The 54,798-nt window shown below is 71.7% G+C and carries 56 protein-coding genes (2 of these 56 cut by a window edge); 35 read left to right on the top strand and 21 right to left on the bottom strand.

Annotated features, from left to right (window positions below; translation table 11 throughout):
• The 4 genes from ACIHFD_RS28450 to ACIHFD_RS28435 all read left to right on the top strand — a co-directional run.
• Positions 1 to 226, top strand: the 3' end of a protein-coding gene (locus ACIHFD_RS28450; protein ID WP_397369448.1) for a response regulator transcription factor. 512 nt of this gene lie to the left of the window's left edge; the window shows 226 of its 738 coding nt (coding positions 513-738); its start codon lies beyond the left edge, outside the window; its stop codon occupies positions 224 to 226.
• A gap of 136 nt (positions 227 to 362) precedes the next feature.
• Positions 363 to 1,580 carry a cytochrome P450 gene (locus ACIHFD_RS28445; RefSeq protein WP_397369447.1) on the top strand — a complete coding sequence of 406 codons (1,218 nt, stop codon included), beginning with the start codon at positions 363 to 365 and terminating at the stop codon, positions 1,578 to 1,580.
• A gap of 5 nt (positions 1,581 to 1,585) precedes the next feature.
• Positions 1,586 to 1,792 carry a ferredoxin gene (locus ACIHFD_RS28440; protein ID WP_397369446.1) on the top strand — a complete coding sequence of 69 codons (207 nt, stop codon included), beginning with the start codon at positions 1,586 to 1,588 and terminating at the stop codon, positions 1,790 to 1,792.
• Positions 1,789 to 2,631: an SDR family oxidoreductase gene (locus ACIHFD_RS28435; protein WP_397369445.1), complete on the top strand. Its 843-nt coding sequence runs from the start codon at positions 1,789 to 1,791 to the stop codon at positions 2,629 to 2,631. Before ACIHFD_RS28440 ends, ACIHFD_RS28435 begins: the two co-directional genes overlap by 4 nt.
• 33 nt (positions 2,632 to 2,664) lie before the next feature.
• On the opposite strand, the gene ACIHFD_RS28430 is transcribed toward ACIHFD_RS28435, so the two are convergent.
• Positions 2,665 to 3,567, bottom strand: coding sequence for a helix-turn-helix domain-containing protein (locus tag ACIHFD_RS28430; RefSeq protein WP_397369444.1), 903 nt, complete (start codon positions 3,565 to 3,567; stop codon positions 2,665 to 2,667).
• A gap of 102 nt (positions 3,568 to 3,669) precedes the next feature.
• Here ACIHFD_RS28430 and ACIHFD_RS28425 point away from each other — a divergent pair, with 102 nt between their 5' ends.
• The 3 genes from ACIHFD_RS28425 to ACIHFD_RS28415 all read left to right on the top strand — a co-directional run bounded on the left by ACIHFD_RS28425 (position 3,670) and on the right by ACIHFD_RS28415 (position 6,811).
• Entirely contained in the window at positions 3,670 to 4,461 is a 792-nt protein-coding gene (locus ACIHFD_RS28425; protein ID WP_350734982.1) for a phytanoyl-CoA dioxygenase family protein, read from the top strand.
• A gap of 115 nt (positions 4,462 to 4,576) precedes the next feature.
• Positions 4,577 to 5,677 (top strand): hypothetical protein, encoded by a 1,101-nt coding sequence (locus ACIHFD_RS28420; RefSeq protein WP_397369443.1) that lies wholly within the window; start codon positions 4,577 to 4,579, stop codon positions 5,675 to 5,677.
• Positions 5,678 to 5,800: 123 nt separating this feature from the next.
• The gene (locus tag ACIHFD_RS28415) at positions 5,801 to 6,811 is read left to right on the top strand and encodes a leucine-rich repeat domain-containing protein (RefSeq protein WP_397369442.1); all 1,011 of its coding nucleotides are present in this window, start codon (positions 5,801 to 5,803) and stop codon (positions 6,809 to 6,811) included.
• 29 nt (positions 6,812 to 6,840) lie between these two features.
• On the opposite strand, the gene ACIHFD_RS28410 is transcribed toward ACIHFD_RS28415, so the two are convergent.
• The gene (locus tag ACIHFD_RS28410) at positions 6,841 to 7,755 is read right to left on the bottom strand and encodes an ADP-ribosylglycohydrolase family protein (RefSeq protein WP_397369441.1); all 915 of its coding nucleotides are present in this window, start codon (positions 7,753 to 7,755) and stop codon (positions 6,841 to 6,843) included.
• 242 nt (positions 7,756 to 7,997) lie between these two features.
• Between ACIHFD_RS28410 and ACIHFD_RS28405 the strand changes: the two genes are divergently transcribed.
• From ACIHFD_RS28405 to ACIHFD_RS28380, 6 genes are all read left to right on the top strand, one after another.
• A complete protein-coding gene (locus ACIHFD_RS28405; protein ID WP_397369440.1) occupies positions 7,998 to 9,338 on the top strand; it encodes a cation:dicarboxylate symporter family transporter in 1,341 nt (446 codons plus the stop codon).
• A complete protein-coding gene (locus tag ACIHFD_RS28400) occupies positions 9,335 to 10,234 on the top strand; it encodes a LysR family transcriptional regulator (protein WP_355192654.1) in 900 nt (299 codons plus the stop codon). Before ACIHFD_RS28405 ends, ACIHFD_RS28400 begins: the two co-directional genes overlap by 4 nt.
• Positions 10,231 to 11,457, top strand: a complete 1,227-nt coding sequence (locus ACIHFD_RS28395) for an alkaline phosphatase family protein (protein ID WP_397369439.1) — start codon at positions 10,231 to 10,233, stop codon at positions 11,455 to 11,457. Before ACIHFD_RS28400 ends, ACIHFD_RS28395 begins: the two co-directional genes overlap by 4 nt.
• Positions 11,458 to 11,614: 157 nt before the next feature.
• Positions 11,615 to 12,175: an ATP-binding cassette domain-containing protein gene (locus ACIHFD_RS28390; protein ID WP_397369437.1), complete on the top strand. Its 561-nt coding sequence runs from the start codon at positions 11,615 to 11,617 to the stop codon at positions 12,173 to 12,175.
• Positions 12,172 to 14,487, top strand: coding sequence for a YhgE/Pip family protein (locus ACIHFD_RS28385; protein WP_397369436.1), 2,316 nt, complete (start codon positions 12,172 to 12,174; stop codon positions 14,485 to 14,487). The genes ACIHFD_RS28390 and ACIHFD_RS28385 overlap by 4 nt, the downstream gene beginning before the upstream one ends.
• Positions 14,488 to 14,554: 67 nt before the next feature.
• Positions 14,555 to 15,145: a TetR/AcrR family transcriptional regulator gene (locus ACIHFD_RS28380; protein WP_397369435.1), complete on the top strand. Its 591-nt coding sequence runs from the start codon at positions 14,555 to 14,557 to the stop codon at positions 15,143 to 15,145.
• A gap of 179 nt (positions 15,146 to 15,324) precedes the next feature.
• Here ACIHFD_RS28380 and ACIHFD_RS28375 read toward each other — a convergent pair whose 3' ends face one another.
• The 8 genes from ACIHFD_RS28375 to ACIHFD_RS28340 form a co-directional block, all read right to left on the bottom strand.
• Positions 15,325 to 15,873 carry a cysteine hydrolase gene (locus tag ACIHFD_RS28375; RefSeq protein WP_397369434.1) on the bottom strand — a complete coding sequence of 183 codons (549 nt, stop codon included), beginning with the start codon at positions 15,871 to 15,873 and terminating at the stop codon, positions 15,325 to 15,327.
• Between the two features lie 119 nt (positions 15,874 to 15,992).
• A complete protein-coding gene (locus tag ACIHFD_RS28370) occupies positions 15,993 to 16,892 on the bottom strand; it encodes a DUF4097 family beta strand repeat-containing protein (protein WP_397369433.1) in 900 nt (299 codons plus the stop codon).
• Between the two features lie 33 nt (positions 16,893 to 16,925).
• The gene (locus ACIHFD_RS28365; protein ID WP_355192665.1) at positions 16,926 to 17,447 is read right to left on the bottom strand and encodes a histidine kinase; all 522 of its coding nucleotides are present in this window, start codon (positions 17,445 to 17,447) and stop codon (positions 16,926 to 16,928) included.
• 46 nt (positions 17,448 to 17,493) lie between these two features.
• A complete protein-coding gene (locus ACIHFD_RS28360) occupies positions 17,494 to 18,990 on the bottom strand; it encodes a long-chain fatty acid--CoA ligase (RefSeq protein ID WP_397369432.1) in 1,497 nt (498 codons plus the stop codon).
• A gap of 14 nt (positions 18,991 to 19,004) precedes the next feature.
• Positions 19,005 to 19,460 (bottom strand): MaoC family dehydratase, encoded by a 456-nt coding sequence (locus ACIHFD_RS28355; RefSeq protein WP_397369431.1) that lies wholly within the window; start codon positions 19,458 to 19,460, stop codon positions 19,005 to 19,007.
• Positions 19,457 to 20,329 carry an amidohydrolase family protein gene (locus ACIHFD_RS28350; RefSeq protein ID WP_397369430.1) on the bottom strand — a complete coding sequence of 291 codons (873 nt, stop codon included), beginning with the start codon at positions 20,327 to 20,329 and terminating at the stop codon, positions 19,457 to 19,459. The genes ACIHFD_RS28355 and ACIHFD_RS28350 overlap by 4 nt, the downstream gene beginning before the upstream one ends.
• Positions 20,326 to 21,237, bottom strand: a complete 912-nt coding sequence (locus ACIHFD_RS28345) for an SDR family oxidoreductase (RefSeq protein WP_397369429.1) — start codon at positions 21,235 to 21,237, stop codon at positions 20,326 to 20,328. The genes ACIHFD_RS28350 and ACIHFD_RS28345 overlap by 4 nt, the downstream gene beginning before the upstream one ends.
• Before the next feature lie 352 nt (positions 21,238 to 21,589).
• Positions 21,590 to 21,781, bottom strand: coding sequence for a hypothetical protein (locus ACIHFD_RS28340; protein WP_397369428.1), 192 nt, complete (start codon positions 21,779 to 21,781; stop codon positions 21,590 to 21,592).
• Between the two features lie 315 nt (positions 21,782 to 22,096).
• Between ACIHFD_RS28340 and ACIHFD_RS28335 the strand changes: the two genes are divergently transcribed.
• From ACIHFD_RS28335 to ACIHFD_RS28325, 3 genes are all read left to right on the top strand, one after another.
• A complete protein-coding gene (locus tag ACIHFD_RS28335) occupies positions 22,097 to 22,555 on the top strand; it encodes a MarR family winged helix-turn-helix transcriptional regulator (RefSeq protein ID WP_397369427.1) in 459 nt (152 codons plus the stop codon).
• Positions 22,556 to 22,665: 110 nt separating this feature from the next.
• A complete protein-coding gene (locus tag ACIHFD_RS28330; RefSeq protein ID WP_397369426.1) occupies positions 22,666 to 24,108 on the top strand; it encodes an alpha/beta hydrolase family protein in 1,443 nt (480 codons plus the stop codon).
• Complete coding sequence (locus tag ACIHFD_RS28325; RefSeq protein WP_397369425.1) at positions 24,105 to 24,659, top strand: hypothetical protein; 555 nt, start codon at positions 24,105 to 24,107, stop codon at positions 24,657 to 24,659. Before ACIHFD_RS28330 ends, ACIHFD_RS28325 begins: the two co-directional genes overlap by 4 nt.
• A 171-nt stretch (positions 24,660 to 24,830) precedes the next feature.
• Here ACIHFD_RS28325 and ACIHFD_RS28320 read toward each other — a convergent pair whose 3' ends face one another.
• A complete protein-coding gene (locus ACIHFD_RS28320; RefSeq protein ID WP_397369424.1) occupies positions 24,831 to 25,808 on the bottom strand; it encodes a helix-turn-helix domain-containing protein in 978 nt (325 codons plus the stop codon).
• Positions 25,809 to 25,904: 96 nt separating this feature from the next.
• Here ACIHFD_RS28320 and ACIHFD_RS28315 point away from each other — a divergent pair, with 96 nt between their 5' ends.
• A complete protein-coding gene (locus ACIHFD_RS28315) occupies positions 25,905 to 26,981 on the top strand; it encodes a saccharopine dehydrogenase family protein (protein WP_397369423.1) in 1,077 nt (358 codons plus the stop codon).
• Positions 26,982 to 27,295: 314 nt separating this feature from the next.
• On the opposite strand, the gene ACIHFD_RS28310 is transcribed toward ACIHFD_RS28315, so the two are convergent.
• On the bottom strand, positions 27,296 to 28,687 hold the full coding sequence (locus tag ACIHFD_RS28310) for a glutamine synthetase family protein (RefSeq protein ID WP_397369422.1): 1,392 nt from the start codon (positions 28,685 to 28,687) through the stop codon (positions 27,296 to 27,298).
• A gap of 283 nt (positions 28,688 to 28,970) precedes the next feature.
• Here ACIHFD_RS28310 and ACIHFD_RS28305 point away from each other — a divergent pair, with 283 nt between their 5' ends.
• From ACIHFD_RS28305 to ACIHFD_RS28290, 4 genes are all read left to right on the top strand, one after another.
• Positions 28,971 to 29,336 carry a hypothetical protein gene (locus tag ACIHFD_RS28305; protein ID WP_397369421.1) on the top strand — a complete coding sequence of 122 codons (366 nt, stop codon included), beginning with the start codon at positions 28,971 to 28,973 and terminating at the stop codon, positions 29,334 to 29,336.
• Positions 29,337 to 29,363: 27 nt separating this feature from the next.
• On the top strand, positions 29,364 to 29,582 hold the full coding sequence (locus tag ACIHFD_RS28300) for a hypothetical protein (RefSeq protein WP_397369420.1): 219 nt from the start codon (positions 29,364 to 29,366) through the stop codon (positions 29,580 to 29,582).
• Positions 29,583 to 29,655: 73 nt separating this feature from the next.
• The gene (locus tag ACIHFD_RS28295) at positions 29,656 to 30,264 is read left to right on the top strand and encodes a copper resistance protein CopC (protein WP_397369419.1); all 609 of its coding nucleotides are present in this window, start codon (positions 29,656 to 29,658) and stop codon (positions 30,262 to 30,264) included.
• A 217-nt stretch (positions 30,265 to 30,481) separates the two neighbouring features.
• The gene (locus ACIHFD_RS28290; protein WP_397369418.1) at positions 30,482 to 31,717 is read left to right on the top strand and encodes an MFS transporter; all 1,236 of its coding nucleotides are present in this window, start codon (positions 30,482 to 30,484) and stop codon (positions 31,715 to 31,717) included.
• Here ACIHFD_RS28290 and ACIHFD_RS28285 read toward each other — a convergent pair.
• Entirely contained in the window at positions 31,708 to 33,105 is a 1,398-nt protein-coding gene (locus ACIHFD_RS28285; RefSeq protein ID WP_397369417.1) for a PepSY-associated TM helix domain-containing protein, read from the bottom strand. The two genes, ACIHFD_RS28290 and ACIHFD_RS28285, sit on opposite strands and share 10 nt — an antisense overlap.
• A 113-nt stretch (positions 33,106 to 33,218) precedes the next feature.
• On the bottom strand, positions 33,219 to 33,758 hold the full coding sequence (locus ACIHFD_RS28280; RefSeq protein ID WP_397369416.1) for a hypothetical protein: 540 nt from the start codon (positions 33,756 to 33,758) through the stop codon (positions 33,219 to 33,221).
• A 178-nt stretch (positions 33,759 to 33,936) separates the two neighbouring features.
• Between ACIHFD_RS28280 and ACIHFD_RS28275 the strand changes: the two genes are divergently transcribed.
• From ACIHFD_RS28275 to ACIHFD_RS28255, 5 genes are all read left to right on the top strand, one after another.
• Positions 33,937 to 34,140 (top strand): heavy metal-associated domain-containing protein, encoded by a 204-nt coding sequence (locus tag ACIHFD_RS28275; RefSeq protein ID WP_350735069.1) that lies wholly within the window; start codon positions 33,937 to 33,939, stop codon positions 34,138 to 34,140.
• A 43-nt stretch (positions 34,141 to 34,183) separates the two neighbouring features.
• Positions 34,184 to 34,795 (top strand): hypothetical protein, encoded by a 612-nt coding sequence (locus ACIHFD_RS28270; RefSeq protein ID WP_397369415.1) that lies wholly within the window; start codon positions 34,184 to 34,186, stop codon positions 34,793 to 34,795.
• Between the two features lie 186 nt (positions 34,796 to 34,981).
• Positions 34,982 to 36,049, top strand: a complete 1,068-nt coding sequence (locus ACIHFD_RS28265) for an ABC transporter substrate-binding protein (protein ID WP_397369414.1) — start codon at positions 34,982 to 34,984, stop codon at positions 36,047 to 36,049.
• Positions 36,042 to 37,139: a FecCD family ABC transporter permease gene (locus tag ACIHFD_RS28260; RefSeq protein ID WP_397369413.1), complete on the top strand. Its 1,098-nt coding sequence runs from the start codon at positions 36,042 to 36,044 to the stop codon at positions 37,137 to 37,139. The genes ACIHFD_RS28265 and ACIHFD_RS28260 overlap by 8 nt, the downstream gene beginning before the upstream one ends.
• A complete protein-coding gene (locus ACIHFD_RS28255) occupies positions 37,129 to 37,899 on the top strand; it encodes an ABC transporter ATP-binding protein (RefSeq protein ID WP_397369412.1) in 771 nt (256 codons plus the stop codon). The genes ACIHFD_RS28260 and ACIHFD_RS28255 overlap by 11 nt, the downstream gene beginning before the upstream one ends.
• 39 nt (positions 37,900 to 37,938) lie before the next feature.
• On the opposite strand, the gene ACIHFD_RS28250 is transcribed toward ACIHFD_RS28255, so the two are convergent.
• Complete coding sequence (locus tag ACIHFD_RS28250; RefSeq protein ID WP_357736843.1) at positions 37,939 to 38,157, bottom strand: hypothetical protein; 219 nt, start codon at positions 38,155 to 38,157, stop codon at positions 37,939 to 37,941.
• A 146-nt stretch (positions 38,158 to 38,303) separates the two neighbouring features.
• On the opposite strand from ACIHFD_RS28250, the gene ACIHFD_RS28245 reads away from it, so the two are divergent.
• Complete coding sequence (locus ACIHFD_RS28245) at positions 38,304 to 39,833, top strand: alpha-N-arabinofuranosidase (protein ID WP_397369411.1); 1,530 nt, start codon at positions 38,304 to 38,306, stop codon at positions 39,831 to 39,833.
• Positions 39,834 to 39,933: 100 nt separating this feature from the next.
• Positions 39,934 to 40,932: a LacI family DNA-binding transcriptional regulator gene (locus tag ACIHFD_RS28240; protein ID WP_397369410.1), complete on the top strand. Its 999-nt coding sequence runs from the start codon at positions 39,934 to 39,936 to the stop codon at positions 40,930 to 40,932.
• A 16-nt stretch (positions 40,933 to 40,948) separates the two neighbouring features.
• Here the strand turns inward: ACIHFD_RS28240 and ACIHFD_RS28235 are convergent, their stop codons facing one another.
• Entirely contained in the window at positions 40,949 to 41,617 is a 669-nt protein-coding gene (locus tag ACIHFD_RS28235; RefSeq protein WP_397369408.1) for a GntR family transcriptional regulator, read from the bottom strand.
• Positions 41,618 to 41,702: 85 nt separating this feature from the next.
• Between ACIHFD_RS28235 and ACIHFD_RS28230 the strand changes: the two genes are divergently transcribed.
• Together ACIHFD_RS28230 and ACIHFD_RS28225 are read left to right on the top strand one after the other, a co-directional pair.
• A complete protein-coding gene (locus ACIHFD_RS28230) occupies positions 41,703 to 42,122 on the top strand; it encodes a VOC family protein (protein ID WP_397369407.1) in 420 nt (139 codons plus the stop codon).
• A 99-nt stretch (positions 42,123 to 42,221) separates the two neighbouring features.
• The gene (locus tag ACIHFD_RS28225; protein WP_397369406.1) at positions 42,222 to 43,187 is read left to right on the top strand and encodes a zinc-binding dehydrogenase; all 966 of its coding nucleotides are present in this window, start codon (positions 42,222 to 42,224) and stop codon (positions 43,185 to 43,187) included.
• 38 nt (positions 43,188 to 43,225) lie between these two features.
• On the opposite strand, the gene ACIHFD_RS28220 is transcribed toward ACIHFD_RS28225, so the two are convergent.
• Positions 43,226 to 43,822: a TetR/AcrR family transcriptional regulator gene (locus tag ACIHFD_RS28220; protein ID WP_397369405.1), complete on the bottom strand. Its 597-nt coding sequence runs from the start codon at positions 43,820 to 43,822 to the stop codon at positions 43,226 to 43,228.
• Between the two features lie 86 nt (positions 43,823 to 43,908).
• Here ACIHFD_RS28220 and ACIHFD_RS28215 point away from each other — a divergent pair, with 86 nt between their 5' ends.
• Entirely contained in the window at positions 43,909 to 44,664 is a 756-nt protein-coding gene (locus tag ACIHFD_RS28215) for an SDR family NAD(P)-dependent oxidoreductase (RefSeq protein WP_397369404.1), read from the top strand.
• 22 nt (positions 44,665 to 44,686) lie between these two features.
• On the opposite strand, the gene ACIHFD_RS28210 is transcribed toward ACIHFD_RS28215, so the two are convergent.
• The gene (locus tag ACIHFD_RS28210; RefSeq protein WP_397369403.1) at positions 44,687 to 45,394 is read right to left on the bottom strand and encodes a helix-turn-helix domain-containing protein; all 708 of its coding nucleotides are present in this window, start codon (positions 45,392 to 45,394) and stop codon (positions 44,687 to 44,689) included.
• 180 nt (positions 45,395 to 45,574) lie between these two features.
• On the opposite strand from ACIHFD_RS28210, the gene ACIHFD_RS28205 reads away from it, so the two are divergent.
• Genes ACIHFD_RS28205 through ACIHFD_RS28195 form a run of 3 tightly spaced genes read left to right on the top strand, consistent with a single transcriptional unit; the run spans position 45,575 to position 49,005 of the window.
• A complete protein-coding gene (locus tag ACIHFD_RS28205; RefSeq protein WP_397369402.1) occupies positions 45,575 to 46,456 on the top strand; it encodes an oxidoreductase in 882 nt (293 codons plus the stop codon).
• Positions 46,457 to 46,492: 36 nt separating this feature from the next.
• Positions 46,493 to 47,386, top strand: a complete 894-nt coding sequence (locus ACIHFD_RS28200; RefSeq protein ID WP_397369401.1) for an ATP-binding cassette domain-containing protein — start codon at positions 46,493 to 46,495, stop codon at positions 47,384 to 47,386.
• Positions 47,383 to 49,005, top strand: a complete 1,623-nt coding sequence (locus ACIHFD_RS28195) for an ABC transporter permease (protein ID WP_397369400.1) — start codon at positions 47,383 to 47,385, stop codon at positions 49,003 to 49,005. Before ACIHFD_RS28200 ends, ACIHFD_RS28195 begins: the two co-directional genes overlap by 4 nt.
• Before the next feature lie 11 nt (positions 49,006 to 49,016).
• On the opposite strand, the gene uvrA is transcribed toward ACIHFD_RS28195, so the two are convergent.
• Positions 49,017 to 51,872 carry an excinuclease ABC subunit UvrA gene (gene uvrA, locus ACIHFD_RS28190; RefSeq protein WP_397369398.1) on the bottom strand — a complete coding sequence of 952 codons (2,856 nt, stop codon included), beginning with the start codon at positions 51,870 to 51,872 and terminating at the stop codon, positions 49,017 to 49,019.
• A gap of 181 nt (positions 51,873 to 52,053) precedes the next feature.
• On the opposite strand from uvrA, the gene ACIHFD_RS28185 reads away from it, so the two are divergent.
• Positions 52,054 to 53,337 (top strand): ferritin-like protein, encoded by a 1,284-nt coding sequence (locus tag ACIHFD_RS28185; RefSeq protein WP_397369397.1) that lies wholly within the window; start codon positions 52,054 to 52,056, stop codon positions 53,335 to 53,337.
• Here ACIHFD_RS28185 and ACIHFD_RS28180 read toward each other — a convergent pair.
• A complete protein-coding gene (locus ACIHFD_RS28180; protein WP_397369396.1) occupies positions 53,312 to 54,697 on the bottom strand; it encodes an MFS transporter in 1,386 nt (461 codons plus the stop codon). The two genes, ACIHFD_RS28185 and ACIHFD_RS28180, sit on opposite strands and share 26 nt — an antisense overlap.
• A gap of 67 nt (positions 54,698 to 54,764) precedes the next feature.
• Positions 54,765 to 54,798, bottom strand: partial view of a glycoside hydrolase family 127 protein gene (locus tag ACIHFD_RS28175; protein WP_397369394.1) — the end only. Its footprint extends 1,802 nt past the window's final position; the window shows 34 of its 1,836 coding nt (coding positions 1,803-1,836); its start codon lies beyond the right edge, outside the window; the stop codon is at positions 54,765 to 54,767.

Raw genomic sequence — 54,798 nt, 5'->3', positions numbered from 1 at the left:
GGTGACCCCGGCGGAATACCGGCTGCTCCGCCATCTGCTGCTCAACGCCGGTCGCGTCCTGTCCAAGGAACAACTCGCCCTGCACGTGTGGGACGAGCCCCGGGAGCTCAACGCCATCGAACGTCTGGTGTCCCGGCTGCGCCAGAAGGTCGACGAGACCTCGCCGGCGCTGATCCACACCAGGCGCGGCTTCGGTTACTGGCTGGGAGACCCTGCCTCGATGTGATCTGCGCCACGTCTGGCTTCTGTCAGGTTGCCGTCCGGGCCCCGTCAGGTTGGCCTGTTTGCATGGGTTTATCGTCTTCGCGCCACAAGGGTGATCCCGGCTGCGGGACCGTGGCGACGATCCCTCGAGGAGACCCATGTCTGGAACGACCTCCGTGCCCGACTACCCGATGACCCGGGAATCGGCCTGTCCCTTCGCGCCCGCTCCCGCGGTGCGCGGCATGACCCGGGAAGACCCGGTAGGCAAGGTACGCATCTGGGACGGCAGCACGCCCTGGTTCATCACCCGGCACGCCGACCAGCGGGCGCTGCTCAACGATCCGCGCCTGAGCATCGACGAGAAGCGGCCCGGCTACCCGCACATGACCCGCAGCCGCGCGGCGTCCGCCCCGCACCACCCGGCGCTGATCACGAACACGGACCCGCCGGAGCACACCCGGCTGCGCCGCACCGTCAACGCGCCGTTCATGGTCAAGCGGGTCGAGGCGCTGCGGCCCCGCATCCAGGAGGTTCTCGACGGCCTCATCGACGACCTGCTCGCCGGCCCGAACCCGGTCGATCTCGTCCAGGCTCTCGGCCTTCCGGTGCCGACCGTGGTCATCACCGAGATCCTCGGCGCGCCGTACGAGGATCATGAGCTGTTCCAGACCAACAGCCACACGCTGGTCAGCCACGAGTCGACGCCCGAGGAGGCCCAGGAGGCGGGCCGCGTTCTGGGCGGATACCTCAGCGCCCTGTTCGACCGGAAGACGGCCGAGCCGGGCGACGACGTGCTGTCCGAGATGGCCGGGCGGGTCGAGGCGGGGGAGATGACCCGGCAGGAGGCCATCACCATGGCCAGCGCCATCCTCATCGCGGGCCACGAGACCAGCGCCAACATGATCTCGCTGGGCACGCTCGCGTTGCTGCGGAACCCGGAGCAGCTGACCCTGCTGCGCGAGAACAGCGACGACCCGAAGTTCGTGGCCAACGCCGTCGAGGAACTGCTGCGCTACCTGACCATCGTGCACAGCGGCATCCGCCGCATCGCGAACGAGGACATCGAGCTGCACGGCAGGACCATCAAGGCCGGCGACGGCGTCATCTTCGACCTGGCCGGCGCGAACTGGGACGCCGAGCAGTTCCCCGGCCCCGAACACCTCGACCTGAGCCGGCCCGCCCGCCAGCATCATGCCTTCGGCTACGGCGCCCACCAGTGCCTGGGCCAGTCGCTGGCCCGGGTGGAGTTGCAGGTCGTCTACGGCACCCTCTACCGGCGCGTGCCGACCCTCGCGCTGGCGGTGCCGTTCGAGCAGGTCGAGTTCGCGATGGAAGGCGTCGCGTACGGCCTCAAGTCGCTGCCGGTGACGTGGTGAGGGGGATGAGCATGCGAGTGGAGTTCGACGAGCCCAAGTGCGTGGCCGCCGGGCAGTGCGCGATGGTCGCCCCCGCCGTCTTCGACCAGCGCGATGACGACGGCGTCGCCGTCCTCCTCGACGCCGAGCCCGGACCGGAGCATCACGACGAGGTACGCGAGGCGGCCGCCGCCTGCCCGGCCGCCGCCATCCGCCTGGTGGAGCAGCAATGACCGAACCCGACGTCGTGGTCGTCACCGGCGCCGGCGGTATGGGCACGGCCGTCGCCCGTCGCATCGGCAGCGGCCGCACGCTGATCCTGGCCGACGCCTTCCCCGACGCCCTGGACCGGGCCGTCGCCGCCCTGCGCGCCGAAGGGTACGACGCCAAGGGGCAGCTCACCGACGTCTCCGACGCCCGATCGGTGATCGAGCTCGCCGACGCCGCGGCCGCCGAGGGACGCGTCGCCGCGGTCGTCCACACCGCCGGCGTCTCCGCGGCCACCTCGACGGTACAGAAGATCATGCAGGTGGACCTGGCCGGCACCGCGCACGTCATCGACGCGTTCGAGACGGTGGCCACGAGGGGGACCTCGCTGGTCTGCGTGGCCAGCATGGCGGGCCACTACGCGAGCCTGAGCCACGAGGACGAGCGGGCCCTCGCCACCGCGCCCACCGGCGACCTGCTCTCCCTCGACGTGATCGCCACGGTGGGGGAGGACGCGACGGCCGCGTACATCCTCGCCAAACGCGGCAACCAGGTCCGCGCCCAGGCCGCGGCCCTGGCGTGGAACCGGCGCGGCGCCCGCGTCAACACGGTCAGCCCCGGGGTGATCTCCACCGCGATGGCCAGGTCCGAGGCGGAGTCCTCCTCCGGCCACCACATGATGGCGATGCTGGACGCCTGCGGCGCCGGCCGAACCGGTACGCCCGCCGAGATCGCCGAAGTGGTGGCGTTCCTGACCGGACCGGGGTCGCTCTACATCACCGGCACCGACATCCTCATCGACGGCGGCCAGGCCGCCTGGCTGCGCTGGCACCGGCGCCCGGGCCCGCCCTCGCCGACGGGGTGACGCTACGGTCCAGGTGGCGGGCCTCCCTGGGGGTCAGGGACTCGTCCGCTCGGCCGGGCCGCCGAGCTGAGCATGGGCGGCTGATCGGCTGCGTCGCCGGTACTCGGTGGGTGTCAGCCCGACCAGCGCACGGAAGCGGCGGGCGAAGTACGTCGGGTCGTCCCAGCCGACGGCGGCGCCGACCCGGGCGGTCGGCAGGGTCGAGTGCGCCAGCAACGTGGCGGCGCGCTCGGCCCGCAGCCGGGCCAGGAAGCCGAGCGGCGTCAGCCCGACGTACTGCCTGAACAGCCGTCCGAGATAGGCGGGATCCAGGTTGACCGACCGGGCGAGCTCATCCAGCCGCCACGGATCGGCGGGCGCTGCCTCGAGCCGGGCGATGACGGCGGCGACGGCGGGGTGGACGGTGGATTCGAGCGTCTCCCCTTCGGGGTCGCGGCCGTCGGCCAGGACGCCGAGCACGGTGACCAGCCGGCCCAGCACCCGGCCCGGCCGGCGCCGCTCGGCGGCGAGGTCCCGTTCGAGCAGGCCGATCTCCGCGATGGCCTCTTCGGCGGCGGCCGGATCGACGGTCGTGACCGCCACGCCGTGCGTGCCGGAGGCCACCGGGTCGGTCCACATCATCCGGCGCAGCATCGGGATGTCGTACAGCGCCGCCAGTTCGCCCCGTAGCGCCTGGGCGGACAGGCAGCAGTTCGCGACGGTCAGGTCGGTGCAGTCGCGGAACCCGTGCCACGCGCCGGGGCGGAGCACGACGACCTGCCCGCGCCGCAGCGGGTGCTCGCCCCGGCTGGTCATGTGCCGGCCGTGGCCGGTTCCGATCACGGCGATCTCGAGGAAGTCGTGCGCGTGCGGCTCGATGTCGGGGTTCAGGTGGTGGACACCTGCCAGGACCGGGCCTCCGGCGAACAGCGCGTGCTCGTGCAGCATGGCAGGCATGTCGGGATCGTACGACTAATCGCCGGGATCGGCCTAGCCCGTGGCGGCACGTCTCGACGAGGCTTGCGGTATCCCAACAGCAAGAAACCCTGGAGGTCAGCGATGGCAACGACCACGACCGAGCAGTTCGTCAGCGACGTCGGCGCCGACGGCCGGGTGCCGGACGAGCTGGTGGCGGCCTACCGCGAAAACGGTTTCGTCCGAGTACGGGGCGTGCTCGAGCCCGGCCAGGTCGAGCGCTTCCGGGCCGGCGCCGAGGCGTTCCTGGAGGCGCACCGCGCGGAGAGCCTGGAGAAGCAGGGCACCTTCAGCCAGCTGGTCAACGTTTGGCAACGCGACCAGACGCTGCGGGAGCTCACGTTCGACCCGCGGATCGGCCGGATCGCCGAACAGCTCGCCGGGTTCTCGCTGCGGCTCTGGCACGACCAGATGCTGGTCAAGGAGCCGCACAACAACGCCGCCACGGAGTTCCACCAGGATCGTCCGTACTGGCCGCACACGGGGGACCGGCTCCCGCTGTCGGCGTGGATAGCGCTGGTGGACGTTCCTCCGGAGCGGGGCTGCATGACCTTCCTGCCCGGCACCCAGGATCGCGACGGCCTGCGTCCGCAGGACCTCCACGAAGAGGAGGACCTGTTCGAGGCGGACCCGTCCCTGCGCTGGATCCCCCGCGTCACCGTGCCGCTCCGCGCGGGCGACTGCACCTTCCACAGCGGCTACACCGGCCACATGGCGCTGCCCAACCGTACCGACCAGGCCCGGCTCGCGCACGTCACCATCTACATGGACGAGGCGACCCGCTACAGCGGGGCCGGGCACGTCGTGACCGATCCTCTCGGACTCGCCGCGGGCGAGCGGCTGGACGGCGACGCCTTCCCCCGCCCCTGGGCTTAGCCGACCGGTCCCTTTGGACCGCCAGGAGAGGCAGCGGCCCTCCGCGACAATCGGGAGGGCCGCTGCGCCTGAGCCCGGGATTGCGCTTTGGTCGCCGGGCGTCACACTGGTCGTCATGATGCGATCTTGCGCGGTCATGGTCCTCCTGGGGCTGGTGGCCGGCACCGCACTGATCTCCTTCATCGTGTGGCCGGGCTGGGCGACGGTGCTGCCGTTCGCCGTGATCATCGGTCTCGGCTGGCTCCTGCCGCCGATCGGGAAGTGGTGGCGGATACGCAAGCTCGCCGCCACGGCCGACTCCCTGCGCGCCCCGTCCCAGGCCGACCCCGATCGCTACCTGCCTCAGCTGGCCACCGCCCTGGACCAGCACGCCAGGGCCCTGCTCGGCGCGGGCCGGGTCGAACAGGCACTGAAGGCGAGCGCCGAACGGATCGGGCATCAGCGCAGCCTGCTGGACAGCGCCCCCGACCGCCGCCGCGAGCATCTCGACGGCTTCGCCGAGGCACTTGACGCGCACCGGGGCATGCTCCAGCTGGCCGGACGGCCCCAGGAGGCCCTTGAGGTGAACGCCGAGGCTCTGCGGATCCGCAGGGAGGGCCTCGGCCAGTGGCGCGGCGGCCCCGACTACGAGCGTGACGTGGCCATGACCTTCGCCACCCGCGCAAGCCTGCTCAGCCTCGCTGCGCGTCACGACGAGGCCCTGGCGGCGAGCCAGGAGGCCCTGACGGCGTTACGTACGATCAGCGCGCGCGACGACCACCGCTACCTGCCCGCCCTGGCCGGTGTCCTGGACATCCGCGCCACCTGCGAGCTTGCCGCCGGTCGAGAGCAGGACGCACTCGCGGACGCGCAGGAGGCGGTCGAATGCTGCGAGCGACTGATCAACCTGTACCGCGGTGAGTATCTCCACCTCCTGGCACGCGTCAGCGGCACCCACGCCAAGATCCTTTGCCGGACGGATCCTGACGAAGCGATCTCCAGCAGTGGGCGGATGGTCCAGGTGACGCAGTCAGCGGCCAGGCAGGACGCCCTGGCCTACACCCCGGCGCTGCTCTCGGCGCTCACGGCACACGCGCTCGTGCTGAGCGCCGCCGGCCGGACGCGCGACGGCCGCCGCATCGCGCGCAAGGCGCTTGCCCTGTCCCGCCGCGCGGTCCCAGAGCTGCTCGTTCAGACGCGCCAGCAGCTGGGCGGCCCTGGTGCAGCCACTCTTTGACACGGCGCCCGGCGAGACAACGAGACGATCAACGTCGAGTCAGGCGGCAAGGGCGATCGATAGGGTCTCCCCGGCCGGCCGCCGGCGGAGCGGCGGCCCGACAGTCCTGGGACAGGAGCGCCGATGAGCTGGACCTACGCGGGGCACTACCGGAATCATCCGGACGGCGCCGAGTCTCCCACCGCCTTCGCCGGTCGCGCCGTCGTCGATTTCGGGGGCGACGAACCGGACGGCCGGCAGTCCGATGAAACCGTGGCCTGGAGGATCAGCATCGGCCCCCAGGCGGATGACGATTCAGGCGAAGAATGGGAAGTGCTGGCCGAGTTCGAGGGCGATCGCACCCATCCGATCTTCCGGGCGGTTTTCGAGGGTTTCCTCGACACGGTGCCGCCCGCCTCCGTCGAGGCGCTGGTGGTCGGGCGCTGGGGGCCTGAGCTGGAGGAGGACGAGGCGCCGATCCAGATCCTGTGCGAGGCGGCCGAACGGTTGACCGGGCTGAAGGCGATGTTCGTCGGCGAGCAAGCCGGCCTCGACCAGTGGTACGACGCCCACGTGGAGGAGCTGCTCGCCGCATATCCGCGGCTTGAGACGCTACGGGTGCGCGGCGGCATGGGCGACAGCACCGGCCTTCGCCATCCGCTCACGCATGCGTCACTGCGACATCTGGCGATCGAGTCCGGCGCCCTGTCCCGCGAAACGGTGGTCGCGATCGCGGAGTCGGACCTTCCGGCTCTGGAACACCTCGAGCTGTGGCTGGGCGACGAGCTCCACGACGGGCCGACGATCGCCGATCTCGCGCCGATCCTCTCGGGCGCGCGGTGGCCGCGGCTGCGGTGTCTGGGCCTGCGCAACGCCGAACTCGCAGATGAGATAGCCGCGGCGGTGGCGACGGCGCCGGTGGTGGCCAGGTTGGAAGCGTTGGACCTGTCGCTGGGCACGCTCAGCGACACCGGCGCGGAGGCGCTACTGACCGGTCAGCCGCTGACACACCTGCACAGACTCGACCTGCACCATCATTTCCTTTCCCCGACGGCGCAGGCCCGCCTGATCAGTGAACTGCCCGGCATCGTCGACGTCTCCGACGGGCAGGGCGGCGACGCACCGCACCGGTACACAGCGGGCAACCGCCTATGAGATGGACCTGGCCGAGATACAGCGGCTGATCATCGGCCGCGCGCCTCACGTGGAGATGGGCTGGGGGCGCCTGCCCAGTCCGGTAGTGGCTCACATCGCCCTCTCCACTCCTGCGGCAGATAAGCGTTCTCGGCAACCGCGACGATGCCGCCGACGATCGCGCAGGTGGTGTCGACGTCCCCGCCGGCCGCCGCGGTGGTCCACATGGCCGCTTCGAAGTCATGGCGTTCGCGAGCCGCCACCCAGAGGGTGAACGGGACCGTGTCGTGAGCGCTGACCTGTCGCCCGTTCCCGAGCATCCGGGCGGCGAGTACGGGGTCGCTGATGGTGAGGAGTTGCCGCGCCTCGGCGATACCGTCGTGGACCATGCTCGCGGGCACGTGCTCTCTGACCCGATCGAGGAAACGACCGGCGGGGAGGCCGGGTTCGTTGACGGTCACGGCTGTGGCCACGGCAACGGCGATGGCGCCGGCCACCGCTTCCGGATGAGTGTGGGTGACCTGTGCCGACAGGTCGGCCTGCCGGACCACCTGCGGCAGGTTGTCGGCGAACCAGGCGCCGAGCGGCGCCACGCGCATCGCGGCACCGTTGCCCCACGAGCCCTTGCCGTCGAAGAGCTCCGCGGAAAGCGTCCGCCAGTCGCCTCCTTCGCGGACCAGCCGAAGCATCCGGTTCGTCGCCGGGCCGTATCCGCGGTCGAAGTCATGACGGTCGGCGAAGCTCGCGGCGAGCTTGTCCTGGTCGATGGCGCCGTGATCGGCCAGGACGCGATAGACGGAGCACGCCATCTCGGTGTCATCCGTCCACTGCCACGGGCCGGGTGGAAGGAGGCGGGAGGAGAGTGCGTGGTGGTTGGCGGGAACGAAGAACTGGGAACCGAAGGCGTCGCCGAGGGCCAAGCCGAGGAGAGAGGCGGTGGCCCGCGCAAGGGGTTGGACTGACATCACTCACATTGTGGGGGTATGTCAGCTCTACTGCGATGATCCCGATCACGCCGGGGCTTCGCCGGTGGCGTACCTGCTGATCGGCATACCCGATGGGGGCCATCGGACGGTGGCCGGCCTGTCGTCGCACATTCGCCTGGCCGGGTGGCCGTCGTTCACCTTCCTCTACGTGTCGCCGCCCACGATGTCCGGGTGGGCGGAGCGAGGCATGCGCTCGCCTCATCAGGTGGAGGTGGAAAATCATGGCTTCAGCCGTTGTCGAGAGTGCTCAGCGCGTGCGCAGGCCCTGGTACCGGCAGCTGTACGCGTGGGTGCTCGCCGGAATGGCCGCAGGCGTGATCGTCGGCCTGGTGGCACCTGGCTTCGCGACGTCGTTGGAGGTTCTGGGGGACACGTTCGTCGGGCTGTTGACGATGCTGCTGGGACCGATCGTCTTCTGCATGGTCGTCAGCGGTATCGCGGCCGTGAACCGGCTCCGGCACGTCGGCGCGATCGCGTTGCGTTCGATCGCGTACTTCGAGATCGTGACCACGCTGGCGCTGTTGCTCGGGCTCCTCGCCGTGAACCTGGTGCGCCCGGGTGACGGCCTGGCGGTGGACCCCGCTCAGCTTCAGCTCACCGACGAGGTGAGCGCGCGGGTTGACGCGGCGTCAGAGATGTCGTGGACCGACTACGTGCTGCAGATCTTCCCGAAGAACATCGTGGCGAGCTTCGCCGAAGGCGCGATTCTTCAGATTCTGTTCTTCGCCGTTCTGTTCGGCGTCGCCCTGGCCGTCCTCGGCGATCGGGCTCGGCCCGTGGCCCGGGCGGTCGATCGGATCGGCGAGGTCCTGTTCACGATCGTGCGACTCGTTACGTATGCCGCCCCCGTCGGCGTGTTCGGCGCGATGGCGTACACCGTGGGCCACTTCGGGGTGGCGACCATCGGCGCGCTGCTGAAGCTGATCGGCACCTTCTACGGCACATCGATCGTGTTCGTGGTCGTCGTCCTCGGCGGCATCCTGCTGCTGGTACGGCTGAACCCGCTGCACACTTTCCGGTACTTCAAGGACGAGATCCTGCTGGCGCTGGGCGCGTCCTCCTCGGAAGCCGCGATCCCCGGCATCGTCGCCAAACTCACCCGCCTCGGCGTCGACAAGGGGACGGCGGGCATCACCGTCAGCGCGGGCTATTCGTTCAACCTCGACGGCACATGCATCTATCTCACGCTGACCAGCATGTTCATCGCACAGGCGCTGGGGATCGACCTCGATCTCGGCCAGCAGCTGCTGCTCCTCGCGGTGATGTTGTTGTCGTCGAAGGGAACCGCGGGCGTGACCGGAGGCGGCTTCGTGATGCTGTCCACGACGGTGTCGGCGACGTCCGTCATCCCGGTCTCGGGTGTGATGCTCGTCTTCGGGATCGACCGATTCATGTCCGAGTGCCGCGCCGTCGTGAACTCACTCGGCAACGCGGTGGCAGGTCTGGTGATCGCGCGCTGGCAAGGCGAGATCTCGTCGTCGGCCGCCAACGCCATCATGTCCGGGAAGTCCGCGCCTCCCGTCCCGCTGACATCCGAGCCGGAGAAGGTCAGCGGCCGATGACCGGCAAACTCAGCCTCCAACGGGTTCAGGTATTCGTGGCGATCGCCGACCACCGCGGTATCTCGGCGGCCGCGAGAGCGCTCGGCGTCGCGCAGTCGACCGTCTCGTCTCACCTTCAGCAGCTCGAAGGCGAGGTCGGTGCGGTGCTGGTCGACCGTTCCGCGCCGTCGCTCAGGCTCACCGAGGCCGGTGAGAAGCTCCTTGAGTACGGCCGTGGTCTGCTCGCCCTCGCGGACGAGGCGCTGGATCAGATCACGCGTGTACGACGAGCGCCGGTCGCCGGTGTCCTGGCCATCGGAGGCACGACCACTGCGACGGAGCGCCTGCTTCCACGGCTCCTGCGTTCGTTCCTGGACCGCTACCCGGACGTCGAGCTGGAACTCCACGTCGCGAACTCCTCGCTCATCACCCAGAAGGTGCTCTCCGGCGAGCTGCCTCTCGCGCTCGTCGCCGCTCAAAGCGAGCAGCCCTCTCTCAGCGCGACGGCAGCGGGAAGCGAGGAGCAGGTGGTCATCGTGGCCGGCGATCACCCGCTCGCCGGGCAGCGGGTGGAGCCGCGCCTGTTGCGCGGCACCCGCATCCTGCTTCGAGAGGAGGGATCCACCACGCGCCAGTACCAGGTTGACATGGCGCAGAGGTGGGGAATCCCACGCACCCATGCCGGCACGATCGCCGGCACGAGCGCGATCGTTGCCGCGGTGGCCCAGGGTCTCGGCCTGGCCTGCCTGCCCAGGGCCGTCGCCGAGGAGGCCCTGCTGCTCGGCCGGGTCGCAGAGGTCCATCTCGACCCGGCGCCTCCCGAACGCCCGATCCAGCTGATCAGGCTGGCGGCACGACCGCCGACGCTGGTCGAAGAGCTCTTCATCGAAAGCGTCCGTGAAGAAAGGACACCGTGACCACCATCACCGTGAACGATCGCCCGTACACCGTCCCGGATCACCCCGTCGTCGTCATCACCGTCGACGGTGGTGACCCGCGATACTTCCGGGACGGGCTGAGCCGCGGCATCATGCCCCGTCTCCAGCGGATGCTCGACGGCGGCGGCGTCTTCTCCGTCGGAGCGTCAGAGATGCCGAGCCTGACCAACCCGAACAACATCTCCATCGTCACCGGCGTTCCGCCTGCCATCCACGGCATCCCCGGGAACTACTGCCGGCTGCCCGACGGCTCACTGGAACTGCTCAATGATCCTCGATTTCTTCGCGCGCCGAGCATCCACGCCGAGTTCGCCGCCCGCGGGATCCCGACCCTGGCCGTCACGACCAAGGACAAGCTCCGGCGCCTGCTCGGAAACGGCGGTGTGCCGAGCGTCAGCGTCGAACGCGCAACAGGTGCCGCACTGCCCGAGTACGGGATCGACGACATCGAGGAGCTCGTCGGAACACCTGCTCCCGACGTCTACGACCCCTCCGCCAGCCACTACGCGATGCGCATCGGCCTCGCCGTGCTTCAGCGGGTTCCCGAGCTGCGTCTCATCTACGTCTCCCTCACGGACCGGGTCCAGCATGCGGCAGCACCCGGGGACGAACTCGCCGACCGGTTCTTCGTCGAGTTCGACGCCTTGCTCGGCGCGTACCTGGACGCTGGGTGCACCGTGGGGATCACCGCCGATCATGGAATGAACGCCAAGCACCACGACGCCGGCACCGCTCGGGTGCACTATCTCGGCGACCTCCTCACCGAAGCGGGTGTCCCGTTCGAGGAGATCGTGCTGCCCATCACCGACCCCTACCCCAAGCATCACGGGGCGCTCGGGGGCTTCGCCTGGCTGCATCTGGCTCCCGAGCATCGCGGGGCCGCTGTGCGTGCCCTCGCGGCACTGCCCGGCATCGAAGAGGTCTGGGAACGTGAGGACGCGGCGACGATCTACGAGCTTCCGGCGGACCGCATCGGTGACATCGGTCTCGCGGCCGCGGCCGACACCGCGCTCGGCCGCCATGCGGTCGATCACGATCTCTCGCAGCTCCATGGAGGTCTCCGATCCCACGGCAGCAGGCACGAGCAGCTCGTTCCGCTGATCCTCAGCCGCCCCGTCAGGGGGCCGCTGGCGAAGCGGCTGTACGCCGGTGTGCTGAGGAATCGGGACATCCACGATCTGACGCTCAACAACACCGTGTAGACGGCACGGTCCGTCTGAAGCCGGGGTGGGGCGACGCCGGCCGGCCGGATGGATGGATGGATGGCGAAAGGTGACGAATGCCACCGCGCCTCCATGGGTGCGGCCGCGCGAACCGGCCCTATCTTTGTACTGACTGGTCAGTACAAACAATGGAGTCATGGTGATCGTTGCGGAAGGGTTGGCGGTCGAGGGGGTGTACCCGGAGGTCTCGCTGAAGGCCGGGGCCGGCACGCTCACGGTGGTCGCGGGTTCGGCGGGGAGCGGGCGGACGAGCCTCCTGCTGACGCTGGCCGGGCGGATGAAGCCCACCGAAGGCGCACTGAACGTCGCCGGGCACGCCGGGCGCCGCGCCATCCGCAAAGCTGTGGCGTTGGCGCTGATCGACGGGGTGACGGATCTGGACCGGTCGCTGACGGTCGGGGAGCACTTGCGGGAGCGGCGGCGCCGGCCGTACCAGGAGATTCTTGAGCGGGTCGGGCTGGCGGGCCAGGAGCGAACGCTGGTGCGGGAGCTGGATCGCGAGCAACGCGTGCGGCTGGGCCTCGCGCTGGCGCTGCTGGACGAGCCCGAGGTGATCGTCGCTGACAACGTGGACGCGGGCCTGCCGGCCGACCGGCAGCAGGCGCTGTGGAACCTGCTGCGGAGCCTCGACCGCACGGTGGTGGCCTCGTGCGTGACGCCGCCCGTCCGCTTCGACCAGCTGGTGGAGCTGTCATGAAGGGCATGTTGCGGTCGCGGCTGACGAGAGCGGCGCTGGCGGCGGTGGTGGTGCTGCCGCTCCTGTACGCGGGCCTGTACCTGTGGTCGTTCTGGGACCCGCAGGGCAATCTGGACCGCGTGCCGGTCGCGCTGGTCGTCGAGGACCGGCCTGCCGAAGCCGCGGGCAAGACCCTGCACGCGGGCCGCGACCTGGCCGGCGAGCTGCGGAAGCGCGACGTCTTCGGCTGGCACGAGACCACCGCGAGGCAGGCGGCCGACGGGGTCGCGGACGGTACGTTCTACCTGTCGCTGACCGTGCCCGCCGACTTCAGCGCCAAGCTGGCCTCACCCGCCGACGACGACGCCGCACCGAGCCCGGCGCGGCTCGGGCTGCGCGTGGACACGGGCCGCAGCTACATCATGGGCAGCATCTCGGACGCGGTGTTCAACGAGGTGCGGGCGGCGGCCGAGCGCACGGCGATCCACGACTACTTTGACAACGTCTTCGTCTCGATCGGCGACATCCACGACAAGACGGCGGAGGCCGCCGAGGGCGCGGACAAGCTGCACGACGGCGTCGTGCGGCTCGGTGACGGCGTCTCCCGGCTCAGCGACGGCCTGGGCACGGCCGAGAACGGCGCCCGGCAGCTCTCCGCCGGCCTGAGCACCGCCAACACCGCCACGGGCAGGCTGCGTGACGGCTCGTCCCAGGTCACGCAGGGCCTCACGCAGGCGCAGCAGGCCATCGGGCAACTGCGGGACGGCCTGAACCAGCTCCACGAGAAAGGCACCACTCCGCTCAGTTCCGGAGCGAAGGAGGCATACCAGCAGGTTCACGCTCAGACTCGCACGGTCAACCAGCTCGCCGACACGTACGTCCCCGTGCTGGACGAATGGGGCCCCAAGATCTCCAGGGCCGCCGAGGCGGTCGCCGACGCCGCCGACAAGGTCGCCGACGGCGGGTCGTCAACGGGCGTGGCACAGTCGAGCGCGGCGAACACCCGCGCGGGAAGCGCGGCCGACAGCGCCAGGGAGGCGAGCTCGCAGGCGCAGGCCGCGCTCGACCGCCTCGGCGCGGACGCCGACCCCGAGGTACGCAGCCTGCTGCGGAACGCGGCCGCCGCCGCGCGCCGGGCCGCCACTCAGGCGGACCAGGCCCAGGACGCCGCCCGGACGAGCGTCGGCAGCGGCGCGGGAACCCGGATCGACGGCGTCGCGGACCTGAGGAACCAGGCGCGGGAGCTGGCCGCGCAGGCTCGCAAGATCGCGGCCGTGGCACCTCGGCTCGGGTCCAAGCTGGACCAGGCCAGGAGCCGGCTCAATGCCCTGGACACGGGCCTGGGCAAGCTGGCCGATGGCGCCGCGAAGGTGAACTCCGGTCTGGGCACGGCCGCGACCGGCGCGAACCGGCTCTACCAGGGTGCGACCAAGCTGACCGACGGTTCGCGCCAGGTCACGAACGGCATCGGACGCCTGGGCGGCGGGCTGGTCAGGCTGAGCGACGGCGCGAGCGAACTGAGCACCGGCGTGGACCGGCTCCACGACGGCGCGGGCCAGGCGGACAAGGGCGCGACCAAGCTCGCCGCAGGATCGAAGGAGCTGGCAGGCGGGCTCGGCGACGGCGCCGCCCGGATCCCCGACTACGACGGCAAGCAGCGCGACGACCGCGCGGACGTGATGAGCGACCCGGTCCGGCTGGCCAAGACCGTCGACAACGAGGTGCCCAACTACGGCACCGGCTTCGCGCCGTTCTTCCTGCCGCTGGCGCTCTGGGTCGGTGCGATGATCGCGTACATGGTGCTGAAGCCGCTGAACCAGCGGCGGCTGGCGGGCACGACGGGCGCGGTGCGGATCGCGCTGGCGGGCTGGCTGCCGGCGGTGGTGCTCGGGGCGGCGCAGGTGGGCGTGCTGGTGGCGGTTCTGCGGCTCGGGCTCGGGCTGGAGGCCGCGAGCTGGGCCGGGCTCGCCGGGCTGCTGCTGCTCGCGACCGCCGCGTTCATGGCGGTCGTGCAGGCGGTGAACGCGCTGCTCGGTCCGCCCGGACGGGTGGTCGCGCTGGCGCTGCTGATGCTGCAGCTCACCTCGGCGGCCGGTACGTATCCCATCGAGACGTCGCCCGGGTTCTTCCAGACGATCTCGCCGTGGCTGCCGATGAGCTGGGTGGTGTCGGCGCTGCGCAGGCTGATCAGCGGTGGCGATCTCACCGTGGTGTGGCAGGCTTGCGGCGTGCTGTCGGCTTTCCTCGTACTCGGGCTCGCGCTCACCACGCTCGCCGTGGAGCGCGGCCGCATCTGGTCCGTCAAACGCCTGCACCCGGAGCTGGCGCTGTGAGCGAGCGGAGCGAGCGAACCAATGGGCACAGCAGCGTTGCGTTCACAGGCCTGACGAAGGAGGGCCTGTGAACGAGCGTGCCGCCAGGCGCGGGAGCAGGCAGGACACCCGGCAGAAGGTGTTCAGGGCGGCTGTGGAGCTGATCGCAGAGCACGGGTACGCGGCCACCACGGTCGACGCCATCGCCGAGCGGGCCGGGGTGGCCAAGGGCACCGTGTTCTACAACTTCGGCAGCAAGGAGGGACTGTTCGAGGCGCTGCTGGAGCACTCGATCGACATGCTCGCCGAGGCGCTGGCCGGTTCCGACACCGGGGAGAGCGCGCTGGACGCGCTCGACTCGGTGGTGCTCGGCCAGCTCAGGTTCTTCGAGGAGCACGGGGCCTTCGCCCGGGTGCTGCTGGCCGAGATGTGGCGGACGGCGTGGCAGGAGACGGTGGGGCGGCTGCGCCGGAGCGCGCTCGGCGTGTACGCGGACGTGCTGCGCAGGGCCGCCGCGAACGGCGAGGTCCGGGCCGACCTGGACGTGGAGACGGCGGCGACGGCCGTGTTCGGCATGGTGCTGACGGTCGCCATCGAGCGCCGCGCCCTGTATCCGGACCGGCCGCTGGAGCGCACTCACGCGACCCTGGTCGAGCTCCTGCACGGCCGCATCAAGTAGTCCCTACCTGGCGAATACACCTGCGCCGAGTTCGCGGCCCCGGCCTCGCGAGCGCCCCGAGGCGGGGACCGGCCGCTCAGGGATTCGGGCTTCCGGCATGGCCGGTCGCTCAGGGATTCGGGCCTCCGGCACGGTGCTGGTCGCTCAGGGATTCGGCCCTCCGGCGCGGGGCCGGCCGCTCAGAGATTCCGGTCCTCGGGGACTGCCGGCAAGGCCGGGATGTCCGCTACCGAGATGATCTGTCTTCCGCCGATGAAGCTCCCCGCGACGAACACCCCCGCGTCGTGGGCGTGACGCCCGCGGTGGCTGGCGGAGGCGTCTTCGATCAGCCACGGCGTCAGGTTGAGCTCGAACGCCCCGAGCGCGGTCGCCAGCACGCAATTTTCCGTGGCGATCCCGCACAGGTAAATGTCCCGCCACCCCCGTCCGGCGATCAGCGCCGCTCCGCCGGCGTCGGCGAACAGGTTGTACCCCTTCTTGTCGATGACGGCCGTTGCCTGCCGCGCGTGCGCCCGCAGCTCGTCGACGATCTCGATCTGCGGCGGCTCCATGCATTCTGTCCAGCCGAGCAGCCGCTCGTACGGCGAGCCCGGATGGTTGACGTAGCGGGTGAACACCACGTCGTTCCCCGCCGATCGCCACCGGGCGACAAGGTCCGCGATGACGGGGACGATATGGGCAGAAACATCGCGAACGAAGTAGTTCTGCATGTCGATGACCACGAGCACGGACTCGCCGGAACGTACCGTCACGCTCCTAGGTTCGGACGTGATGCCCCGGACGCGCCATCACCCGCGCGGCTCGACGGCAGTGTCGTACTCGCCGCCCTTCATCGGGAGACGCCCCGTCAGGCACGGCGGATCGTGATGTCGCCGTCGTGGCTGCGGGCGCGGATCTCGACCGTCTCGTCGAACCCGTCCGGGCTCTCGCGGGCGTCGAGGGAGTTGAGCAGCCTGCCGTTGGCCGTGCTCACGTCGAGGAACGCCGCCGTGCCCTGCCGGATGCCGACCTCGAGGTCGCCGGTCGTGCTCGTCAGGACGACCGAGCCGCGCGCGACCTCGCCGATCCGCACGCTGCCGTGCACGTTCTTCGCCTCGACGCCGCCGTGGGCGCGCTCGACCTGCATGTCGCCGCTGGTGCCGATCAGCCGCAGGTCGCCCGTCACCTCGCCGATGTAGCACTCCCCGTCGTCGTTCCTGATCGACGCGGGGCCGTCCACCTCCTGGATCCTGATCTCGCCGGAGGCGCTGGAGACCTCGGCCCGGCCGGTGGCGCGCTCGACGCCGATCTCTCCGCTGTCGCTGGTCAGCTGGATCGCGCCGGCCTCGTCGAGCCGGATGTCGCCGTGGTCCGTCTGCAGCCGGCAGTCTCCCAACTGGCCGGTGCAGTGGAACTCGCCCGACGTCGTCGAGCCCTGTACGTGCGAGCCCGACGGCAGCTCGATCGTCACGCGGACCGACTCCCCCCAGTCACCGAACAGGCCGGCCAGGGCTGACAGGCCCCACCCCTGGCGCCGCGGGCCTGCTCCGGCGCCCGCATACCGGGACTGGGCGGGCTCCTGTTGTGCGCTTTTGACGACCAGCTTGCCGGCCGCGTAGCCGATCTGGACCGCGGCCGCCCCTCCCTCGCCGTCGTCAGGCCGGGCGTCGACCACCGTGGTGGCGCGGTCGCTCGCGATGATCCTGACCTCTGCGCCGGGCAGGTCGATGCTGACCGAGATCGGCTCGGGTGTGTCGAATGTCGGCATGAAACCCTCCTCGTGGTTGCGTACGTCCGGGCCTCAGCCGACCCAGCCGGTGTAGCTGCGCCCGCTCGCCGAGCCGCGCCCCGCCGCCCGGCGGCCGCCGGGCTCCAACGTGGCCGCGACGGCACGCACCAGCCAGGTGTTGACCGACAGGCCTTCCCGGCGGGCGGCCTCCTCGACCTGCACCTTCAGGTGCTCAGGGAGCCGGAGGCTGAAGCGGGCCGTGCCGCCTTCCTGGATCTCCACGGGCTGGACGCCCGCGCCGGACGGCCCGCCGTCGTCATCGGGGGCGTCCGGCGCGGACGGGTGCTGCGCCGGGGATCGGGTCAGGACGAAGTCGGGATCGCCGCGGCGCAGGCGGACCTCCACCGAACCCGGCGCCAGCTCGCGCGTGATCTCGTCGGCGGCCGCCGACAGGACCTCCAGCAGGATCAGCCGGACGGATGACTCGAGAGGTGAGACAAGTCGCTCGGCGAGGGCGCGCGCGTCCTCGCCGCCTGCTTCCGCGGCGATCGCGAGGTCCCTGTGTAGCCTGTCGACGTACGGCTTGAGATCCATGGCGCCATTATGGCGCCAAAGTGACGCCAACGCCAGCGTCGCCGCGTCACGTCCGGCCGGGAGCGCTCCCGAGGGTGTCGCGCAGCCGGCTCTTCCGGATCTTGTTCGAGCCGGTGCGGGGCAGGTCGTCCACGATGTCGAGGTGCACGGGGAGCTTGTACTTGGCCAGCCGCTCGGCCAGGAACGCCCGCAGTTCGCCGATGGTCAGACCGCGCCCGGGGACGATGATCACGAATGCCCGGCCGACCTCTCCCCACGTGGCGTCCGGTACGCCGATCACCGCGACCTCGGCGACCGAGGGGTGCTCGTAGACGGCCGCCTCGACCTCGGCCGGGTAGACGTTCTCGCCGCCGGAGATGTACATGTCCTTGACCCGGTCGACGATGTGGAAGTGCCCGTCGGGGTCCACGTACGCGATGTCGCCTGAGTGGAACCACCGGCCCTCGGAGAAGGCCCGCGCGGTGGCGGCGGGGTCGTCCCAGTAGCCGGGGGTCACGTTCGGGCCCTGGATGATCACTTCGCCGGGTTCGCCGGGGGCGGTGTCGGTCAGGTCGGGGCGGACGCAGCGGACATTGGTGAAGAAGACCGGGACCCCGGCGGATCCGGCCTTGCGTTCGCTCTCGCCCGCCTCCAGGAACGTGGCGCCCGGCGCCGTCTCGGTGAGGCCGTAACCTTGGCAGAAGGTCAGGCCGCGTTCCTGATAGGTGTGGATCAGCGCGGGCGGGACCGCCGCGCCGCCCGCCATCAGGCAGCGTACGGACGACAGGTCGGCGTCCGCCCAGCGGGGCGACCGCGCGAGCGCGGCGAACATCGTGGTCACGCCGAACATCCAGGTGACGCGATGCCCGGCGATGAGGTCGAAGCAGGCGTCCACGCTCCAGGACGGCATGATGACCGAACATCCGCCCTTGAGGAACGTGGGCAGCAGGCACTGGTTGAGCGCCGCCACGTGGAACAGCGGCGCGCTGACCAGCGTCACCTCGTCGGCGGCGACGTCCACCCCGACCAGGAGGTTGTAGCAGTTCCAGATCAGGTTTCCGTGGGTCAGCGTGGCGCCCTTGGGGCGGCCCGTGGTGCCGGAGGTGTCCAGGACGCAGGCCGCGTCGTCGAGGCCGACCGGCACGTCGATGGGCGCGGGGTCGCCGGCGGCGAGCCACTCCTCGTAGTCCGCGCCCAGAGCCACCACCGTGCGTACGGCCTGCCCGAAGGCGTGCTCGGGGGCGTGGACGAGCACGGTCGCCCCGCTGTGGGCCAGCAGGTGGTCGATCTCCGGCGCGGCGAGCCGGAAGTTCAGCGGCACGAAGATGCCGCCGAGCATGTGCGTGGCGAACATCGTCTCCACGAACGCCGGGTGGTTCTGCCCCAGGTAGGCCACCCGGTCCCCTTTGCGCACCCCGGCCGCGCGCAACTGCCCGGCCAGCCGGGTGGTGCGGTCGAACACCTCCGCGTACGTCGTCGCGCGGTCGCGGAAGACGAAGGCGGTGCGGTCCGGCGACATCGCGGCCCGCCTGGCCGGCCACCCGCCGAGCCCTGCGTTCAACACCGTCCCGTCGCCTCTCAGGCGTAGTGGCGGTAGACGGCACGGGCGACGCAGGCGGGCTTGCCGACGCCGTCGATCTCGACCGCGAAGTCGCAGAGCATCTGCACGCCGTCGCCGGCCACGTCCTCGACCTCGGCGACCTTCGCGGCCAGGCGGACCTTGGCGCCCACGCGCACCGGGGCGGGGAAGCGGACCTTCTCCAGCCCGTAGTTGATGCTCATTTTAACGCCCTGGATGCCGAGCACCTCGTTGAACAGCGGGATGACCAGGGCCAGGGTGAGATAGCCGTGGGCGATGGTGCCGCCGAAGGGGCCGTCCGCGGCCTGCCGGGTGTCCACGTGGATCCACTGGTGGTCGTTCGTGGCGTCCGCGAAGGTGTTGACCCGCTCCTGGGTGATCTCCAGCCAGGAGCTGTGGCCCAGGTCGCGGCCGGCCAGGGCCTTGATCTCCGCGAGTCCGTCAACTGTGATCATGAGGTCTCCTTGTCGAGGCCGAGCAGGCGGGCGGCGTTGTCCTTGAGGATCTTGGGGCGGACCTCGGGCTTGATGTCGAGCTTGGCGAAGTCGGCCAGCCAGCGGTCCGGGGTGATGACGGGGTAGTCGGAGCCGAAGAGCACCTTGTCCTTGAGCAGGCTGTTGGCGTACCGGACGAGCTGGGGCGGGAAGTACTTCGGCGACCATCCGGACAGGTCGATGTGGACGTACGGCTTGTGCGTGGCGACGGCGAGCGCCTCGTCCTGCCAGGGGAACGACGGGTGCGCCAGGATGACGCGCAGCTCGGGGAAGTCCACGGCCACGTCGTCGACCAGCATCGGATTGGAGTACTTGAGCCGGATGCCGCCCCCGCCGGGCACTCCCGCGCCGATGCCGGTCTGTCCGGTGTGGAAGAGGGCGGGCACGCCGAGCTCCTCGATCACCTCGTACAGGGGGTAGGCCATCGGGTCGTTCGGGGCGAACCCCTGGATGCTGGGGTGGAACTTGAAGCCGCGCACCCCGTGCCGCTCCACCAGGCGGCGGGCCTCCCGCGCCCCCGCCCTGCCCTTGTGCGGGTCGACGCTGGCGAACGGGATCAGCACGTCGGCGTGTTCGGCGCAGCTCTCGGCGATCTCCTCGTTGGCGATGCGCGGGTGGCCGGTGGCGTGCTCGGCGTCCACGGTGAACACCACCGCGGCCATCTTCCGTTCCCGGTAGTAGGCCGCCATCTGGGGGATGGCAGGGCGCTCGTGCGAGCCGAAGTACTGCTCGGACGCGCCGAACAGCACCGGGCTCAGCGAGCCGTGGCCGTCCCTGGAGATCTCGGCGTGGGTGTGGACGTCGATCGCGACCAGCTCGTCGAGGTTCACCGTCCGGCTCCCTTGGGGGCGGGGATGCCGTAGGTCTCGGGTTCGGCGCCGACGCCCGTGTGCCACTGCCCGGCGATGGCCTCGGCGCTCCAGCCGCCGTCGGCGTACGCCACCGCCTTCTCCTTCGGGTGCGCCCACAGGGCCAGCCGGTCCCCGCCGACGCCGATCGCCTGTCCGGTGACGCCCTTGGAGTCGTCCGAGGCCAGGTACGTGATCAGCCCGGTCACGTCCTCAACCGTGCCCAGCCCCTCGTCCCTGCGCAGCCAGCCGGGCAGCGGCTCCCCGGTGCGCTCGGACTCCTCGATGACCGGTGCGAACGCCGGGATGGTCTTGGTCATCTCGGTGGCCGCGACCGGGATCACCGCGTTGACCGTGATGTCGGCCTTGGCCAGCTCCATCGCCCAGGTCCGGGCCATCGCGACGATGCCGGCCTTGGCCGCGGCGTAGTTGGTCTGGCCGAAGTTGCCGCGCTGGCCGGCCGGCGAGCCGACGAGGATCAGCCGCCCGCCCGTCCCCTGCTCGCGCATCCGCACCGCCGCCGCGCGGGCGCACGTGAACGTGCCCCGCAGGTGCACGTTCACGACGTCGTCGAAGTCCTCGTCGGACATCTTCCACAGCACCCGGTCGCGCAGGATGCCAGCGTTCGTGATCAGCACGTCGAGGCGGCCGAGCTCCCGTACGCTCGCCCCGATCAGGTGGTCGGCCGCCGCCGTGCCGCCGACCGCGGCGGCCACGCCGACGGCCCGGCCACCCGCCGCGGTGATCTTCGCCACCGCGGCGTCCACCACCTCCTGATCGACGTCGTTCACCACCACCGCGGCGCCCGCCGCGGCCAGGGCCTCGGCATAGGCCAGGCCGAGGCCGCGCCCGCTGCCGGTGACGATCGCCACTTTGCCGGTCAGATCCATGTGGGACACCTCTCAGAACGTGATCACGGGGTCGATCGCCTTGCCCTGCGCGGCGCGATCGATGTCGTCGAACGGGTAGCGGCCGACCGGCTTCCACACTGGTGGCTGGCTGGCTTCTGCACCGACGGCCGACCGGCTTCCGTACCGGCAGCCGGCCGGCTTCCGTGCCCGCGGTTGGCCGGCTTCCGCACCGGCAGCCGGCCGACACGGACGAGCGGGACCAGGGCGGGAATCGCGGCCCGCGTCTCGGCCGCACCGGGCGTCGGGGAAAGCCGGCCCGCGCCGAGGATTCGGGAGAGCCAGCCGGCGCCCACGACTTGGGGGAGCCGGCCGGCGTCGAGGGTCAGGCCGGTCACGCGCCCGCCCACGGCAGCATGGCGTTCACATCGGGGGCCGGCTCGGTGCCGTACCTCACGCGCCTGCCCCGGCAGCGTGGCGTCGAGGTCGAGGACCGGCTCGGTGCCGACGACGGTGCGCCGACCAGGACGAACGTGCCCCGGGCGGCCGTCACGGTCTCGTCCGCCGCGGGTACGGCGGCGGCCACCCTGACCGGTGGACGGGTCCATCACGGTGGCCCGGCCGCTCTTGGCCGCGTCGACGCCAGTCATATCCGCCACGGCCACGGCCGCCCCTGGCCTTCCTCGGGCTCGGGCTCGCTCATGGTCGCGCTTCTCCCTCACGGATACCGCCCGTGGCAGGGCCGCGGAGTGGCCCCGGCCACACGACGGAAAGGCCGGGTACGCCGCGGACAAGCCGCCTTCAATTGACAGGAAACCTGTCGATGGGCAGTCTTGTTGCCAACAGGTTTCCTGTCAATGGCCTAGCCTGGATCTCCCCGACGACGACTCAGGAGCAGGTGATGACCGCAACGGCGGAACAGCAGGCGGGAACGGCCGCGGACAAGGCACCGCCGTCGCTGCTCTACATGGTCAAACAGGTGGAGCTCGTCGTCCGCGCACGCCTCGACGACCTGGTGCGGCCGGCCGGCATCACGGTGACGCAGTACACCGCGCTCACCGTGCTGGAGCGGCACGACGGGCTGTCGGCCGCGCAGCTGGCCCGCGACTCGTTCGTCACCGCCCAGTCCGTGGCCGACCTGGTGCGCGCCCTGGAGGAACGCGGGCTCATCCGGCGCGAGCGCAACCCGGCCAACCGCCGCGAGCTGCACATCCTCCTCACCGACGCGGGGCGCGAACTCCTGGTCCGCCTCGCCGAGCCCGTACGCGAGCTCGAGGAGCTCATGATCGCCGACCTGTCCGCGCGCCAGGTCGGCCAGCTCCGCCACGCCCTCTCCAAGGCGTGGCGGGCTCTTTTGTGAAGCTCTTCGACGACGGTCACCCGGCGGCGACGGCGTCAACCGTAGGTCTGACCTGAAACCCAGACCTCAGGTGGACGCGGTGGGACACGTCCCTCCTCAACAATGGCCGGGTGACGTTAGGCATGTCCTTCCCGGAGATCGTCGTGGTGCTGGCCGCCGCGCTGCTGGTGCTCGCTCGCCGGCTCCCGTCGTCCCGTGCCCGCAGGCCGGTCACGATGGGCGCGTCGGCGGTTGTGCTGCTTTCCGCGACGGCGCTGGTCCTGGCCGGGGTGCGCTGGCAGTTCGTGCCGGTTCTCGCGGGCGCGGCCATCCTGCTGTCGTTCAGTCTTCCCGTGCTGCTGGGCCGAGCCGCGTGGCGAGCTCCGTGGTGGCTGGCGTTGCCGGGCTGGACGGCGTGCGCCGGCCTCCTCGCCGCGGGTCCAGTGGCGGCGTGGGCGTTTCCGGTGCCCGATTTCCCCGAGCCGTCGGGCCGGTTCCCGGTCGGCACCCTCGTGCTGCAGTGGACCGATCAGGCGCGTCCGGAGCCCGCGACCCCCGACCCGGATGACCGGCGCACGGTGGTCGTCCAGTTCTGGTATCCGGCGCAGGGGAGCGCCACGGGCACCGCGCGGTCTGTGTATCTCGGCCGTACGGAGCGGGAGGCGCGCGTCGTCTCCGGCGCCGCGGCGGACTACCTCGGGGTGCCCGGCTTCCTGCTCCACGGCGCCTCGACCGCCCGCACCCGCTCGGTGCCGGGTGCCGCCGTGGCCGGGACGGGAGGACGGTTCCCCGTGGTGCTGTTCTCGCCGGGGCTCGGGGGAGTGCGCACCCAGAACACCGCGTGGGCGGAGGAGCTGGCCAGTCTCGGCTACGTCGTGGTGGCCCTCGACCACCCGTACGACTCCGCCGCCGTCGTCCTCGCCGACGGCCGGACGATCCGCACCCGGGTCGCCGCGACCGGCGACGAGCGCGAGGACGAGCGGCGGGCGGCCGGCTGGACGGCGGTGCGCGCCGCCGACCTCGGCTTCGTCCTGACCCAGCTGGGCCGCCTCGACCGAGGTGAGATCGCGGGCCCGTTGACCGGTCGCCTCGACACCGCTCGGGCCGCGGTGACCGGCCACTCGATCGGCGGGGCCGCCGCGTTGCTGGCGGCCCGTCAGGACTCTCGGTTCGCGGCGGTCATCGACCTGGACGGCGCTCCCCACGACCCCGAGCCGCGGCCCTTCCGCCAACCGGTGCTCGCACTCACCCACCCGGTGGACCCGGCGGACAACCCGACCTACATTCCCCGCCTCACGCAGGTGCTCGACCTCAGCACCGCCACGAGCTACCGGCTCACCGTCCCGGGGACGGCGCACCTGACCTTCACGGACGCGCCGCTCTACCTTCCGCCCGTGCCCGCACTGGCAGGGTCGCTGGGCCGCACAGCCGGGCTGCGCCTCACAGCCGCCACCAGCGCCGCGTTCCTCGACGCGACCTTACGCGGCAAACCGGGCGATCTCACCGCGCAGCTGTCACCGTACGGCGACCTCACCGTCCACCACGCGGACAGCGAGGTACGATCCGGCGGGTGAACGAGCAGCGCTGGACCGACTACCTCTACGAGCGGCACCCGCCGGTCCAGCTGCACGCGTGGGCACGCGAGCTGGCCTACTTCCGCTTCTGCCGCGCGTACGGCGGGCACGCCAACGATGGCGACCAGCTGCTGGCCGGGCTGCGCATCGAGACGCAGGACGACCTCGTGCGGACGCTGTCCGCGCTCGGCGTGCCCGTGACGTGGCTCGGCCCCAGCGACCCGCGGCCGGTCCCCGGCGTCGCCTACACCGCGGCCGAGTTCGCCCGTTTCCCGGTCGCCATGTCGCGCTTTCCCGGGATCGGGCAGCCGGGGCACGTGGAGATCGCCGGACAACGCGCCCACGTCTGGTCGCACGGGGATCGGCTGGACGTCAGCGTGGCCGACACCGCCGATCCCTACAACGTCACGGAGGCCGCGGTCGCTTCGGCCAAGGCGATCGAGGCGCTGCTGGCTCCGATCGCGGACCAGGTCGTGGACCCGCCGCAGGACGACAGGAACTGCGTATGCCCCCGCTACCACCCGGACCTCTGGCCCGATCGGCAAGGGTGACGCAACGCCGAGACGCGCCCCGATGCCGGACCGGTCAACTGGCGATCAGGGCCGCGCCGGTGAGTCGGTCGGCTGGCGGTGCGGGTCGGGCTGTCGGGTCTGGTCGGATGGCGATCGGGGTCGTGTGTCGGGCCCGGTCGATTGGCGGGGCGGGTCGCGCCGTTGGGGTGGTCAGCTGGCGATGCGGGTTGTGCTTGCCCGTTCGTGGAATGTTCGGCGGTAGGTGGTGGGGGATACCCCGACGATTCGGGCGAAGTGTGCTCGTAGGCTGGCCGGTCCGCCGAACCCGCAGCTGTCGGCGATCCATCCGATCGGCCGGTCGCTGGTCTCCAGGAACTGCTGGGCCCGGCGTACCCGCTGCTGCAGCAGCCAGCGCAGCGGCGACATCCCGAGCGCCTCGGCGAACCGGCGTTCGACGGTGCGCACGCTGACATTGGCCTGGGCGGCCAGGTCGGCGATGGACAGCGGCAGATGCAGTTGCTCGGTGGCCCAGTCCAGCAGGGCGGCCAGCCAGTCGTCGCGGACCACCGGCGAGGTGGGACGGTGGTACTGGGCCTGCCCGCCGTCCCGGTGCGGCGGGGTGACCAGGCGGCGGGCCAGTTCGGCGGCCACCGCGGCACCATGGTCGACCCGTACGACGTGCAGACAGGCGTCGATCCCGGCCACCGTTCCCGCGGAGGTGATCACGTTGGCGTCCTCCACGTAGAGCACGGACGGGTCGACCCGGACGGCGGGGTAGCGGCGGCTCAGCTCCTCCGCGTGCAGCCAGTGCGTGGTGGCCCGGCGCCCGTCGAGCACCCCGGCGGCGGCCAGGACGAAGGCGCCGGAACAGATGGACAGGATCCGGATCCCGCGCCGGTACGCCTCCCGGACGATGTCCACCAACTCGGCCGGTGGGTCGTCGTGCACATTCGTACAGGCCGGGATGACGAAGGTGTCCGTCGAGTCCAGATCCCACCCGCCGCTCACCGGGGCGAGGGTGAATCCCGGGCTCAGCTGCACCGGCGCGTCACCGACCGGGACCGCCGAGAACTGGTACCACGGATCGGCCAGGTGCGGCCGGTCGACGCCGAAGACCTGACACGGGACGGCTGCTTCGAAGATCGGCATGTCGTCGGTGACGGCCATGACGACGCGATGGGCGCGCATGTCGCGAATCTAGCGCACGTTGACGTACGCGACGGTGGCTCCCGGCGGCACCGTTCAGCAAGATCGGAGGGAGCCTGAACAGCTGAAGGAGACCTGATGATGGAGATCGACGGCCGGCCCGGTCGCGGGAGCGCGAAGCCGGTGGTGGCGGTGTTCGGCGCCTACGGGCACACCGCCCGGTTCGTGACGGCGGAGCTGCTGGAGCGCGGTTGGACGCCGGTGCTGTCCGGGCGGGACGCGGTGAAGCTGGAGGCGGCCGCCGCCGCCCACCCCGGCGTGGAGTGGCGGATCGCCTCGGTCGACGACCCGGCCTCGCTCGACCGCGCGATCGCGGGCACGGCAGCGGTGATCAACTGTGCCGGGCCGTTCGGCGACACCGCGCCGCCGCTGATCGAGGCCGCGTTGCGCGCCGGGATCCACTACCTGGACGTCACCGGCGAGACCCTGGTCGCGATGAACACTTTCGACACCTACCGGGATGACCCGCGGGTGAAGGAGGCGGGCATCGTGGTGGCACCGGTGATGGCGTTCTACGGTGCGCTGGGCGACCTGCTCGCGACCGTCGCGATGGGTGACTGGCCGGCGGCCGATGACATCTCGATCGCGGTGGCCCTGGACAGCTGGCACCCGACCCGGGGCACCGTGCTGGCCGGGCAGCGCCGGGCCGGGCGGCGGGTGGTCTTCTCGGACCACCACCTGCGGGTCGTCGCGGGCGACGAGCCGCCGCCGAAGGGGACGTGGACGTTCGCCGAACCGTTCGGGACCCAGGACGTCGTGGGGCAGTTCTCCAACGCCGACGTGATCACCGTCTCCCGCCACCTGGACATCCCGCGGATCGACGCCTTCCTGAACGTCGCCCCGCTGAAGGACCTCGGCGACCCGGAGACCAGGGGACCGCAGGCGGCCGACGCCGACGGGCGATCGGCCCAGGTCTTCCTGGTCGAGGTCGTCGTCCGGCGGGGGGATGAGCGGCGGCGGGTGGCTGCGCGCGGCCGTGACATCTACGCCATCACCGCGCCGATCGTGGTGGAGGCCGCCGAGCGGATCCTGACCGGCCGCGGCCGGGCCACCGGGGTCGTCACCGCCGGGGAGCTCTTCGACGCCGAGGACTTCCTGCGGTCCCTCCCGCTGGACGAACTGTCACTGGATGAACTGCCGCTGGGCGATGGGTGAAAACGGCCGCGAGCAGGGGATCCGGCTTCGGGGTCGGGCCGCTCGCGGTGATGAGCGGGGGGTCGGCTTCGGGGTCGGGCCGGTCATGGTGATGAGCGAGGGGATCCGGGTTCGTGTGTCGGCTTCGACGCCGGGCCACACGGTCGTGAGCGGGAGATCCAGGCCAGACGTGCGAGCCTGCTCATCTCCTGCCGGTTCGGCGCCGTACGGGAGGTGGGTCTCATCGCGGTCCTCTGCGACGACGTGATCATTTAACGACAGCACACGAACCTGTCGGCCCCTGTTCAGCCCCAAGCGTCCAGCCATGCGGCGGCTCAGTACAGCCAGCGGTGGGAGCGGACCACGGCAGCCGCGTCGCGGTCGGCCGCCCAGGCGGCGTCGGAGACGCGTACCGCCCGGAAGGCGTCGGCCAGCTCCTCGCCCAGCGCGGAACGGATGCGCTCGTTGGTCAGCAGCGCGCCGAGCTGCTCCTCGACGGTGGTGGGCAGCCGGCGGATGCCGCGTTCGGCCCGCCGCTCGTCGGTCCAGGTGCCGGGGTCCTCCTGCACCGGGTCCGGAGGCGTCAGGCCGTCCTCGATGCCGGCGAGGCCCGCGGCGATCACGGTGGCGAGCGCGAGGTAGGGGTTGGCCGAGGCGTCCGACGGCTTGAGCTCGACGTTGGCGTGCGCGGCGCCGAGCAGGGGAGTGGCCGGTACGAGCCGCAGCGCCGCCTCCCGGTTCTCCACACCCCAGAACGTGTACGCGCCGGACCAGTAACCGGGCCGCAGCCGTTGCAGCGAGGACAAGCTGGGCGCGGTGACGGCCACGATGGCGGGCAGGTCGCGGAGCAGGCCGGCCAGGTAGGCGCCGCCCTCGGCGGTCATGCCCGCGGGCCCGTTGCCGCCGGACAGCAGGTTCGTCCCGGCGCGGTACAGCGAGGTGTGCAGATGCCAGCCGTTGCCCACCTGCCCGAGGGTGACCAACGGGGCGAAGCTCGCCCGCAGGCCGTGCGCGCGGGCGGCCGCGTGAACGGTCTGCCGGGCCAGCAGTTGCCGGTCGGCGGCGGTGACCGGGTCGGCGGGGGCGATGTTGAACTCGAACTGCCCCGGGCCGTACTCGCCGTGGAGCTGGCCGACGGGCACGCCGTTGCGGTCGAGGTCGCGCAGCAGCTGCTCGGCGAAGGCGTCGACGGCCAGCATCTTGGCCGGCCCGTAGGAAGGCCCCTCGTAGATGGGCCGTACGTCGTCGCCGTCGCCCCCGTCCGCCCGGCTGAGGTGGAACTCCATCTCGTAGCCGGCCAGGAAGTCCAGCCCGAGAGTCGCGGCCCGGGCGACTTGGCGCTCCAGCACGCCGCGCTGGTCGTACGGCCACGCCGAACCATCGGCCGCGACCTGCCGGCCCGGCACCCACGCGAACCCGGGCTGACCGGCGAGCCGGACCAGCCGGTCGGCGACCGGCATCAGCCGGATGTCGCCCGAGGGAGTGCCCAGCGGGGGATGCCCGAAGGTGATGCCGTCGTGGGAGTCGAACACCGCGAACAGCGGCGTGACACCCACTCCCCGCTCGACCGCCGCGCCGAACTGACCGATGGGCACCGTGCGCGACCTGGGGATGCCGTTGTTGTCGGCCCAGACGATCGTGACTCCGACGACACCTGTTTCGGCGAGATCCAGATCGTCCGTGCCGGCCTGCGGCGCGCCGGCGGTCACCTGGTCGAGCATCGGCATCCCCTCACGATCGGCCCCACTCAACGACCACACCCGAGTGTGTCCCGTTTCGGGGGGATAACGCCTGGTCAGAGCGTCGAACGCCGTGCCGTTCAACGCGCGGGTCACTTTATAGACAGCAGACCCTCAGCCGGCGGCGCCACGCCCAAGACGCGCCCCAAGGCACGCGCCCAGACGCGCCCAGGACATGCTCGGCCGCCGCCCGCGGAGCAGCCGGGCATCGCGACCGCCGTGGTGTGGGTCATTTGTTAGGCAATGCGCCGAATGCCCTGACGGTGGCGGTGTGCTCTGGCAGCATGGCGGCGTGCATGTCGGCCATCCCGTGATCCGCGCGCTGCGCGCCGCGGTGTTCACGGCCGTCTGCGTGCTGGCCTCCGCCGCCCTGCACGTGCTGGTGGGCGGAGGCGGGATGAGGCCGGGCGGGCTCGCGGCGGCGATGGCGGCGATCTGGGCCGGCGCCTACCTGCTGGCCGGTCGCCGGCGGGACTGGCCGGAGCTGCTGGCCCTGTGCGCGGTGTCCCAGTACGGCCTGCACCAGCTCTTCTCCGGCTCCTCCCCGGTGAGCCCCGTCTTCTCCTCCGGCCACGAGCACGGCCCCGGGCTCGCGATGCCGATGATCCACCTGGCCGCGGCGATGTGCTCGAGCTGATGGCTGGCTCGCGGCGAGCTGGCCCTGGTGATGCTGCTGCATCTGAACGCCGTGTGCGTGGCAGGCGTGCGTACCCTGCTCGCGGCCGTGATCACCGTCCTGTCGCCCCTCGCGATCATCGGGCGTCCCCGTTCCGCGCCGGTACGGCGGGAGCCGGCCCTTCGCGTCCCCGCCCTGCTGGCCGTCGTCGTGCCACGTCGCGGACCGCCTGCCTTCCCGGCGGCCCGCGGGTCCGCGAACGCCTGATCCGGCGCCTCCCGACAAGTGCCATGACCTTCTCCGGCATGCCGCCGGGGCCCCATGACTTCGGAGTTCACCCATGACCTTTCTTCGGCGTGCCCTTGTTCCGGCCGTCGGCGCCGTACTCGTGCTGCTCCTGACCTCGCCCGCTGCCCTGGCCCACGACCGTCTCAAGGCCAGCAACCCGGCCGACCGCGCCAAGCTGAAGAGCCTGGAGACGATCAAGCTCGAATTCACCTCGCACATGCAGCTGCCCACCATCGTGCTCGACGGCCCCGGCGGCAAGCCGGTTCCGCTCGACAAGCCACGCGTTCAGGGCAACAAGGTCTTCGCCCGGCCCACCGGCACGTTGCAGGAAGGTCGCTACCGGATCGCCTGGCGCGTGGTCTCCTCCGACGGCCACCCGATCCAAGGGGAACTCGCCTTCTCCATCACCGCCCCGGACCCCTCGCCCAGCCCTTCGGAGGAGACGTCCACTCCGGCGAGTTCTCCCGACACTCCGGAGAGCTCTCCCGAGCCGCAACCCGCCTCCGCGCAGCCGCCCTCCTCGTCGCCGGTGGCGGCCACCCGGGCCGACGGCACGTCGGGGCTGCCCGGATGGTTGTGGGCGGCGCTGGCGGTGGTCCTCGCGGGCGGCGGCGCCGTCGTCTTCGCCGCGCGCCGCAAGCCCCGCCCCGACCACGGCTGATCGCCGACAGGTTGGCGTGCCGCAAGCTCCGGCATGGCCGCGGCTGATCGCCGTCGGATCGGCGTGCGGCAAGTCCTGCCTCGGCCGTGGCTGATCGCCGACGGGTCGGTGTGCTGCAAGCTCCGCCTCGACCACGGCTGATCGTCGTGGATCGGCGTGCCGTCACCGTTGGCGGCACGCTGATCCGTCGGCGATGATGATCGCTGAAGGAGGTACCTTGCGCCGTGACATGACCCGGGCAGGCGGGGATCTCGTCGGCGAAAGGGACTTCCAGCGCCTGTGGGCGGGCACGACCGTGAGCCAGCTGGGCTCGGCGGTGAGCATGGTCGCCCTGCCCGTGGTCGCCATCACCGTGCTGGACGCCTCGGCTTTCCAGGTCGCCTTGTTGTCGGTGATTCAGGCGGTCACAATTGTCGTCGTCGCATTTCCCGCGGGGCGGTATATCGAATTCCGGGCCAAACGCCCGGTCATGATCTGGTCAGATATCGCCAGATGTATTTTGCTGTTCAGCATTCCGATCGCGGCGTTCTCCGGGCTGCTGACATTCGCTCACCTCTGCGTCGCCGCGCTGGGCAACGCCGCCGGCCAGATCGCCTCCTCCGGGGCGGCGCAGGCGCATCTGAAGGCTCTCGTCCCCGCCGAGCGGCTCATGAGCGCCAACAGCCGCCTGGAGTCGACCCGCTGGTTGAGCGTGCTGGTCGGCCCGTCCCTGGCCGGTCCGCTCATCGGCGTCCTGTCGGCGGTCGGCGCGCTGATCGTCGACGCCGTGTCGTTCGTCGTGAGCGCCTGGTCGATCCGGTCGCTGCGCACGCCCGAGCAGCCCCCGCCCGCGCGCGAGCCGAGCCCCTCCCGGCGGGCGGAGCTGTTCGCCGGGTGGGGCTTCGTGCGCGGGCATCCGGTGCTGTGGCGGATGTTCGCGAGCTGGCTCGTCTTCGCCGGCGCGAGTGCGATGGCGACGCCGCTGAGCTCGCTGTTCTACCTGCGCGACCTGGGCTTCACCCCCTGGCAGTACGGCCTGCTCATGGGGCTCCCTTCGCTCGGCGGCTTCCTCGGCGCGCGGCTCGCGCCGAGGCTGAGCAGGAGGTTCGGCATGGTCCGCGGCCTGTGGTGGGTGAGCCTCTGGCGCGGCCCCTGGTACGCGCTCATCCCGCTGGCCTCACCCGGCACCGCGGGCCTGCTCCTTTGCGGGTCCGGCTTCGCGGGCGTGCTGTTCTTCTCCGGCCTGGCGAACTCCACCATGACCACCTACCGCCAGCTCGGCACCCCGGACCACCTGCTGGCCAGGGTGTCGACGCTCTGGATCTTCGCCACGAACGTCACCCAGCCGCTCTTCATCGCCTTCGGCGGCCTGGTCGCGAGCACGCTCGGCACGCGGGCGGGCCTGTTCCTGGTCGCGGCCTTCATGCGCGTGTCCGGCCTGTTCCTGCCCCGGCGCTCGGAGGATCACGTCTGAGACCCCAGCCGGGCGCGCAGCCCGAGCAGGACGTCGACCAGCAGGAACGCGGCCAGCGAGATGCCCATCAGCGGCAGGAAGACCCCGACGGCCACGGCCAGCAGAGCGAGCGGCGCCAGCAGGGCCCAGGACACGTTCCGCCAGCCACCTCGGGGGTGCGGCTTGCCGAAGCCGCGGGTGGGCCGGCGGCGCCACCACATGCGGTAGCCGAGCACGATCAGCGTGATCAGGCCGACGGCCAGTAGCGCCAGAAGGATCTGGTTGGCCAGGCCGAACAGCAGCCCCATGTGCCCGTCGATGCCCCACCGGGCGAGCTTGGCGGCCAGCGAGTAGTCGGCGAAGCGCAGCTCGGCGCTCACCTGGCCGGAGGTGGCGTCGACGGCGACCTGGTCCAGGCGGGTGGGCGCGGTCTTGTCGATCTCCTTCACCAGGTAGGGCGCGCCGGCCTTGGCGGGCCAGGTGATCTCCAGCGGGCCGGACAGGCCCTTGGCGGCGGCCGCCTGGGCCACGCGGTCCACACCGACGTCGGCTCCACCGGCGTGGTGTCCTGCGGTCGCGGTGTGCGCGGCGTGGTCGCCGCCCGAGACGTCGCCCGAGACGTTGATCGACGGGGTCGTCCAGTCGAGCGCCGCGCGCAGCTCGTCGACGTTGGCTCCGGCGTACTTGGACCAGGTCAGGCCGGTGGCGGACAGGAACAGCAGGCCGAGCACCGCCCACAGGCCGATCGAGCCGTGCCAGGACAGCGTGCGGCGGAGCCCGCCGGCGGCGCGGTCGGGGACGATGAGATGGCGCCGGTTGCGGCGGCGCCGGGCGACCCAGAGGACCAGGCCGCCGAGCGCGACCACCCACAGCCAGCTCGCGGCCAGCTCGCTGTAGATCCGTCCGGGTTCGCCCAGGTGGAGCTGGCGGTGGAGGGTGGAGATCCAGGCGCGTACGGGCAAAGCTCCGGAGCTGCCGTAGCTTTCCAGCGTGCCGCGCACCTGGCCAGTGGAGGGGTCGACGAAGACCGCCAGCTGGGTGCTCTCGGCCAGCCCCGGCTGGTTGATCAGCACGCGGGTGGTCTGGCCCGGCTCGGCGCCGGGCCGTACCGCGGTGACGGTGCCCTGGGGGTGGGCCGCGCGGGCCGCCGCGACCTGCGCGCTGAGGGGCAGGCTGGTCCGGCCGGCGGGGGCGGTGAGCTCGTGCTGGTAGACGACCTGCTCGATCTGGTACGAGGCGGCGTACATCAGGCCGGTGCACGCGGCGACGAGCAGGAAGGGGGCGATGAGGACGCCAGCGTAGAAGTGCAGCCGCAGCACGAGCGGGCGCAGCGCGGCCCAGGCGGTCCGCTCACGGGACGGCGGGGGGACGTGATCGACGGTATTGCCGACGTCGGCGGTCGAGGTCATCAGGCGTTCTCCACTCACAGCGCACACGGATGCGCGCGCTCTCGACAAGGATTCGAGGTCCGCCGCGCCGTTCACCGGGCGTGGCGGAACACGGGCCGGTGGCCCGGAAAGGATCAGATGAGGGAGAGACGCGCCGGCGGGCCCCGCCGGAAGTTCGCCGCCGCGAACAGGCGCTGGAGGAAGGCGTCGTGGTCGTCCCACGCTGCCGGTCGGCCACCGTACGGGCTCGGCTCGACCAGCCCGCCCGTCAGGACCGAAAGGACGCACCACCAGCGGCCGACGGACGCGACGGCGAGATGGAGCAGCGCGGCCAGCGCGCACTCGCCCCGCGCCAGCCACCAGGCCGAGATGACCGCCGTCATGCCGTGCACCAGGAACATGCCCACGCCCGTGGTGTGCTCATGAGGCGGCGGCACGTCGGCGGCGCCCGCGCCGAACAGCAGATGCATGCCGTACTGGGCGGCGAAGCAGGCCGCGAGCAGCACCTCCATGCCACGCTGGCGGCCGGCGAGCAGGAACGCGCCCGTCCAGGTCAGTGCGAGCGCGCCGAGCAACGTGCCCGCGCGCACCGGATCGCCGCCGGCCAGTCCGTGCAGGGCAGCCGAAACCAGCACGCAGACCGCCGCGAACACCGCGGCGCGTATTGCGCGCAAGAAGGGCTGGCCGACATGCACCCGGTCATAGTGCCATGTGATCGAGAATTCGTATATACGGAATTTGGATCTTAAAAAACATTGCCTGTCGCTTGAACCCAGCCTCAGGAACCTGCGTATCCCACCTAAAGGCGAGCCGTGAGCGCGCCTGGTGGTATTACGGGAAAGGTTCGCGCCAATGACCCTGTCCGTCGCGGTTAAGGGAATGAGCTGTGGCTGCAGTGCCTCGACGATCCGGGCACAGGTCCTGCCACTGCGGGGCGTCGAGCGGGTGGAGGTGGACGTGCTGGGGGGCCGCGTCACCGTGAGCGGAGGCCCGCTGCTCGAGGAGTCGCAGGTGCGCGCGGCGATCGTCGAGGCGGGATACAGGGTGGCCTCCTGATCGTCCGCGGCGAGAGGCGCCTGAACTGAGGACGGCGGCACCGGTGTGCGAAGATCTGTCCGCGATGGGTCCGTTGTCGGTGGTGCGGTGGGTGCGCGCGGCGAGCTTCGCTGCCACGTGCGCCGCCCTGGCCATGCTCGGGCACCTGGCGGGCGGGGGCTACTTCGACGCGGTGTCGACACTGGGCGGCTTTCTGCTCCTGCTGCCGGTCGCGCTGGCCCTGACCGGGCGTGAGCGCAGCCTGGGCGCCATCCTGCCCGCGACGGCTCTGTCGCAGGTCGTCCTGCACGTCCTGCTGAGTCAGGGCGCCGCCCACCACACGATGGCCTCCCTCGGGGCCGTCCCGGGCGCGGCGCAACTCCATCACGGAGGTTCCCCGAGCTTCGGGATGCTGGTCATGCACGCGCTGGGCGTGCTGCTGACCTCCGCCTGGTTGCGGTGGGTCGAGTCGGGCCTGTGCGCCCTGGTCCGGCAGGTGGCCGGACGGGTGCTGCGCCCGCTGCTGGTCCTGGTCTTCACGGTGGCCGGGTGCACGGCCACCGGTCCGAGGACGATCGCGTACGCGGGTGAGGACGAAACCCCGCCCATTCGCGCCTTCCTCCGACATGCCCTCGTAGGGCGGGCACCTCCTGGAGCGCACGCAGGGACCGCCTGATCCGGCGTCGGCCGTCAGCGCCGATTCCCGGGGCCGTTTCCCCATGCCTTTTTCCCGAATAAGCCTGACACCGGGCGTGCCGTAGCGCCGCCCGGGCGCCGCGCGTTGCCGCGATGCGCCGGTCACCGTCGTGACCCGCGCCGGTCTCGCGTGCCTCCAGACTCGACCTCGAAGAGAGCAACATCGATGAATCCCTGTCATGTGCGCCGCCCGCTGGCCGCCGCGCTCTGCGCGCTGATGGCCCTGACCGGTTGCGGTGACCCCGGCGGCTCCGTGAGCGGATCCGCCGCCGTCCCCACCTCGTCCGGCTTCCCCTTGACCTTCGACAACTGCGGCACGAAAGTCACCTTCCAGCGGCCGCCGCAGCGCGTGCTGATCCTCAACGGCACCAGCGTGGCCGAGGTGGAGAGCTTCATCATGCTCGGCCTGGACAAGAGCGTCCTGGCCAACGCCCAGAGCTACGGCGTCTCCGACGACCCCGCGATGATCGGTAAGATCAAGGCGCTGCCGACCGGCGGGCTGACGATGAACAAGAACTTCGACGTCCCCGCCGAGCAGGTGCTCAAGCTCAAGCCGGACCTGGTGGTGTCCACCTGGTCCGGCGGGTTCGACGCCAAGAACGGCTTCGCCACCCGCGAGCAGCTCGCCGCCGCCGGGATCACCTCGCTGGTCAACCCGGTCAACTGCGCGATGGGCAAGCCCGCGGCCACGGACGAGGAGAAGCGCGCCTACCGCGACCAGTCGATCAACTCCTCGCTGGAGTTCATCGCGCTGCTGGGGCGCGTCTTCGACGTCCAGGACCGCGCCGCCGACCTGATCGGCAAGCTGCGCGCCCGCGTCGAGGCCGTACGGGCGCGGGTCGCGGGCCGGCCCGCCAAGAAGGTCCTCATCGCCTATCCCGGCATGGCCATGATGAACGCCAACGGGCTGCCCGCCGTGATGACCGGCGGCATCTACGACGACGTGATCAAGGCGGCCGGCGGCGTCAACGCCTTCGCCGGGCAGAGCTCGGACACCACCCGCACCCTCAACACCGAGCAGCTCGCCACCGCCCAGGTGGACGTGCTCGTGGTCGGGCAGTTCACGCCGGACGAGCAGCCCGAGGCGGAGGCGGCCAGGCTGTTCGCCGCCTACCCGCACTGGGCCGCGTCGAAGTCCAGGACGTACGCGGTGGTCTCCGACGGGGTGTATCTCGGCCCGCTCAACGCCGTGGCCGTGGAGAAGCTCTCCAAGGTGGTCCACCCCGGTGACTGACATCCTCACACCCGCACCGGCGACCAGGGCGGCGCCCTCGCGGCGCCCGCACCTCGTCTCCGGGCCCGCCACCGGGCTGCTGCTGGCCGCCCTGGTCGTCGCGCTGGTCGCGGCCCTGGTGGCAGGCATCTCCGTCGGCTCGGTCAACCTTCCGCTCGGCCAGGTCTGGGGCGTCGTCTGGGCCCATCTGACCGGGCGCGGCGCGCAGGCCGATCCGCTGCTCAGCCAGGTCGTCTGGGACCTGCGCACCCCGCGGGCGCTGCTCGCGGCGCTCGCCGGAGCCGGTCTGTCGGTGGCCGGGGTCGCGCTGCAGTCCCTGGTGCGCAACCCGCTCGCCGACCCGTACGTGCTGGGCGTGTCCTCGGCCGCCTCGCTCGGGGCCGTGCTGGTCCCCGCGCTGGGCAGCGCCGTGCTGGCCGGGACGCTGGGCGTCACCGGGGCCGCCTTCGCCGCCGCCCTGCTGTCGGCGCTGCTGGTGTACGTGCTGGCGCAGCGCGCGGGCCGGCTGCTGGACTCCTGGCTGGTGCTGACCGGCGTGGCCGTCGGCTACCTGTGCGCGGCGGCCACCACGTTCGTGCAGCTCCAGCTCAACCCGACCGAGCTGCGGGGCATGATGTTCTGGCTGATGGGCAGCGTCGCGGGGGCGTCCTGGGCCGACCTGGGCGTGCCCGCCCTGATCGTCGTCTGCTGCCTGGCCTGGCTGTCCCTGCAGGCCCGCGCGCTGAACGCGCTGCTGGCCGGGGAAGAGGCCGCCATCGCCGTCGGCGTGCCGGTGGCGGTGCTGCGGATCGGGCTGCTCGTGGCCGGCTCGCTGCTGACCGCCACCGTGGTCAGCGTGGTCGGCGGCATCGGCTTCATCGGGCTGATGATCCCGCACATGGCCAGGTTCGTCGTCGGGGCCGACCACCGCCGCGTGCTGCCCGTGTCGCTGCTGGCCGGGGCGCTGTTCCTGGTGCTGGTGGACCTGGCGGCCCGGATCGCCGACCGGCCCAACGAGCTGCCGGTGGGCATCTTCACCACCGGGCTCGGCGTTCCGTTCTTCCTGTGGCTGCTGCGCCGCCGATCAAGTGGAGGCACCGATGCGGCTTGACCTGACCGGCGTCAGCGCCCGCATCGACGCCCGCCCCATCGTCGAGGACGTGAGCCTGGCGGCCGGGCCGGGCGAGTTCGTCGCGCTCATCGGACCGAACGGCAGCGGCAAGTCCACCCTGCTGCGCACCGTCTACCGGTCGCTGCGCCCGTCCGGCGGCGTGGTCCGGCTCGACGGGCAGGACCTGTGGGGGATGCGGCCCCGCCAGGCCGCCCGGCACCGCGCCGTGCTGCCCCAGCACAGCCAGGTCGCCGACGGGCTGTCCGCCGCCGACGTCGTCGCCACCGGCCGCCACAGCCACCAGCGGCTGCTCGACCGGGAGAGCGCCGCCGACCGCGCGGCGGTCGCCACCGCGCTGGAACGGGTCGGCATGGCCTGGGCGGCCGACCGGCTGATGCCGACGCTGTCGGGCGGGGAGCGGCAACGTGTGCTGCTCGCCCGAGCGCTGGCCCAGCAGGCGCCGCTGCTGGTGCTCGACGAACCCACCAACCATCTGGACGTCGGCTCCCAGCTCCTGCTGCTGGACCTGATCCGCTCGCTCGGCCTGACCCTGCTGGCCGCCCTGCACGACCTCGACCAGGCCGCCGCCTACGCCGACCAGGTCGTCGTCCTGCGCGACGGCCGGGTCGCCGGGCACGGCCCGCCCCTGGAGGTGCTGACGCCGGCGTTCATCGAGGAGGTCTTCGGCGTACGCGCGCACATCAGCCCGCACCCGATAACCGGCCGCCCGCACATCGCCGTGGCGTCACCCGCACCGTGAACGTGCGCCGGCCGGTCCCTGGACCGGCCGGCGCCCAGGTCAGTGCCCCGCGTGCTGCTGAGGCTTGGCGGCGACCCACTCCCTGGCCGCCTCGGCGCGATCGCGCAGTGTGGCGAGGAGCTCGGCCAGGTTCTCGTGGTCCATGTACGACGTCTTGCCGATGTCGTCGATGTGCGTGGTCACCTGGCCGGACAGGCCGGTCACCGCGCTGAGTGATGCGATGATTTCGCGGGTCTCCGCAGCGTTCAGATCGCACATGGCCTCACCGTACGCAGCGCGGGGCCGGTCGCACATAGGCGAGCGGGCGAGGATTCCCGAGCCGGCAGGCAAGGAAGAGGCTCTTTCCCACGCGATGCTTTATCGATAAAGTAGCCGCCGCCGCTTACCGAGAAAAGGTGCTAACCATGAGTGACGCTGTCGTGTCCGCCGTGCTCAATGTCGACGTCAAGGGCCCCGTGATCAGCAGACATGTGTACGGCCACTTCGCCGAACACCTGGGTCGGTGCATCTACGGCGGTTTCTACGTGGGCGAGGACAGCGACATCCCGAACGCCGGCGGGATCCGGCTGGACGTCGTCGAAGCGCTACGCGCCTTGAACATCCCCAACCTGCGCTGGCCCGGCGGCTGCTTCGCCGACGAGTACCACTGGATGGACGGCATCGGCCCGAAGGACCGGCGCCCGGCGATGGTGAACACCCACTGGGGCAACGTCGAGGAGAACAACCACTTCGGCACCCACGAGTTCATGGCCCTGTGCGAGCTGCTCGGCGCCGAGCCGTACATCAGCGGCAACGTCGGCTCGGGCACGGTGAAGGAGATGAGCGACTGGGTCGAGTACCTCACCCGGGACGGCGACTCCCCGATGGTCCGCCTGCGCAAGGCCAACGGGCGTGAGGAGCCGTGGCAGGTGCGCTTCTGGGGGCTGGGCAACGAGGCGTGGGGGTGCGGCGGGCACATGAGCGCCGAGCAGTACGCCGCCGAGGCGCGCCGGTACGGCACTTACTGCCGCAACCACGGCGACAACCGGCTGTACCGCATCGCCGCCGGCGCCAACAGCGACGACTACGCCTGGACCGAGACGCTCATGAAGCAGCTGGGCGACCTGGGCTGTGCCTACCGGCCCCAGCCGTTCTACCAGGCGCTGTCGCTGCACTACTACACGATCCCGGGCACCTGGCAGGACAAGGGCGCCGCCACGGTGTTCGACACGGACGAGTACTACCGGACCCTGGTCAAGGCCGCCCACACCGACGAGCTCCTCACCGGCCACTCCAACGTCATGGACTGCTACGACCCGGGCCGTCAGGTGGGCCTGGTGCTGGACGAGTGGGGCACGTGGTGGAACGTCGAGCCGGGCACCAACCCCGGCTTCCTCTACCAGCAGAACACGCTGCGCGACGCGCTGGTCGCGAGCCTGCACTTCGACATCTTCCACCGCCACGCCGACCGGCTGGTGATGGCCAACATCGCCCAGACGGTGAACGTGCTCCAGGCGATGATCCTGACCGATCCCGACTCCGGGGCGCTCGTGCTCACCCCGACGTACCACGTGTTCGAGATGAACAAGGGGCACCAGGACGCCACGTCACTGCGGGTCGATCTCCTCTCGGACGTGCCCGCCCGCGAGGTGGGGCCGGACACGCTGGCGACCGTCTCGCTGTCGGCCAGCCGCAAGGACGACAAGGTGCTCATCTCGCTGTCCAACCTGGACACGGCCGACGCGGCCGACGTCGAGCTGGACCTGCGCGGGGGTGATGTCGGCGGGGTCGTCTCGCGGATCCTCACCGCCGGGGCGCCGCAGACCCACAACACGCCCGACGCGCCCGCCGCCGTCGCCCCGCGCTCCCACGAGCAGGTCACGGTCACCGGTACGCGCGTGCGGGTGCACCTGCCCGCCCACTCCTTCGTCACCGTGCAGGTCGACGTCGCATAACCGGCGCCCGTGCGGGGCGCAGTAGGCTCGAAGCAGCGGCGGCCACAGTCGGAAGCGGCCGGATCGGATCCGGCCGAAGGGGCAGGACCTGAGGAGCGGCATGGTCACCATGGGCGACGTCGCCAAGCTGTCCGGGGTGTCGAAGATGACGGTCTCCAACGTCATCAACGACCGCGCCGGGGTCAGCGACGAGGTCCGCCGCCGCGTGCTCGAAGCGATCCGCGAGTCGGGCTACCGCGTCAACGTCTCCGCCCGGACCCTCAGGTCCGGGCGGACCGGCGTCATCGGGCTGGCCGTTCCCGAGATCGACCGGCCCTACTTCGGCCAGCTCGCCGCCCACGTGATCGACGAGGCGCGGGGACGCGGTTTCCACGTCGCGATCGAGCAGACCGGTGCGGCCGCGGCCGGGGAGATCGACGCGATCTCCCATTCGTCCACCCTGCAGTTCGACGGGTTGATCCTCAGCGCGGTCGGGATCGACCCCCAGGACTCGCGGCTGACCGGCGGCGACTATCCGATCGTGATGCTCGGCGAGCAGGACTTCGCCGCGCGGTTCGACCACGTCGCCATGCCCAACGAGGAAGGCGCGAAAGCGGCGACCACGCATCTGGTCGACCGCGGCTGCCGCCGGATCGCGATGGTCACCGGCGAGTCCCTCGACGGCGTGAACGTGGTGACGCGCCGCTACCGGGGCTACCTCGCCGGGCTCTCCGAACGGGGGCTCGACCCCGATCCGGCGCTGCGGTTCGCCGTCATCGGGATGACGCTGGAAGGGGGCCGCGAGGCGGCCCACCGGCTCGTCGACTCAGGTCTCGAGGTCGACGGCGTGGTCGCGGTGAGCGACACCGTCGCCCAGGGGGTCTTCCGGGGCCTCGCCGACCGTGGCGTCCGAGTGCCCGACGACATCCGCCTCGTCGGGTACGACGACATCCCGGAAGCTGCGTACATGGTGCCCTCGCTGTCCACCGTGGCCCCCGACCACCGGTGGATGGCCGCGAAGGCGGTCGAGCTGGTGACCGCCCGCATCCAGGACCCGTCACGCCCGGCCGGCGAGCACACCGCGCCCTTCGAACTGGTGGTCCGCGAGTCCACCCGCTGACGACCCCGGGCGGGGGTCAGGTCCTCGGGTCCGGGCCGGTGAGCACGTCGAAGGCGTGGAGGCGGTGGGCGGCGAAGAGCGTCAGGGAGCGCTCGGTGTCGCGGGCGCGCAGGGCGGTGGCCAGCTCCCGGTGCTCCTCGGGGATGTGCGCCAGGTAGTCCGCGGAGCGGACGCCGATCCGGGTCAGCAGGAACAGGTGGACCTGCGAGCGGATGGCCTGCCACGCCTCCTCCAGGCGCCGGTGCCGGGCGGCGGCGTAGACGGCGTCGTGGAAGGCGATGTCGCAGCGCACCATCTCGTGCTCGTCCTCGACGCGTCTCATGCGCTCGGCCGCCTGCTCGACGGCCGCGAGGTCGTCGTCCGAGGCATGGGCGGCCACCTGCCGGACCGCGAGCTGTTCCAGGGCGGCGCGCAGGCTGTCGAGCTCGGCGACGTCCGCCGGGGAGAGCGTGGTGACGGTGGCGCCGCGGTGCCATGCGCTGCGGACCAGGCCCTCGCGCTCCAGCCGGAGTAATGCCTCGCGTACGGGGCCGCGGCTGACGTCGAGTGCGCCGGACAGCTCCACCTCCCGCAGCTGCGCCCCGGGGGCGTAGGTCCCGGCGAAGATGGCCTCCCGGATGCGGTCCGCGACCTCGTCGGCCAGCCCCCGGCGGCGGGCCGGCGCCACCCTGCCCTGTTCACTCATGGCTCCAGCCTCTCACGAGCGCCCCTACCGCGAGCGTTTGTCATGATGTTAACATTCGGACATTCTAGGCAGAAGGGAAGTCCCCATGACCTCGATCCCCCGGTTCCACCTGGCCATGCCCGTCGACGACCTGGCCGTCGCGCGCCACTTCTACGGCGAGGTGCTGGGCCTCGAACAGGGCCGCAGCGCCGACACCTGGGTGGACTGGAGCCTGCACGGCCACCAGTTCGTGACGCACCTGGCGCCGGCCCGCGCGCAGCGGATCCACAATCCGGTCGACGGCCATGACGTCCCGGTGCCGCACTTCGGCCTGATCCTGACGATCCCCGAGTTCCACCGGCTCGCCGACCGGCTGCGCGCGGCGGACGTCGAGTTCGTCATCGAGCCTTATGTGCGTTTCGAGGGGCAGGCGGGGGAGCAGTGGACGATGTTCCTGCTCGACCCCGCGGGGAACGCGCTGGAGTTCAAGGCGTTCGCCGACGACTCCCAGGTCTTCGCCGTCTGATTCGGCCCGTCACCGCCGCTGCCCGCCGGTTGACCTCAATTCCGGTTGAGGTTGCACGCTATGGGGGTCATGTCGGAAAGAGGGCAGGAGTGAGCGGTAATGCGGGTGGTTCGGGTGACCGGGTTCGGCGGGCCTGAGGTGCTGGTGCCCGGGGAGGCGCCGGATCCGGTGGCCGGGCCGGGGCAGGTCGTGGTCGAGGTGGCGGTCGCGGGCGTGACGTTCGTCGAGACGCAGATCCGGCGCGGCACCGACCAGTGGCATGCCCGGCCGGAGTTGCCGTACGTGCCCGGCGGGCTGGTGGCCGGCCGGGTGAGCTCGGCCGGAGAAGGGGTGGATCCGGCGTGGGTGGGCCGGCGGGTCATCGCCGGGACGGGGGAGACCGGCGGTTTCGCCGAGCGGGCCGTGGCCGCGGCCGAGGACCTGTTCCCGGTGCCGGACGAGCTGGAGTTGCCGGAGGCCGTCGCCCTGCACAGCGACGGCAGCACCGCACAGGGGCTGATCGAGGGCGCCAAGGTCCGTCCCGGCGAGTGGGTGCTGATCGAGGCGGCGGCCGGCGGCGTGGGCAGCCTGCTGGTGCAGCTGGCCCGTACGGCGGGCGCGCGCGTCGTCGGGGCCGCCCGCGGATCGCGGAAGCTCGACCTGATCCGGGAGCTGGGCGCCGAAGCCGCGGTCGACTACTCCGAACCGGGCTGGACCCAGCGGGTGCTGGAGGCGACCGGCGGAGCCGGGCCGGATGTGGTCTTCGACGGCGTCGGCGGGGAGATCGGGCGGGCCGCGTTCGAGGTGACGGCCCGTGGCGGCCGGTTCTCGGTGCACGGCGCCTCCAGCGGCGAGGTCACCGTCGTCGATCCCGCGCGACGCGAGGACGTGGACGTGATCGGCATCGAGCAGCTCTTCGACTTCGGCCCGCACCTGGCGCGGTGGGCGGAGCAGATGATGGCGCAGGCGGCCGCGGGGCTCGTCCGGCCGGTCATCGGGCAGACCTTCCCCTTGGAGCGCGCCGCCGACGCGCACGCCGCGATCGAACACCGCACCGCGCTGGGGAAGACCCTGTTGCTGATCTGACGGCACCGGCCACGGCGGCCACCAGCCGTGCGGCGGCCTCAGGCGGGAGAGCCGCGGAGGTGGGCGATGCCCATGTCCAGGGCGGCCTCCAGGTGCGTGACCTCGCCGGTGGACATCTGGATCAGGACGCCGCCCTGGATGCCGGCGAGCAGGGCGGCCGCCGCGTGGTCGGGGTCCAGGCCCGGGTCGATCTCGCCGGAGTCCTGCATGTGCCGCACGCCGGTGGCGATCTCGGCCTGCCAGCGGCGCATGAGCTCGATGACCACGGCCTGGGCGGCGGGCGTGCGGTTGCCCAGCTGCGAGGTGACCGAGTTGAGCGGGCACCGGCGGCCCTGGCTGCGGTAGTGGTCGACGACCGTGTCACGCCACCGCTGCCAGGCGGGCCACGAGGTCAGCTCGCCGAGCGCCGGCTGCTGGTTCTCCAGCACGCGGCCGGCCTCGAGGCGGGCCACCGCCAGCAGCAGCTCCTCCCGCCCGCCGGGGAAGTAGTGGAAGAGCTGGCTCTTGCTCGTGGCGGTCGCGGCCAGCACGTCGTCCAGGGTCGTGGCGGCCACGCCGAACTCGCGGATGTGGGCGGCGGCACCCTCGAGGATGCGCTGCCGCGTCGCGGCCCCCTTGCGGGTGAGCGTGGGCATGGAGACCTCCCAGATTGGACTTGCTGGTCCATTTTAGCCTCGGCATCCTGGACCGCGAATCCGCACTTTCGCAAGGGAGAATCACCATGTCCACACGTCTGCAGGGCCGCACGGCCCTGGTCACGGGCTCGACCGACGGCATCGGCACGGCCATCGCCCGCGCGCTGGCCGCCGAGGGCGCCCACGTCATCGTCAGCGGCCGGGACGCGGCCAAGGGCGAGAAGGTCGTCGCGTCCATCGCCGAGGCGGGCGGGCGGGCCTCGTTCGTCCGCGCCGACCTCGCCGGAGGGCTGCCTGCCGTCCGCGAGCTCGCCGACGCCGCGCACCGGCTGGCCGGCGGCCCGCTGGACATCCTGGTCAACAACGCGGCGCTGCTGATCCGCCCCGCCCCCACGGCCGAGGTGGCGGAGGAGCTCATCGACCAGGCCCTGGCCGTCAACGTCAAGGCCGCCTTCCTCCTCACCGGCCTGATCGCCCCCGCCATGGCGGCCCGCGGCAGCGGCGCGATCATCAACCTCGGGTCCATCTCCGGGCTGTTCGGCACGAGCGGCTCCGCCCTCTACGGCACCACGAAGGCCGCCGTCCACTCGCTGACCAAGTCCTGGGCGGACGAATACGGCCCCTCCGGCGTGCGGGTCAACACCGTCGCGCCGGGCCCGACGTTCACCGAGAAAGTCGCCGCGATGGCGGAGTACCTGGCGCCGATGATCGCCGCCATCCCCTCGCGCAGGCCCAGCACCCCGGAGGAGGTGGCCAAGGCGGTGGTGTTCCTGGCCGGTGACGACGCCGCCAACATCCACGGCGCCACCCTCTCGGTGGACGGCGGGCGAGCCGCGGTCTGAGGCGGTCGGTCGCGTACGGCGGTCAGCGCGGGACGTCCCCGGTGGGCGCGAAGGTCTGCCGGTAGTGTTCGGCCGCCTGGGCCATGTCGGCACTGATGAGCTCGAAGAACCGGCTGGCGGTTGCGAGCCGGACGCCCGCCGGGGTGTCGGCGCCGAGGATGTCGACACCCTCCCGGACCGTCTCGGTCCACAACATCATCGACCGGGTGCCCATCTGCCACGCCCGGTACCAGACCTCGGCGTCGATGATGTAGCGCTCGCGCCGGTTGTCCCGCTCGCGCCTGACGAGCCCTACCTGTTCGAGCCAGCCGACGCCTTTGGAGATCGACGCGGGGCTGACCCGCAGCCGCTCGGTCAGCTCGGTGACGGTCAGGTTGCCGGTGTCGCTGGTGAACAGGCAGGCCATCACCCTGGCCGCCATCGTCGGCACACCCCCGAACGTCGTCGTGAGCCGCTCCTCGAACTCCCGCACCGCCCGGGGATCGCGCCTGCCCGCGTCCCCCGCGGACGTGCTCGCCGGCGCGGCCGGCCGGCGGCGGGCGCGCCATCCGGTCGCCTGCTGCGCCCGGCCCGCGTGGTAGCCGTGCGGGCCGCCGTTGCGCGCGATCTCGCGGCCGATGGTCGACCTCGGCCGCCCCAGGCGACGGGCGATCTCCGCGTAGGTGAGCCCTTCCGCCAGCCCTTCCGAGATCTTGCGGCGGTCGTCGTACGTCAGGTGGCCTCCCGGCATGCGCCCTCCCGGCACGTCATCGTCAGGCGCAAGTATCGCCTCCGGCGGACCTGATTGCGACACCGCATCGGGGATTGTTGCATTTGCCGACATCGTCGTTGCGCCACTTAATCCGCTCTGACCTGGGACAACGGCGTTCGTAACTTGCCGAATCCGCGAACGCATTCGTAGCGTTTCTCCATGCGTGAACGATCGCCGTTCACGCGGAGGGAAACCGACATGACCCAGCCTGGCATGGTTGCCAAAGTATGCCTCGTGACCGGCACCTCGTCCGGCATCGGCCACGCCACCGCGCTCGAGCTCCTGCACGCCGGCCACTTCGTGTACGGCGCGGCGCGGCGGGCGGGCAGGATGGCGGCGCTGCGCGACGCGGGCGGCCGCCCGCTGCCGGTGGACGTGACCAAGGAAGAAGACCTCAAGCGCGCCGTCGACACCGTCCTGGACGAACACGGACGGATCGACGTCCTGGTGAACAACGCGGGAGCCGTCGTCCACGGCGCCGTCGAGGACACGCCGCTGGCGATGGCGCGAGACCTGTTCGAGGTCAACGTGTTCGCCGCGGCCCGGCTGGCCCAGCTCGTCCTGCCGCCGATGCGGCAGCAGGGCTCGGGCACGATCGTCAACGTCTCCTCGATCGGCGGCGAGCTCGCCTTCCCGCTCGGCGCCTGGTACTACGCCTCCAAGCACGCCCTGGAAGCCTTCTCCGACTCGCTGCGCATGGAGACCGCGCAGTTCGGCGTCCACGTCGTCGTCATCCAGCCCGGCATCATCAAGACCGACTTCGAGGCCGGGACCGCCCGGCAGTTGCGGGAGATCTCCGGGAACGGGGCCTACCGGCAGATGGCCGAGGCCATGGCCGGCGCCGCCGAGACGCCGGCGGGCCACCAGAGTGACCAGGCCACCGACCCTGCCGTCGTCGGGGCGACGATCCGGGAGGCCGTCGAGTCGGACCGGCCGGAGACCCGCTACGCCGTGGGCTGGCAGGCCGAAGCCCTCCTCCAGCTCAACAGGTCCCTGCCGGACCGCGAATTCGACGCGCGCATCACCGGCTCCCTCAGCTAACTCCGGCTCCACGAGAACCGCAATTCGGAGAAACCCATGACCCCTGCCATCGCCGTTTCCGGGCTCGTCAAGGCTTACGGGCCCGCGCGCGCCCTCGACGGGCTCGACCTCACCGTGAACCCCGGAGAGGTGCACGGCTATCTCGGCCCGAACGGAGCGGGCAAGAGCACCACCATCCGCATCCTGCTGGGCCTGATCCGGGCCACCTCCGGCAGCGCCAGGCTGCTGGGCGGCGACCCCTGGGCCGACGCCGTCGCGCTGCACCGGCGGCTGGCGTACGTGCCGGGCGACGTCGAGCTGTGGCCCAACCTCACCGGAGGCGAGGCCATCGACGTGCTCGGCCGGCTGCGCGGCGGGCTCGACGAGCAGCGCAAGAACGAGCTGATCGAGCGGTTCGAGCTCGACCCGAAGAAGAAGGCGCGAACCTACTCCAAGGGCAACCGCCAGAAGGTCGCCCTCGTCGCCGCCCTCTCCGCGGACGTGGACCTGCTGATCCTCGACGAGCCGACGAGCGGGCTGGACCCGCTGATGGAGGCGGTGTTCCAGCAGGTCGTCGCCGAGGCCAAGGCCGCCGGCCGGACCATCCTGCTGTCCAGCCACATCCTCGCCCAGGTCGAGTCCCTCGCCGACCGGGTCACCATCATCCGGGACGGAAAGGTCGTGGAGTCGGGGACGCTGGCGCAGCTGCGGCACCTGACCCGGACGACGGTCGTGGCCGAGACCGCCACCCCGGTGACCGGCCTCGACCGGCTGCCCGGCGTACACGACGCGAAGACCGAGGGCGGGAGCGTGCGGTTCGGCGTGGACGCCGAGCACCTCGACGCCGCCATCCGGCACCTCACCACGTTCGGCATCGACGCGCTGGTCAGCCACCCGCCGACGCTCGAGGAGCTCATGCTCCGGCACTACGCGCACAAGGAGGCGGCATGACCACGACGGTCACAGGGACGCGCGGCCGTACCGGATCGAGAGTGGGGAGCAGCCACCTGACCGGCACCGGCGCGATGGTACGGCTGGCGCTGCGCCGCGACCGGATCAAGCTCACCCTCTGGCTGGTCGCGATCACGGCGCTCGTCCCGCGCTTCTACTACGCCGCCGTCAACGCGGTCGTCCCGACGCCCGAGGCCCTGGCCTCGGCCTCGCAGATGATCCGCGTCTCCTTCATGAGGGTGCTCGGCGGGCCGCTGTTCGGCGAGGTCAGCACGCAGAGCTACTTCCTGGCCGCCTACTGGGTCGAGTTCCTGCTGGCCGCCGCGATCATGAACATGATGCTCATGACCCGGCACACCCGGGCCGAGGAGCAGACGGGCCGGGCCGAGCTCATCCGGGCGGCCGTCGTGGGCCGGCACGCCCAGCTGACCGCGGCGCTGATCGTCGCCGTGATCAGCAACGCCGCGCTCGCGGCGCTCACCACCGCCGCGACGGTCAGCATCGGGTTCCCCGCCGGCAGCGCGCTGCTGTTCGGCGCCTCCCTCGCCGCGACCGGGCTGCTGTTCGCCGGGGTCACCGCGGTCACCGCCCAAGTCACCGAGCACCCCCGGGGCGCGAACGGGCTCGCGGGCCTCGTGCTCTTCACGGCGTGGCTGCTGCGCGGCGCGGGGGCGCTGCAGAGCGAGGAGGGCGGCCCGCTGTTCTGGCTGTCGCCGATCGGCTGGTCGCAGCAGACCCGGGTGCTGGGCGACGAGCGCTGGTGGCCGCTCGGCCTCTCGGTCGTTCTCGCCGGGCTGCTGGTCGCGGGCGCCTACGCGCTGGCGAGCCGCAGGGATCTCGGCGCCTCCTTGGTGGCCCCGCGTCCCGGCCGGGCGTCGGCGCCCTCCTGGCTGCGCTCGCCGTTCACGCTCGCGCTGCGGCTCCAGCAGGCGGCCGTCCTCGCGTGGGGAGCCGCGTTCCTCGCCGTCGGTCTCGTGCTGGGAGCCATGACCGGGGGCATGGCCGAAACCGACCTCCCCATCTTCTCCGGCGCGGACTTCGGGCGGGCCTGGATCAGCCTCATGGTGTTCACCGGGTCTCTCTACACCGGCGTCTTCGCGGTCCTGTCGGTCATCCGGCTGCGGGCGGAGGAGGTGCGCGGCCGGATCGCTCCCGTGCTGGCCGGGCCGACCGGCAGATCGACGTGGTACTGGTCGTCCCTGCTGGTCACCGCGCTCGCCGTGGTCGTCCTGCCGGTGGTGTACGGCGCCGCGCTCGGCGTAGGGGCCGCCCTGTCGACCGGCGAGCCCGGCCTCGTGGGAGAGGTCATCTGGGCGAGCCTGATCCGCGCCCCCGAGGTGCTGGTGCTGCTCGCCGTCCCGGCGGCGCTGCTCGGGATCGCCCCGCGGGCCGTGAACGCGGCCTGGGCGGTGCTCGTCTACAGCGGGTTCATGCAGGTACTGGGGTCCTACATGAACCTGCCGGGGTGGCTGGTGAACACGTCGGTGCTGTCCCACCTGCCCTGGCACCCGCTGGGGTCCTTCGCCCCGGTGGCCACGGTCGTGCTGACCGTGCTCGCCGCGGCGCTGGCGATCCTCGGCCTGTACGGGCTGCGCCGCCGCGACCTCGCCGCGGGCTGACGGGGGGCGGGTCAGCCGGCGAGCTCCCGACGGCGGTCCAGGAGCGGGCGCAGGAAACGGCCCGTGTGGGAGTGCGGATCGGCGGCCACGGCTTCCGGAGGGCCGTGGCCGACCACCTGGCCGCCGCCTGAGCCGCCCTCGGGGCCCAGGTCGATCAGCCAGTCGGCCGTCTTGATCACGTCGAGGTCGTGCTCGATCACCACGACGGTGTTGCCGGAGTCGACGAGCCGGTGGAGCACGGCCAGCAGCTTGCGGACGTCGTCGGCGTGCAGCCCGGTGGTCGGCTCGTCGAGCACGTACAGGGTGCGGCCCCGGGAGCGGCGCTGCAGCTCGGCGGCGAGCTTGACGCGCTGGGCCTCGCCGCCGGACAGCGTGGTGGCGGGCTGCCCCAGCTTGACGTAGCCGAGCCCGACGTCGGCCAGGACCCGCAGGTGCCGCGTGATGATCGCGTGCTCGGCGAAGAAGGCCGCGGCCTCGTCGATGGTCATGGCGAGGACGTCGGCGACGGACCTGCCCTTGTAGCGGACCTCCAGGGTCTCCCGGTTGTACTGGGCGCCGTGGCAGACCTCGCACGGCACGTAGACGTCCGGGAGGAAGTTCATCTCGACCCTGATGGTGCCCTCGCCGTAGCAGGGCTCGCAGCGGCCGCCCTTGAGGTTGAAGGAGAACCGGCCCGGCTGGTAGCCGCGTACCTTGGCCTCGGGCGTCTGGGCGAAGAGGCGGCGCAGGTGGTCGAAGAGGCCGGTGTACGTGGCGGGGTTGGAGCGGGGGCTGCGGCCGATCGGCGCCTGGTCGATCTGCACGACCTTCTCGACGGCCTCGGCCCCGGTGATGTCGCGGTGCCGGCCGGGCACTCTGTGCGCACGGTGCACGCGCCTGGCCAGGGCGGCGTACAGGATGTCGTTGACCAGCGTCGACTTGCCCGACCCGGAGACACCCGTGACCGCGACGAGCAGGCCCAGCGGGAACGACACCGTGACGTCGCGCAGATTGTGCTCGGTCGCGCCGTGCACCGTGATCTCGTGACCGGCCGTCCTGGGGCGACGCCGGTCAGGGAGCGGGATCTGTTGGCGCCCGGACAGGTACGCCCCGGTGCGGGACGTCGGGTGCTCGGCGAGCTCCCGCACGGTGCCCGAATGCACCACGTGCCCGCCGTTGGCGCCGGCTCCCGGCCCGATGTCCACGACCCAGTCGGCCGCCTTCATGGTGTCCTCGTCGTGCTCGACCACGATGACGGTGTTGCCCCGGTCGCGCAGCCGCAGCAGGGTCTCGATGAGCCGCTGGTTGTCGCGCTGGTGCAGGCCGATGCTCGGCTCGTCCAGCACGTAGAGCACCCCCGCCAGCCCCGAGCCGATCTGGGTGGCCAGCCGGATCCGCTGCGCCTCGCCGCCGGACAGGCTCGCGGCCGGGCGGCCCAGCGAGAGGTAGTGCAGGCCCACGTCGAGCAGGAACCGCAGGCGCTCGTCGATCTCGGTGAGCACCGCCTGGGCGACCCGGCGTTCCCAGCCGGTCAGCTCCAGCCCGGCGAGGAACCGCGCCGTCTCGCCGATCGGCAGCGCGCTCACCTCGGCGATGCCGCGCCCGCCCACGGTGACCGCCAGCACGCCCGGCTTGAGCCGGGCGCCGCCGCAGGCCGGGCAGGGGACCTCGCGCAGGTAGCCGCCGAACCGGTCGTCGGAGCCGCCGGCCTCGGCGTGACGGCGCTCGATGTGCGGGATGACGCCTTCGTACCGGGTGACGTAGGAGCGCTCGCGGCCGTAGCGGTTCTGGTAGTCGAGGTGGATCCGTCGCGGAGTCCCGTGCAGGACGATCGTCCGGACGGCTTTGGGCAGGCTACGCCAGGGTGTGGTGGTGCTGAAGCCGATCTCGGCGGCCAGGGCGTCGACCAGCCGGGCGAAGTAGTCCGCGCCGCTGGTGTTCGTCCACGGGGCGATGGCGCCTTCGGCCAGCGTCTTGTCCTCGTCGGGGATGACGAGGCCGGGATCGACCTCCGTCCGCGAGCCGAGCCCGGCGCACTCGGGGCAGGCGCCCCACGGCGCGTTGAAGGAGAACAGCCGCGGCTCCAGCTCGTCCAGGTCGAGGTCGTGCCCGCGCGGGCACGCCATCCGCTCCGAGAACCTCAGCTCGCGCCCCGGCTCGGTGGCCTCCAGGTCGACGAACTCCACGCCGACGACACCGCCCGCGAGCCCCAGCGCCGTCTCGACGGAGTCGGTCAGCCGCTGCCTGATGCGCGGCTTCACCGCGAGCCGGTCCACGACGACGTCGATGGAGTGCTTCTTGCGCCCGTCCAGCACCGGCGGCCTGGTCACCGGGTGGATCGCGCCGTCCACCCGGACGCGGCTGAAGCCGTCGCCCGCCAGTTGCCGCAGGACCTCGGCGTGCGTGCCCGCGCGGTCGCGTACGACGGGCGCCAGCACCTGGAAGCGGGTGCCGTCCGCCATGGCGAGCAGCCGGTCCACGATCTGCTGGGGAGTGCGGCGGTGGACCGGCTCGCCGCATTCCGGGCAGTGGGGGCGGCCGACGCGGGCGTACAGCAGGCGCAGGTAGTCGTAGACCTCGCTGACCGTGCCGACGGTGGAACGCGGGTTGTGGCTCGTCGTCCTCTGGTCGATGGCGATGGCCGGTGACAGGCCCTCGATGGCGTCCACGTCCGGCTTGTCCAACCGGCCGAGGAACTGGCGGGCGTACGCCGACAACGACTCGACGTAACGCCGCTGCCCTTCGGCGAAGATGGTGTCGAACGCCAGGCTCGACTTGCCGGAGCCGGACACCCCGGTGAAAACGATCAGCGCATCCCTGGGCAGGTCCACGGAGATGTCGCGGAGGTTGTGCTGGCGGGCGCCCTTGACGACGAGACGGTCTCTCACACGCTCGAACCTAGTGCGCACGCCGGCGCGTCGTTATCGCATCGTTATCTGATTTCGCAGGATGATCTTTCCTCCGGTACGGCGGGTGGCCCGCGCGAGCTCGTACTCGCCGCCGGTCAGCGGGCGCGGGCCTTGCGGCGAAGCCCTGCCGCAGGCGCGGCCGCTGTGTAAGTCTGTAAGCATGACCGAGCCCCCCATCGTCATCGAGCACCGCGAGCACGTGTGGTACCTGCTCGTCCAGGCCTCGCAGCTCGAGCACATGATCATGTGCCAGTACCTCTTCGCCGAGTTCAGCCTCAAGACCGATGGGCTCACCGGCGAGCAGCAGGCCGCGGTCGATCGCTGGCGCCAGGAGCTCCACGGCATCGCCGTACAGGAGATGCTCCATCTCGCCCTGGTGGCCAACCTCATGTCGTCCATCGGCGCCGCGCCCACCTTCGGCAGGCCGAACTTCCCGCAGTCCTGCGGCGCGTTCCCGCCCTCGATCCAGATGCGGCTGCTGCCCTTCGGCGAGGCCGCCCTGGCCCACTTCCTCTACCTCGAACGGCCCGAGGGCATGGAGCGGCGCGACGCCGCCGAGTTCATCTCCTGCGATCCGCCGCCCGAGCCCATCGCGTCCGGCGAGATCTTCCCCCGCGCGCAGGAGTTCGCCACGGTCGGCCATCTCTACCGCGGCATCAAGGACGGTCTGACCACGCTGGTCGCCAAGTACGGCGAGGAGCAGGTGTTCTGCGGTTCGCCCCGGGCCCAGGCCACCCCGGAGCTGTTCCGCTGGCCCGAGATGGTGGCGGTGACCGACCTCGCGTCGGCGTGCGCCGCCATCGAGGAGATCATCGAGCAGGGCGAGGGAGCGCAGGGCGCCTGGCAGGACGCCCATTACGGCCGCTTCCTGAAGATCTGGGAGGAGTATCACGCGCTGCGCGCCGCCGACCCGGCCTTCGAACCCGCCCACCCCGCGCTCGGCGCCTTCACCCGCCAGCCCTTCGACGTGCGGGAGCCGCAGCCGCTCATCGGCGACCCGCGGACCCTGGCGCTGGCCGAGCTGTGCAACCTCGCCTACGAGGCGATCCTGTGGCTGCTCACCCGCTACTTCACGCACACCGACGAGAGCGAGGAAGAGCTCGAGGTCCTGATCGGCGCGGCGATCACGAGCATGGCCGCCGTGCTGCGGCCGCTCGGCACCGAGCTGAGCCGGCGGCCCGCCGGCCCGGCCCATCCGGGACGCACGGCCGGGGCGGCCTTCGAGATGTACTACCTGATGGACAACGTGGTCCCCTGGCGCGAGGCCGCCTGGACGGTGCTGACCGAACGGCTGCGCCAGATCGCCGAGCGCTGCGCGTCCCACGCCGCCACGAACCCGGTGATCGCGGCGGCTTCGGAGCAGGTCACGGCGGTGGCCGACTCGCTCGACGCCGTCCGGGCCAAGGCGGCCTCCGGCATCACGACCCCCGGCGGGCCCGCGTGACCCGCAGCGCACAGGCCGCCCCGACCACGAGGAGGGCGGCGACGGCGGCGACGACCCGCAGGAGACCTTCGGCGGAGGAGGGGGCCGCGAAGTAGACGGTGCCGAGCCCGGCGACGGCCGTCACCCCGGTCAGCGTCGGGCCGGTGGAGTTGAGCGCCGAGATCGCCGAGGAGAGCCGCGGCTCCACCAGGTATGTGATCCGCGCGATGAGCGGGCTGTAGCCGGCGGCGTGCCCGGCCCCCGCGAGCAGCAGCAGCGGTACGGCGCCGTACGGATGCCACTGGTCGCGATGGAGGAGCACCAGCAGGCCCGCCCCGGCCGCGAACGCGATCGGCCCGGCCACCGGCAGCGCGTTCCGCAGCCACCGGGGATAGCGGTTCCAGGTCAGGCTGAGCGCGCCGAAGCCGACGGCGTACGGGACGAACGCGAGCCCCGCCTGGAGCGGGGAGAAGCGCAGCGCGGACTGCAGATGCAGGGTCAGGGTCAGCAGGAAGACGGTGTAGCAGCCCATGACGATCCAGCAGGCCACCAGCCCCGGCTTCACCCCGCGCGGCCGCAGCGCCGCCAGGTCCAGCAGCGGGTGCCGCGCCCGGGTCTCGTAGCGGACGAACGCCACCAGCAGGGCGGCTCCGCAGGCGAGCGAGACCCATGCCCAGGCGGGCCAGCCCTGGTCCCGGCCGAAGATGAGCGGCATCGTGAACGCGGCCATGGCGACGGTCAGGAGAGCGGTTCCGGCCGGGTCGAGGCGTACCCGCTCGTCCGGGCCGGAGCTCAGCAGGACGCGCGGTCCGACCGCCAGCAGCACCGCGCCGATCGGGACGTTGATCAGGAACACCGGGCGCCAGGAGAGGCCGAACAGGTCGGCGCCCGCGACCAGCCCGCCGATCACCTGCCCCAGCGCGACTCCCAGGGCGAGCACCAGACTGTAGAGGCCGATCGCCCGGCGGCGGGCCGGCCCGTCCCAGTGCCGCTGGATGAGCGAGAAGACCTGCGGCATCAGCAGCGCCGCCCCCGCGGCCTGGGCGACGCGGGTCACCACCAGCAGGGGCGCGTTCGGGGCCAGCCCGCACAGCAGCGACGCCACGGTGAACCAGCCCAGCCCGACGAGGAACGCGCGCCGGTGCCCGACGATGTCGCCGATCCGCGCGCAGGTGACCAGGAGCACGCCGGTGGTCAGCAGGTAGCCCGACACGACCAGCTGGATCGCGGTGCTGCCGGCGTGCAGCCCGTCACGGATGGTCTGCGCCGCCACCGACACGATCGATCCGTCCATGGACGCCATGGCCTGGCCGGCGAGCAGCACGGCCAGCATCGGGCCGCGGCGGGCGACGGTCAAAGCGGGAGGAACAAGGGCGGTCATGCGGCCGAGTATCGGCCGCGCGCGTCCGGCCGGTCTTGAAGATATTTGCGCGCCGGACGCGGTCCGATCAGTCGCGAGCCTCCGGGATCCAGACGCGCATG

The sequence above is a fragment of the Nonomuraea sp. NPDC051941 genome, assembly GCF_044593615.1.
This window is presented reverse-complemented; position numbering and strand designations above follow the sequence as displayed.

Coding starts and splice junctions, on each gene's coding strand:
- ACIHFD_RS28400 (WP_355192654.1), top strand. CDS start 9,335: ATGACCGGCAAACTCAGCCTCCAACGGGTTCAGGTATTCGTGGCGATC.
- ACIHFD_RS28320 (WP_397369424.1), bottom strand. CDS start 25,808: ATGCGCGCCCATCGCGTCGTCATGGCCGTCACCGACGACATGCCGATC.
- ACIHFD_RS28390 (WP_397369437.1), top strand. CDS start 11,615: ATGGTGATCGTTGCGGAAGGGTTGGCGGTCGAGGGGGTGTACCCGGAG.
- ACIHFD_RS28210 (WP_397369403.1), bottom strand. CDS start 45,394: ATGCCGGGAGGCCACCTGACGTACGACGACCGCCGCAAGATCTCGGAA.
- ACIHFD_RS28355 (WP_397369431.1), bottom strand. CDS start 19,460: ATGATCACAGTTGACGGACTCGCGGAGATCAAGGCCCTGGCCGGCCGC.
- ACIHFD_RS28245 (WP_397369411.1), top strand. CDS start 38,304: ATGAGTGACGCTGTCGTGTCCGCCGTGCTCAATGTCGACGTCAAGGGC.
- ACIHFD_RS28430 (WP_397369444.1), bottom strand. CDS start 3,567: ATGCCTGCCATGCTGCACGAGCACGCGCTGTTCGCCGGAGGCCCGGTC.
- ACIHFD_RS28230 (WP_397369407.1), top strand. CDS start 41,703: ATGACCTCGATCCCCCGGTTCCACCTGGCCATGCCCGTCGACGACCTG.
- ACIHFD_RS28335 (WP_397369427.1), top strand. CDS start 22,097: ATGACCGCAACGGCGGAACAGCAGGCGGGAACGGCCGCGGACAAGGCA.
- ACIHFD_RS28275 (WP_350735069.1), top strand. CDS start 33,937: ATGACCCTGTCCGTCGCGGTTAAGGGAATGAGCTGTGGCTGCAGTGCC.
- ACIHFD_RS28385 (WP_397369436.1), top strand. CDS start 12,172: ATGAAGGGCATGTTGCGGTCGCGGCTGACGAGAGCGGCGCTGGCGGCG.
- ACIHFD_RS28225 (WP_397369406.1), top strand. CDS start 42,222: ATGCGGGTGGTTCGGGTGACCGGGTTCGGCGGGCCTGAGGTGCTGGTG.
- ACIHFD_RS28255 (WP_397369412.1), top strand. CDS start 37,129: ATGCGGCTTGACCTGACCGGCGTCAGCGCCCGCATCGACGCCCGCCCC.
- ACIHFD_RS28370 (WP_397369433.1), bottom strand. CDS start 16,892: ATGCCGACATTCGACACACCCGAGCCGATCTCGGTCAGCATCGACCTG.
- ACIHFD_RS28285 (WP_397369417.1), bottom strand. CDS start 33,105: ATGACCTCGACCGCCGACGTCGGCAATACCGTCGATCACGTCCCCCCG.
- ACIHFD_RS28295 (WP_397369419.1), top strand. CDS start 29,656: ATGACCTTTCTTCGGCGTGCCCTTGTTCCGGCCGTCGGCGCCGTACTC.
- ACIHFD_RS28185 (WP_397369397.1), top strand. CDS start 52,054: ATGACCGAGCCCCCCATCGTCATCGAGCACCGCGAGCACGTGTGGTAC.
- ACIHFD_RS28240 (WP_397369410.1), top strand. CDS start 39,934: ATGGTCACCATGGGCGACGTCGCCAAGCTGTCCGGGGTGTCGAAGATG.
- ACIHFD_RS28310 (WP_397369422.1), bottom strand. CDS start 28,687: ATGCCGATGCTCGACCAGGTGACCGCCGGCGCGCCGCAGGCCGGCACG.
- ACIHFD_RS28445 (WP_397369447.1), top strand. CDS start 363: ATGTCTGGAACGACCTCCGTGCCCGACTACCCGATGACCCGGGAATCG.
- ACIHFD_RS28365 (WP_355192665.1), bottom strand. CDS start 17,447: ATGGATCTCAAGCCGTACGTCGACAGGCTACACAGGGACCTCGCGATC.
- ACIHFD_RS28420 (WP_397369443.1), top strand. CDS start 4,577: ATGATGCGATCTTGCGCGGTCATGGTCCTCCTGGGGCTGGTGGCCGGC.
- ACIHFD_RS28440 (WP_397369446.1), top strand. CDS start 1,586: ATGAGCATGCGAGTGGAGTTCGACGAGCCCAAGTGCGTGGCCGCCGGG.
- ACIHFD_RS28180 (WP_397369396.1), bottom strand. CDS start 54,697: ATGACCGCCCTTGTTCCTCCCGCTTTGACCGTCGCCCGCCGCGGCCCG.
- ACIHFD_RS28425 (WP_350734982.1), top strand. CDS start 3,670: ATGGCAACGACCACGACCGAGCAGTTCGTCAGCGACGTCGGCGCCGAC.
- ACIHFD_RS28435 (WP_397369445.1), top strand. CDS start 1,789: ATGACCGAACCCGACGTCGTGGTCGTCACCGGCGCCGGCGGTATGGGC.
- ACIHFD_RS28195 (WP_397369400.1), top strand. CDS start 47,383: ATGACCACGACGGTCACAGGGACGCGCGGCCGTACCGGATCGAGAGTG.
- ACIHFD_RS28220 (WP_397369405.1), bottom strand. CDS start 43,822: ATGCCCACGCTCACCCGCAAGGGGGCCGCGACGCGGCAGCGCATCCTC.
- ACIHFD_RS28265 (WP_397369414.1), top strand. CDS start 34,982: ATGAATCCCTGTCATGTGCGCCGCCCGCTGGCCGCCGCGCTCTGCGCG.
- ACIHFD_RS28410 (WP_397369441.1), bottom strand. CDS start 7,755: ATGTCAGTCCAACCCCTTGCGCGGGCCACCGCCTCTCTCCTCGGCTTG.
- ACIHFD_RS28235 (WP_397369408.1), bottom strand. CDS start 41,617: ATGAGTGAACAGGGCAGGGTGGCGCCGGCCCGCCGCCGGGGGCTGGCC.
- ACIHFD_RS28250 (WP_357736843.1), bottom strand. CDS start 38,157: ATGTGCGATCTGAACGCTGCGGAGACCCGCGAAATCATCGCATCACTC.
- ACIHFD_RS28345 (WP_397369429.1), bottom strand. CDS start 21,237: ATGGATCTGACCGGCAAAGTGGCGATCGTCACCGGCAGCGGGCGCGGC.
- ACIHFD_RS28200 (WP_397369401.1), top strand. CDS start 46,493: ATGACCCCTGCCATCGCCGTTTCCGGGCTCGTCAAGGCTTACGGGCCC.
- ACIHFD_RS28215 (WP_397369404.1), top strand. CDS start 43,909: ATGTCCACACGTCTGCAGGGCCGCACGGCCCTGGTCACGGGCTCGACC.
- ACIHFD_RS28405 (WP_397369440.1), top strand. CDS start 7,998: ATGGCTTCAGCCGTTGTCGAGAGTGCTCAGCGCGTGCGCAGGCCCTGG.
- ACIHFD_RS28315 (WP_397369423.1), top strand. CDS start 25,905: ATGATGGAGATCGACGGCCGGCCCGGTCGCGGGAGCGCGAAGCCGGTG.
- ACIHFD_RS28415 (WP_397369442.1), top strand. CDS start 5,801: ATGAGCTGGACCTACGCGGGGCACTACCGGAATCATCCGGACGGCGCC.
- ACIHFD_RS28205 (WP_397369402.1), top strand. CDS start 45,575: ATGCGTGAACGATCGCCGTTCACGCGGAGGGAAACCGACATGACCCAG.